Here is a 54,092-nt window from a genome sequence, read left to right on the forward strand (position 1 = left end):
GGGAACTGCGCGGGTACGGAAGCGGCTCACCTGCAACTGAGGGCACGTCAGCCAGTTGCAGGTGCTGCCGTTCCCCCGCGCGCAGTTCCCCGCGCCCCCGGATGCGCAGCCACCTCCGTCAGTAGGCGACGTCCAGTGCACTGGTGACCGCGGCGAGGGCCTCGGCGTGGGTGAGCCCCAGGCGGGCCGCCCTCTGGGCGTAGTCGGTGGCCGCGGCGGCGGCGAGCTTGTGGGCGGTGTCGCCGGTGGCGGCGATGAGGGTGCCGCGTCGTCCGTGGGTCTCGACCACCCCGTCGGCCTCCAGCTCGCGGTAGGCCCGGGCCACCGTGTTGGCGGCGAGGCCGAGCTCCTCGGCCAGGGCCCGGACGGTGGGGAGCTTCAGGCCGGCGGCCAGGGCCCCGCTGCGGGCCTGTTCGGCGATCTGGAGCCGTACCTGCTCGTACGGGGGAGTGGCCGACTGGTGGTCGACGGACAGCTGCACGTGGTCTCCTGACGGTTCGTTGGCCCCATTCTGCCGGAAAGGCCGATGGCCCCCGCCGCGGAAGCGGCGGGGGCCATCGGCTGTGGCGTTGCTACGGGTGAGATCAGTGGTGGCCGTGGCCGCTGGTGATCTCGTGGTGCTCCTCGGCGGTGGGCTTGGGGATCTGGCTGCCCTCGCCGTAGAAGCCCCGGGAGAGCTTCGAGCGGGTCTTGGCGAGGACGCCGACCTTGCGCTTGACGCCGTTCTCGTCCACCTCGGCCGGCAGCTCGATCGGCTGCGGCTGCTCGTGGGCGGTGTACTTGTGCAGGTCCGCCTGCGGCAGCTGCGCGTGCACCTCGACGAACTCGCCGTGCGGCAGGCGCTTGATGATGCCGGTCTCGCGACCGTGCAGCACCTTCTCCTTGTCGCGGCGCTGGAGGCCGAGGCACCAGCGCTTGGTGACGATGAACGTGATCACCGGGATGACGAAGAAGCCCACCCGGACGAAGTACGTGATGTCGTTGATCGAGAGGTGGAAGTGCGTGGCGAACAGGTCGTTGCCACCACCGATCAGCAGCACCAGGTAGAGGCTGATCCAGGCCGCGCCGAAGGCGGTGCGGACGGGAGCGTTGCGCGGGCGGTCCAGGATGTGGTGCTCGCGCTTGTCGCCGGTGACCCAGCTCTCGATGAACGGGTAGACCGCGATGGCGACCAGGACCAGCGGGAAGATCATCAGCGGGATGAACACGCCGAGGTTCAGCGTGTGGCCCCACAGGCCGATCTCCCAGCCCGGCATGACGCGGATCAGGCCCTCGGAGAAGCCCATGTACCAGTCGGGCTGGGCGTCGGTCGACACCTGGTCCGGACGGTACGGGCCGTACGCCCAGATCGGGTTGATCGTGGCGATCGCCGAGACCGCGGCGATGATGCCGAAGACCAGGAAGAAGAAGCCACCGGCCTTGGCCATGTAGACCGGCATCAGCGGCATGCCGACGACGTTCTGCTCGGTCTTGCCCGGGCCCGCCCACTGGGTGTGCTTGTGGTAGAAGACCAGGATCAGGTGCGCGACCAGCAGGCCGAGCATGATGCCCGGCAGCAGCAGGACGTGGATGGTGAAGAACCGCGGCACGATGTCGGTGCCGGGGAACTCGCCGCCGAACAGGAACATCTGGAGGTAGGTGCCGACCAGCGGCACCGCCAGGACGGCGCCCTCCATGAACCGGATGCCGGTGCCCGAGAGCAGGTCGTCGGGGAGCGAGTAGCCCATGAACCCGTCGAACATGCCCAGGAACAGCAGCAGGAAGCCGAAGACCCAGTTGACCTCGCGCGGCTTGCGGAACGCGCCGGTGAAGAAGACGCGCATCATGTGCACGATCATCGCGGCGACGAACACCAGCGCGGCCCAGTGGTGGATCTGACGGATCAGCAGACCACCGCGGACCTCGAAGGAGATGTCCAGGGTCGAGGCGTAGGCCTCCGACATCCTGATCCCCTGGAGCGGGGCGTAGGAGCCGTGGTACACGGTCTCGCCCATGCTCGGGGTGAAGAACAGGGTGAGGTAGACACCCGTCAGGATGATGATGATGAAGGTGTAGAGGCAGATCTCGCCCAGCATGAAGGACCAGTGGTCCGGGAAGATCTTCCGCAGGTTGGCCTTGGCCAGGGTGTAGATGCCCAGCCGGCCGTCGGCCCAGTCCGCCGCCGCCTCGTACTTGTTGGCGGGCTTCGCGCGGGTGCTGGCCGGCTTGGCGGCACCCGAGGTGCTGCTCGTGCTCATCGGCTGCGCTCCCAGTAGCTCGGACCGACGGGCTCGTCGAAGTCGCCGGTGGCGACCAGGTAGCCCGCTTCGTCAACGGTGATCTTCAGCTGCGGCAGGGGGTGGCCGGCCGGGCCGAAGATGACGCGCGCGCCGTCCGCCAGGTCGAAGGTCGACTGGTGGCAGGGGCAGAGCGCGTGGTGGGTCTGCTGCTCGTACAGGCTGATCGGGCAGCCGACGTGGGTGCAGATCTTCGAGTAGGCGAGGATGCCCTCGAAGCCCTTCTCCTTGGACTTCTCGTCCTTGAGGTCGCCGGGCGCGATCCGGACGAGCATCAGCGCGTCCTTGGCGATCTGGACCTGGAAGTCGTGCGCGTCCTCCTCGAGGCCTTCCGGCTTCGCGAAGGTGAGCGAGCCGACGATGACGTCCTCGGGCTTCATCGGCTCGTTGGTGTTCATGTTGATCAGCTGGAGCGGCTTGGCCTGGGTGGCCTCCTTCCAGCCGGTGTGCTCCAGCTTGTCCTCGGGCAGCGGCCCGAGGTCGCGGAGCAGCACCACGCCGGAGAGCGGCACCAGGGCCATCGACCCGATCAGGGTGTTGCGCAGCAGCTTGCGACGGCCGAAGCCGGACTCGGCGGCACCCGTCTTGAACTGCTCGATGACGTCGGCGCGGACCTCGTCGTCGGCCTCGATCGGGTGGCGCTCGGCCGGGATCTCGTGGTCCGACATCAGGGTGCGGGCCCAGTGGACCGCGCCCGCGCCGATGCAGAAGAGCGCCACGCCGAGGGTCAGGCCGAGCGCGAAGTTCAGCGCGCTGACGTGACCGATCGGGAAGATGTAGACGATCTTGTCGATCGGGAAGATCACGAAGGACGCGATGAACCCGATGGTCGACAGCATCGACAGGATGAACAGCATCGCGACCTGGCGCTCGGCCCGCTTGGCGGCCCGCTCGTCGATGTCGGTGCGACGCGGCTCGTGGGCCGGCAGGCCCGGGTCGGCGAACGGGTCGCCGTGCGTGGCGACCGCGGTGCCGTGGGAGTCGTGCGACTCCGGCAGGTTGTCCTTGGACATGTCGTGGCTCATGACTTCTTGGCCTTGGTGGTGTGGGCGGCGACCCAGATCGCGACCGCGATGAGCGAGCCGAGGCCGAAGATCCAGCCGAACAGGCCCTCGGTCACCGGACCGAGGCTGCCCAGGGTCAGGCCGCCGGGGTTGGGCTCGTCGTTGGTGGTGTGGCGGACGAAGGCCACGATCTGCTTCTTCTGCTCCTCGGGCATGGTGCTGTCCGGGAAGGAAGGCATGTTCTGCGGGCCGGTCTGCATGGCCTCGTAGATGTGCTTGGCCTCCACGCCCTCGAGCGACGGGGCGTACTTGCCCCGAGTCAGGGCACCACCCTGACCGGCGAAGTTGTGGCACTGGGCGCAGTTGGTCCGGAACAGCTCGCCGCCCTTGGCGACGTCGTCCGGGTTGGTGGAGGTGTACTGCTCCTTGAGCGGAACCACCGGGCCGGGGCCGAGCGAGGCCACGAAGGCGGCCATCTGGTCGATCTCGGGCTGCGAGTAGATGACCTTCTTCTTCGGCACCTGCGCGCCGGGCTGCTGGGCCGGCATGCGGCCGGTGCCCACCTGGAAGTCGACCGCGGCGGTGCCGACGCCGACCAGGCTCGGACCGTCCGAGGTGCCCTCGCCGTTGAGGCCGTGGCAGGAGGAGCAGCCGACGGCGAAGAGCTTCTTGCCCTCATCGATCGCGAGCGACTGCGCCGAGCTGTCGGCCTGCGCCTTCTCTGCGGGCGCGAACGCGGCGTACAGTCCCCCGGTGGCCGCCAGGGCGAAGATTAGGACGAGCAGCGCCGCCAGTGGGTGGCGCCGTCGTGCTGAGAGCTTTTTCACGGATTTAACCCCGGGGTCAGGATCTGGTCGGCTGGATGGGCGTGCCCCGCGCTGCCCGTTCTGCTCGGGTGCTGCGGGGCCGCGCGCGGTCGGTCGGTGCGGTCAGTCGGCTCCGGCCGGCGGCCAGCGACCTGATCTAGCTGGTTACTTGATCAGGTAGATGGTCGCGAACAGGCCGATCCACACGACGTCGACGAAGTGCCAGTAGTACGACACCACGATCGCGGCGGTGGCCTGCTCGTGCGTGAACCGCTTGGCTGCGTACGTCCGTGCCAGGACCAGCAGGAACGCGATCAGACCACCCGTCACGTGCAGGCCGTGGAAGCCGGTGGTCAGGTAGAACACCGTGCCGTACGGGTCCGAGGACAGCGAGAGGCCGTCCTTCTTGACCAGCTCGGTGTACTCGAAGATCTGACCGCCGATGAAGATCGCGCCCATCACGAAGGTGATGACGAACCACGAGCGGAGCTTCTTCACGTCACCGCGCTCGGCGGCGAAGACGCCGAGCTGGCAGGTGAGGGAGGAGAGCACCAGGATCGTGGTGTTCACCGAGGAGAAGGGCACGTTCAGTGCGTGAGCCTTCTCGGTCCAGAACTCTGCGCCCTTGACCGAGCGGAGGGTGAAGTACATCGCGAACAGGGCCGCGAAGAACATCAGCTCCGAGCTCAGCCAGACGATGGTTCCGACGCTGACGAGGTTCGGCCTGTTGACCGCTCCGTGCGCGTGTCCGGTTTCTGTTGCTGTTGCTGTCGCCACGACGGACATTATGTCGGTCCCTTATTCCGTCTTCACGCCGGGGGGTCCACCTCGGAGTGTCCGGTGCGTGCGGTATGCCCCGATGGCAGCCGACGGGGCGTCGGAGACCCCCTCCACCGGCCCGGTGTCCGTTTTCTGATGGTTCATCGGAAGGTGCCGACACCCGTTCGCCCCGCGTGTTGCTCCGGGCCTCCTGACGGTCCGTCGGCTAGGGGCGCCCGCTCCCTCCGCCGTCCGGGTGGACTCGGCCCACCGGGTGACGGTCCGTCGCCCGAGCGGGTGAGTCCCGGGAGGGCTCGTCCCGGCGAGATCGCGCGAGGGGCTCACCACGGGCGGTGCGCCGGAGTAGCATCCGGAAGTGAACGTGGTCCGGATCACATCCGGGCCCGGTCGAGCCGACGCGCGCGCACCACCCATATAAGAGGACGAGCACCGGGAGCAGGGCCCATGGCGCACACGACGGACGAGACGCTCACCGTGCTCGTCTACAGCGACGACCGCAACACCCGCGAGCAGGTCACCCTTGCCCTCGGCCGCCGCCCCGCCGCCGACCTCCCCGAGGTCGAGGTGCTGGAGTGCGCGACGGTGCCCGCCGTCCTGCGCGCCCTGGAGAAGGGCGGCATCGACCTCTGCGTCCTCGACGGGGAGGCCGTCCCGGCCGGCGGCCTCGGCGTCGCCCGCCAGATCAAGGACGAGATCTACGGCTGCCCGCCGGTCCTCGTCCTCATCGGCCGCCCGCAGGACTCCTGGCTCGCCGCCTGGTCCCGCGCCGACGCCGCCATCTCCCACCCGGTCGACCCGGTCCCCTTCGCCGAGTCCGCGGCCACGCTGCTGCGAGCCCGCGTGGCGAGGCGCACTCCTGCGTAAGTGGTGATGCGTCCGGGGGCGCGGGGAACTGACGCACCGTCCCACCCGGGGCGGCCGTCTCACTGGGAAGAACAACACCGCATCAGCGGGCCGCACCTCGCTAGGCTGGCTCCAGTCCACGTCAAGACGGAGAACTGGAGCTAGCCATGGCCCGTACCTGGCCCGACCTGTTGAGCGCACTGCTCGCCGGTGAGAACCTCACCCAGGCCGACGCCGCCTGGGCGATGGACCGGATCATGAGCGGCGAGGCCACCCCCGTCCAGGTGGCGGGCTTCGTGGTGGCGCTCCGCGCCAAGGGCGAGACGGTGGACGAGATCGCCGGCCTGGTCGACTCGATGTACGCCCACGCCGTCCAACTCACCGTCCCCGGACCGGCGGTGGACATCGTCGGCACCGGCGGCGACCGCGCCAAGACGGTCAACATCTCCACCATGTCGGCCATCGTGGCCGCCGCCGCCGGGGCCAAGGTGGTGAAGCACGGCAACCGTGCCGCCTCCTCCGCCAGCGGCGCGACCGACGTGCTGGAGCAGCTCGGCGTCAGCCCGGACGTCCCGCCGCACCGGGTGGCCGAGATCGCCGAGGAGGTCGGCCTGACCTTCTGCCCGGCCCCGGTGTTCCACCCCGCGATGCGGCACGCGGCCCCGGCCCGCCGCGACCTCGGGGTGCCGACGGCCTTCAACATCCTCGGCCCGCTGACCAACCCGGCCCGGGTGACCGCCCACGCGATCGGCTGCTTCGACACCCGCCTCGCCGGGCTGATCGCCGGGGTGCTGGCCCGCCGCGGCGCCAGCGCGCTGGTCTTCCGGGGTGACGACGGCCTGGACGAGCTGACCATCTCCACCACCTCGCACGTCTGGACGGTGAAGGACGGTCAGGTCACCGAGACCACCTTCGACCCGCGCGAGGTCGGCATCGACCTGGTCGACATCGAGGCGCTGCGCGGCGGCGACCCGGCCTTCAACGCCGCCGTGGTCCGCCGCCTGCTGGCGGGTGAGCGCGGCCCGGTCCGGGACGCGGTGCTGCTCAACTCGGCCGCCGCGCTGACCGCCCTGGACCTCACCGACGCCCCGCTCCCGGAGCAGCTGAAGGCCGGGATGGCGCGGGCCGCCGAGGCCATCGACTCGGGCGCCGCCGAGACCCTGCTGAAGAACTGGGCCGAGGCCACCACCCGTTCCTGAGCGTCGAGTTGAAGGCCCGGACCACGGTCCGGGCCTTCTTCGTACCCGGATGCGTCCAGATAGTGGAATGCCGTTTGACCACTCTTCGGAAGCCGCTCTAGAGTTCACGACAGGTCATGAGCGACAGCGACAAGCCCCAGCTTGCTGTCCGGCAACCCTCCGTCCGTGGCGGGGTGCCCTGGGTGAGGACCGGGCACTGCGGCGATCCGTCCGCAGCGCAAGCGCGGACGTCGGCGGCACAGCTGCACCCCGAGGTCCCGGACCTTCAGAGGAGTGCACCCCCATGTCCGTCGCCACCTCCACCTGCGCCCCGCTCCCCGTCCTCGGCCACGACGTCCAGGTGCCGCTGGCCTCCGGCGAGAAGGTCACCTACGCCGCCCTCGACTACGCCGCGAGCTCCCCGGCCCTCCAGCGGGTCTGGGACGACGTCGCCGCCTACGCCCCGTACTACGGCTCGGTGCACCGCGGCGCCGGCTACCTCTCTCAGCTCTCCACCGACCTGTTCGAGCAGAGCCGCCGCACCGTCGAGGAGTTCCTCGACCTGCGCGAGGGCGACCAGGTCGTCTTCACCCGCGCCACCACCGACTCGCTCAACCTCCTGGCCGCCGCCGTCCCGGCCGGCACCGAGGTCTTCGCCTTCGAGACCGAGCACCACGCCTCGCTGCTGCCCTGGGCGCACAACGGCCTCAAGGTCACCTACCTGCGCGCCCCCCGCTCGCACGCCGAGGCGGTCGAGGCCTTCGACCTGGCGCTCGCTCAGAACCCCGCCGAGCACCGCCTGCTCTGCGTCACCGGTGCCTCCAACGTCACCGGCGAGCTCTGGCCGATCGCCGAACTGACCGAGGTGGCCCACCGCCACGGCGCCCGGGTCGTCCTGGACGCCGCCCAGCTGGCCCCGCACCACCGCGTCTCGGTCCGCGAGCTGGACGTCGACTGGATCGCCTTCTCCGGCCACAAGCTCTACGCCCCGTTCGGCGCCGGCGTCCTGGCGGGCCGCTCCGACTGGCTGGACGCCGCCGAGCCCTACCTGGCCGGCGGCGGCGCCAGCCGCACCGTCGCCCGCGAGCTCGACGGCTCCGTCGCCGTCGAGTGGCAGACCGGCCCGGCCCGCCACGAGGCCGGCTCCCCGAACGTGATCGGCGCCTACGCCGTCGCCTCCGCCTGCCGGGCGCTCACCGAGGCCGGCTTCGACGCGCTGGAGGCCCGCGAGCAGGAGCTGATCGCCCGTCTGAAGGCCGGTCTGGCCGAGGTCCCCGAGGTCCGGGTGCTCAGCCTGTTCGGCGAGGACGCCGCCCGGGTCGGCGTGCTCTCCTTCGTGGTGCAGGGCTGGAACAGCTCGCACTTCTCCGCCGCGCTCTCCGCCGAGTACGGCATCGGCGTGCGCGACGGTCTGTTCTGTGCGCACCCGCTGGTGCGGACCCTGCTCGGCGGGGAGGAGGCGGCGCCCTCCGAGTGCGGCGCCCCCGAGCCGTCGCTGCCGGGCGAGCGCAGCCTCAACGCCATCCGGGTCTCCTTCGGCGCCGGCACCCCGGACGAGCACCTCGACCGCTTCCTGGCCGCCGTCCGGGCGCTCGTCTCCGACGGGGCGGCCTGGAACTACCGCAACGAGGGCGGCCGCTGCGTCGCCGACTCCCGTCGGGGCTGAGCGGAGTGGGACGGTAGGGCAGCGACCTCAGGGGCGCGGGGCTCTGCTGATCTGCGGCTCCGCCGCGGCGCGCGCGGGGGGAACGGCAGCACGGGCAACCGGCTGACGGCGGTTCAGTTGCCGGTGAGCCGCCTTCCGTACCCGCGCAGTTCCTCGCGCCCCTGAGCGCTTGCCCTGCCGAGGCTCCGTATGTCAGTCGAGCCCGAGGGCGAACGCCGCTTCGAGGTCGTGCTTGGAGTAGGTGCGGAAGGCGATCTGGGTCTCGGTGTGCTGGACGCCGGGGATCTTGTTGACCTTGGCCGGGATGACGGAGGCGAGGTCGTCGTGGTGGCGGACCCGGACCATGGCGACGAGGTCGTAGCCGCCGGTCACGGAGTAGACCTCGCTGACGCCCTCGATGGCCGCGATCTCCTCGGCGATCTCGGGGATCCGGTCGACGCTGGTCCTGATGAGCACGATCGCGGTGATCACTCTGAAGCTCCTGTCCGTTGGTTCCGGGTCAGCGTAACGGCCGCCCAGGTGCCCAGGTACCCGGCGGCGAAGCCGATGACGTGGACCGCGTAGGCCACGCCGGTGCCCCCCTGGCGGACCGAGAGCCACTGGAGCAGGAACCAGAGCCCGAGCACCAGCCAGGCCGGGAACCGCAGCGGCAGGAAGAGCAGCACCGGCACCAGCGCGGTGACCCGCGCCCTCGGGTACAGCCGCAGGTAGGCGCCGAGCACTCCGGCGATCGCCCCGGAGGCCCCGACCAGGGCGCGGACCGACTCGGGCCCGCCGGTCTGCGCGAGCGCCCAGCCGTAGGTGGCGAGGTGACCCACCATCAGGTAGCCGAGCAGGAACCGGACCCGCCCGAACCGCTGCTCCACCCCCGGCCCGAAGACGAAGAGGAAGAGCAGGTTGCCCAGCAGGTGCGCCCACCCGGCGTGCACGAACAGACCGGTCAGCGGCGAGAGCAGCACCAGCTTGTGCGGCGAGGGCACCAGCGGCGGGCAGTCCGCCGACGCGGGCGGCAGCTGCCGGAGCCGGTCCTGCGTCAGCGGACGGTTCGCCAGCAGCTCGGCGGGGACGGCCCCCCAGCGCTGTTCGTAGCGCTGCTCGGCGCAGACCCGGGCCGGGCCGGTGCCGTAGCGGGGGTTGAGGCCGGCGCTGGGGGAGACCAGCAGGACCAGCAGGCTCAGGCCGATCAGCGTCCAGGTGACCACGGGGACCCGTTCCGGCGGGCGGAGGTCGCGGGTGCCGGGCGGGTCCAGGACGGGGGTGGCCATGGGTGCAGGCATTCCTCCGGGGCCGGTCCGGCACACCCGGGCCTGCTGCATGTGGGGGACCCGCGGGGCGGGCCGGAATCCGTCGGACCGGATCGCGGACGCCCGGTCCGCGGGCACCCGGCCAGGCAATAGGCTTGGCCTCCCGGACCCTGGGTGACCGCCGATCGCGCGGCACCAACGAGAGGACTTGGCACATGACCATCGCGCTCCCCACCGCCGAGACCCGCTGGCGTTGCACGCTCTGCGGCAACCTCACCCGCTTCGACGTGACCCGCTCCGCCCGGACGGTGGAGTTCCTCCACTTCGACCTGGCCGGTGAGTCCAAGGTGGAGGAGACCGAGGTGCTCGCCGAGACCGTCGAGTCGGTCCGCTGCCGCTGGTGCAACGCGGTCGACCAGGTCGAGCTGGTGGCCCGTCCGGGGGCGGAGGACGCCGCCGCGGAGCAGCAGGACTCCTGAGATCGCGGGTGCCCCGGCCCGCCCGGCGTGTGGCGCGTGTCGGGCCGGGGCACGGTACCCGCGACAATTGCAGAGAGCGGTGTGTTTGAGGGCAGCGGCAAACGGCCGTGCGGACCCCGCGCAGCAGGATCGGAGCCGAGGACGTGGTGGACGCAGCCAGGGGGACAGCCGAACCGCAGGGGCAGCGACCCCCGGCGGGGCCGGCCCCTGCGGCCGCCGCCTCCGAGGACCCCACCACCGAGGACCTCGCCACCGAGGCCCCCACCACCGCAGGCCCCACCGTCGAGGGCCTCACTGTCGAGGGCCCCGTTCCCCAGGACACCGAGCAGCCCCACGGCGAGCAGTTGGGCCGTCCGCTCCCGGAGGGCGTCCGCCACCGCGTGGTGGGCATCGCCGCCGACGCCCTCGGCGGGCTCCCCGCCGGTGAACTCCCGGCCTCGCTGCGGCAGTACGCCAAGTTCACCCCCGCCCGCCGGGCCAAGTACGCGGCCACCGCGCTGGCCGCCGCGCTGGAGGCGGACCCGGCCTTCCGGCAGCGGATAGCCGAACGCCTGCGGCTGGGCCAGCCCGATCTGGTGAAGGCACTGGAGTCGGGCAGCGTGCCGGGCGCGGCCGATCCGATGGACGTGGCCGCCGCCGCCTACCTGGTCCGCCCGGCCGGCTGGGCCGCGCTGGTGGCGGAGGCCGGGGAGCTGGCCGAGCGGGCCGGCGCCGAGGGGGCGGCGGCCGAGGCCGAGCGGCTGGTGGAGAAGCTCCAGGAGGAGCTGGCGGAGGCCAGGGCCCACGCCCGGGCCGACCTCGACCGGCAGCGCGCCGAGGGCGAGGGGGTGCGGCGCGAGGCGGAGTCGCTGCGCAAGAAGGTGCGGAGCCTGGAGAGCGACACCCGGCGGGCGCAGGCCGAGGCCCGCAAGGCGCAGGCCGAGTTGGCGGAGGCGAGGGCCGCCGCGTCCGCCGAGCTGAGCGCCGCCGAGGCGGAGTCCCGGCGGCTGCGGCACCGGATCACCGAGCTGGAGGGCGCGCTGGAGACCGGCCGCCGTTCGGTCCGGGAGGGCCGCAGCGTCGAGGACATGCGGCTGCGGCTGCTGCTGGACACGGTGCTGCAGTCGGCCCAGGGCCTCCAGCGGGAGCTTGCGCTGCCGGTGACGCAGCTCCACCCCGCCGATCTGGTGGACGCGGTGGTGCCGGGCTCGGCCTCGCCGCACGACGTGGCCCGGCGGGCGCTGGCCGAGGACGATCCGGCGCTGCTGGACCAGTTGCTGGCGATCCCTCAGGTCCACCTGGTGGTGGACGGCTACAACGTGACCAAGACCGGGTACCCGACGCTGCCGCTGGAGCAGCAGCGGATGCGGCTGCTGGGCGGGCTGGCGATGCTGGCCCAGCGCACCCAGGCCGAGGTGACCTGCGTGTTCGACGGTCAGGACCTGGACGCTCCGGTCATCATGGCGCCGCCGCGCGGGGTGCGGGTGCGCTTCAGCCGGACCGGCGAGACGGCGGACGAGCTGATCCGCCGGCTGGTGCGGGCCGAGCCGCAGGGGCGGCCGGTGGTGGTGGTCTCCACCGACAAGGAGGTGGCGGACGGCGTGAAGAAGGCGGGTGCGCGCCCGGTCTCCTCGATGCTGCTGCTCCGGCGGCTGTCCAGGCCGTGAACTCTTCTGATGTCCGGTCAGGGGAGCGTGGCGCGTTTGTGTCCGTCTCGTGAAAGCCGCTGTGCGTAGGGAAGTTCGTCCCGGTAGGGGAGTGGCGCGACGGCTCCTGACTCACTAGGGTCAGGCGTCAAACCTATTTTCTGGACTATCGCTCGAACGGGTGGGCGTCCAGGAGTGCTGAAGGAGTTCGTCACCTTGGCTTCCCACCGCCGTCCCAAGCAGCCGAGCCGCGCACGGGTCATCGTGCTCACCGCCGCCGCTGCGACCGCGGTCGCCGTCTCCGCCCAGTCCGGTGCCTACGCGGCCCCCGCGAAGCCGACCAAGGACGAGGTCAAGGCCCAGGTCGACAAGCTCTACGAAGAGGGCGAGCAGGCCGCCGAGCGCTACAACGGCGCCAAGGAGCGGGCCGACCAGCTGCGCAAGCAGGCCGACCAGCTGCAGGACCAGGTGGCCCGCGGCCAGGAGCAGATGACGCAGCTCCAGACCGGCCTGGCCGCCGTGGCGGCGGACGAGTACCGCAACGGCGGGGTCGACCCGTCGGTGGCGCTGATGCTCGCCTCCGACCCGGACGGCTACCTGAGCAAGGCCTCCAGCGCCGACCAGGTCAACCAGACCCAGGCGCAGACCCTGCGCTCGCTCCAGGACCAGCAGCGCCGGCTGGACCAGCAGAAGGCCGAGGCCGCCTCGGTGCTGGCCGAGCTGGACCGCAACACCAAGGCCCTGAACGACTCCAAGAACGAGGTCCAGCGCAAGCTGCAGGAGGCCAAGAACCTCCTCAACCAGCTGAGCGCCGCCGACCGCGCCGCCATCACCAGCGGCGACCGCTCCTCCCGCAGCGCCACCCGGATCGACCCGAGCACCCTGCCGCCGGCCGCCGGCTACGCGGGCGTCGCGATGAACGCCGCGCTCAGCAAGCAGGGCCGCGCGTACGTCTGGGGCGCCACCGGCCCGAACAACTTCGACTGCTCCGGCCTGATGGTCTGGGCCTACGCGCAGGCCGGCGTCTCGCTGCCGCGCACCTCGCAGTCGCAGGCCAGCGTCGGCACCAACGTGGGCAACGACGTGGCCAACGCCCAGCCGGGCGACCTGATCATCTATCACAGCGACGCGCACCACGTCGGCATGTACATCGGCAACGGCATGATGGTGCACGCGCCGCGCACCGGTGACGTGGTCAAGGTGGCCCCCGCCAACGTGATGCCGATCAAGACCATCCGCCGCGTCTGACGGCCGGTCAGCCGAGCACGGCATAACGGACAACTGGTGTGAGCCGGGGCAACTGACGCCCCGTGACACGCCCGGGCCCGCCGGAATCCCGCTGTGATGTGGGACACCTCCGGCGGGCCCTCCGTCGTCTCCGGAGGGCGAAATCTCAGCTCACCGTGCATTCGTGATCACGGTCGGTCGCAATCACAAATGCACTTGGACTTTCTTCCGTCTTTTTTCTTACAAGGATTTGAACCGATCACGGTTGGGTTACTAGGGTCATTGTCGAACCACCGCACTGTCGATCGTCCAGCCTGGGCGGCGGCGGTGGTTACCGCCGAGTTCGAGACGCAGCGGGGCAGGGAGAGTTGACTGCCCGACAGGGGACCCCCGAGGGGGTGGCTGCCGATCGGAGCCGGGGAACCACGTTCCTCGGGGTGAATCGGCGTCAGGCCGGCCGGGCCGTCGCGAGACGGTGCGGGGGTGAGACGTCGTAGGGCTACCTTCCAGCCCGAACCCGTCAGCTCACCCGGTAGGCGGACGTAGGAAGAAGGAGTCCGCCTTCGTGGCGTCCCATCGTCGTCCCAAGCCTGCCAGTCGTACCCGCGTCTCGATCATGACGGCCGCCGCGGCCGCCGCCGTGGTCCTCTCCAGCCAGACCGGAGCGCACGCCGACCCGCAGCCCTCCAAGGACGAGGTCAAGAGCCAGATCGACCAGCTCAACGAGCAGGCCGAGGTCACGACCGAGCAGTTCAACGCGAACACCGAGAAGCAGCAGGCCCTGCAGACCCAGGTCGGCCACCTCCAGGACGAGGTGGCGCGCGGTCAGGAGCAGGTGAACGCCCTCCAGGCCAGCCTCGGTGAGATCGCCGCCGAGCAGTACCGCAGCGGTGGGATATCCCCGACCGTCCAGCTGATGCTCTCCAGCAGCCCGGACGCCTTCCTCGGCCAGGCCGGTGCGATCAACCAGGTCGGCGTCTCGCAGGCCGACGCGCTGAAGCAGCTGAAGACCGAGCAGGACAAGCTCGACCAGCAGAAGGCCGAGACCCAGGGCAAGCTGGCCGACCTGGAGAAGACCAGCCAGCAGCTGAAGGCCCAGAAGGAGGACGTCCAGGGCAAGTTGGCGAAGGCCCAGGCCCTGTACGACTCGCTGGACGCGGCCGAGAAGCAGAAGATCCGCGAGGCCGAGCAGAAGGCCGCCGCCGAGGCGAGCGCCAAGGCCGCCGCGGCGAAGTCCGCGGCCAAGCCGCAGTCCTCCGGCGGTGACGAGCGCGCCTCCCGTTCGGAGAGCCGCACCGACCTGAGCTCCCTCCCGGCCGGCTCCTTCGCCGCGACCGTGGTCGCCGCCGCCGAGGCGCAGATCGGCAAGCCCTACGGCTGGGGCGACACCGGCCCGGACTCCTTCGACTGCTCCGGCCTGATGGTCTGGTCGTTCAAGAAGGCCGGGATCTCGCTGCCGCGCACCTCGCAGTCGCAGGCCGGCGCCGGCACCAACATCGGCACCAACATCGCCGACGCCAAGCCCGGCGACCTGATCATCTACTACGGCGACCGGCACCACGTCGGCCTGTACGTCGGCGGCGGCCAGATCGTGCACGCCCCGCGCACCGGCACCCTGGTCCGGCACGAGTCCGCCACGGTGATGCCGATCAACGCGATCGTCCGGGTCTGACCCACCCGAACGTCCTACAGCCCGCAGGCCCGGCCCCGTGCCGGGCCTGCGGCGTTTCCCGACGGTGGATCAGCTGTCCGATTAGTGGTCAAATATTCGGCCCTGTAGGGGTTTGGACTAGATCGCCGCGACTCGCTAACGTCTGCCCCCGGACCTCCGTCAGGACGCCCGCCCACCTGGTCGGCGGCGGTGGCCCGGCCGCACAGGAGCCGCCGCCGTGTCTCGTTCCCCCCTGCCGGCCGCCCGCCGGCTGACCCGCGCGCTGGTGCTCACCGCCGCCGCCACCACGGTGCTCGGCGTGGCGGCGGCCGGGGGCGCGGCCGCCGCGCCCGGCGCCCCGGCCGAGCCGACCTCGCGCAAGGACGTCAAGGCCCAGGTCGACCAGATCTACGAGGAGGCCGAGCAGGCCTCCGAGCGCGCCAACGCCGCCCAGGAGCAGCAGCGCGTCCTGCAGGCCGAGACCGGCACCCTCCAGGACCAGGTGGCCGCCGCCCAGGAGGAGCTCAACCGGCTGCGCTCCGACCTCGGTTCGGTGGCCGCCGCCCAGTACCGGGCCGGCGGCATCGACCCGGCCGTGCAGCTGATGCTGGACTCCGACCCGGCCGGCTACCTCTACCGGGCCCGCACCCTGGACCAGGTCAGCGAACGGCAGAACGACACCCTGCGCCAGGTGATCGACCGTCAGCGCCGGCTGGACCAGCGCCGCGCCGAGACCTCGGCCAAGCTGGCCGAGCTGGAGTCGGTGCGGCGCACCCTGGCGGAGAGCAAGCAGGAGATCCGCCAGCGCCTGGCCAAGGCGCAGCGGCTGCTGAACGGTCTGGGCGCCACCGAGCGGGCCCGGCTCCAGGCGGACGACGCCCGGGACGCCGAGCGCCGCGCGGCCCGCGGCGGGGAGCGGGTGGACCTCGGCAACCTCCCGGCCGCCTCCGGCCGGGCCGCCGCCGCGCTGGCCGCCGCCGCCAGCAAGATCGGCTCGCCCTACGTGTACGGTTCCACCGGCCCCCGCACCTTCGACTGCTCGGGTCTGATGTACTGGAGCTGGCGGCAGGCCGGAGTGACCCTGCCGCGGACCTCGCAGCAGCAAGCCAACGCGGGCCAGCGGATCAGTCTGGCCGACGCCCGCCCGGGAGACCTGGTGATCTTCTACAGGGACATGCACCACGTCGGCATGTACGCCGGCGGCGGTGTCGTGGTGCACGCGCCCTACCCCGGCGCCCGGGTGCGCTACGAGAGCGTCAACGCGATGCCCGTCACCGGAGTCGTCCGGGTATGACAGCAGCCGGTGGCCGGAGTGCGTCCGGCTCCGCCCCGCCGCTCTCCCGCCGGGCCGCGCTGCTGCTCGCGGCCGCCGGGCTGGTGCAGCTCTCCCCGCCCCGCGGCCGGTCGGCCGCCCCGGTGTTCTCCGGGCCGACGGCGGCGGCCACCGTGCCCGCCGTCCGGCCCGAGCTGGAGGCACTGCTGGCCGACCGCGCCCGCGCACTGCTGCGGCACGACGCGGCCGCTCTGCCCGCGGGGGAGGCCGGGCAGGCCGCGCTGCGCCGGCTGGCCGATCTTCCGCTGGCCGAACTCTCGTACCGCATCACCGAGTTCACGGAGCCGGCGGGCACCGGCGTGACGCTCAGGGCCGAGCTCGGCTGGCGGGTCGCGGAGTACGACGAGTACCCGGCGGTGCTGCGGCGCCGGCTCTCCTTCGAACGGGGCACCGGAGGCTGGCGGCTGACGCAGGAGCAGCCCGAGGGCCCCGCCGCCCCCTGGGACCTCGGCCCGGTCTCGGTGGCGCCGGGCAGGCACTGCCTGGTGTTCGGCCAGGCCGCCCCGGCCGAGCTGGCCCGGACCGCGGCCGCCGCCGACCAGGCGGTGCCGCTGGTCGGTGAGGTCTGGGGCGCGGGCTGGCCCGGGAAGCTGCTGATCGGCCACCCGGCCACCGCCGAGCAGTTCGACCGGCTGCTCGGCACCCCCGCCGGGCAGTACGCCGGGATAGCCGCCGTCACCACCGCCGCCGCCGGGGCCCCGGTGCGCACCCCGGCCGACCGGATCCTGATCAACCCGCAGGCCTACGCGGGCCTGAGCGACCTGGGCCGCCGGGTGGTCACCGCGCACGAGATCACCCACGTGGCCACCCGCGCCGACACCAAGCCGTGGACCCCGCTCTGGCTCTCCGAGGGCGTGGCCGACCACACCGGCTACCGGGGCACCGACCGCACCCCGCAGCAGATCGCCCCCGAACTGGCGAAGGCCGCCGCGGCCCGGGGCTTCTCCCCGAAGCTGCCCGCCGACGCCGACTTCACGGCCGGGGCCACCGGGATCGCGCTGGCCTACGAACTGGCCTGGTCCGCCTGCGACCTGATGGTCCGCCGCTTCGGCGAGCGCCGGCTGGTCGCCCTCTACCGCGCGAACGCCGCGGCGGGCCCGGCCACCACCCGCGAGGAGTGGCTGGACGGCCTGCTGCGCACCACCCTCGGCCTCGGCCTGGACGAGTTCACCCGCCTGTGGGCCGACGACCTGCACCAGCGCTTCGCGCACTGACACGCCCCGGGCCGAAGGGCGCCCCGGGCCGAAGGGCGCCCCGAGCCGCGCCCGGAGGTGAGCGGGCGAATAGCGGTCAGCGCGGGACGGCGGGCTTGTCGACGTCGTCCAGCAGGTCCTGCTCGTAGGCGATGCCGGGCCGCACCGGGTAGCCGGTGGGGGCGGCCGGCTCCAGGGCGCGCGGCGGCAGCACCAGGGTCCTGGTCTGCCCCGGGACCTTGGTGGAGAGCCAGAGGCGACGACAGGAGAGCACCGCGGCGGCCAGCAGCGTCAGGTTCCGCGCCGTCAGGACGGCCACGCCCCAGGGCTCGCTGGCGACGACCTGGCCGAACAGGATCGGGAACTCCAGCATGGTCAGCAGCGTGGTCACCAGGACCAGCACCGCCACCGGCCGCTGGCTGGTGCCGCGCACGGTCAGGCAGACGGCCGCGACGCCGACGATCCAGACCATGTACTGCGGGCTGATCACCCGGCTGGTCACGGTGAAGACCAGCAGCGCCGCGAGCGCCGCGTCGTAGGTGGTGGCCGAGGTCCAGCGGCGGGCCCGCAGCCGCCAGAACAGCAGCCAGCCGAAGCCGCCGACCGAGGCGGCCAGCGCCAGCTTGGTGATCACCGGCACCCACGGCCCGAGCATCTCCACCGAGCCGTAGTTCATCTTCACCTCGCCCTGCCAGCCGCCGAAGATCCGGGCGTAGTGCAGCGGCAGCGCGCCGAGCGACTCCACCTCGATGCCCCGGTCGCGCTGGAACTTGAGGAACTCGAAGGCACCGTTCATCCCCGCCGTGAGCAGGAAGCCGAGCGCGCTGAACGAGGCGATCGCCGCCGTCCAGGAGCGCCGGGTGCGGCGGCCCTTCGGGGTGCCGAGCAGGGCCAGCACCGGCCAGACCTTCACCAGCCCGCCGAGGCCGAGCAGCGCCCCGCCCAGGCCCGGGCGGCGCAGCAGCACCAGCAGCCCGGCCACCGCCAGCGCGGTCACCAGGATGTCGTAGCGGCAGTAGACCGTCGGCCCCAGCAGCGGAACCCCGGCCACCCAGACCCAGGCGCCGGAGAAGCTCCGGCCGCGCCTGGTCCCGGCCCGCGTCAGCAGCACCATGGTGACGGCGTCGAAGACCGCGCAGAGCACCCAGAAGGACACCAGGTAGGACCAGGGCAGCAGCCCCGGCAGCAGGATCACCAGGGCGGCGCCGGGCGGGTACTGCCAGGTGACGTCGTCCAGCGGGAAGGTGCCGGTCTGCAGCACCTGGTACCAGCCGTGGTAGATCACCGACACGTCGGCGGTGACGTCGGTGGCGGCGATCCGGAGCACTCCGGTCACGACCAGGACGAGCAGCGTCCGGGTGGCCAGCCAGCCGCCGGCCAGCGCCCACAGCGCACCTCCGGCCGGCCTCGGCGAACCGCTCGCGGGTACGGGGGCGCGCTCGACCGCGCTCAGACCGGTGCTCCCGGCCGGGACCAACTCCACCGCACTCCCTCGTCCACGCGTGCGCGCACCGCGCCCGTCCACCCCGGCCCCCGTCCGCCCTCCCGGCCTGCGGCCTTCTCACCGGGCGCAGACTCCGTCAGGTCCGATCGGCCAACGGATGCGCGGCCGGTCGCGTTCCCGGCGCACCGGGGTGTTGACCTATCGTACGGACCACCGACCGGTACACCGAGCACCCCCCGACCGAGCGAGCCGTGACATGCAGAAGACCCTGATCGTCACCAACGACTTCCCGCCCCGCCCGGGCGGGATCCAGGCGTTCGTGCACAACATGGCCGTCCGGCAGCCCCCGGGCAGCGTGGTGGTCTACGCGTCGACCTGGCGGGACGGCACCGAGGTGGCCCGGTTCGACGCCGAGCAGCCGTTCCCGGTGGTCCGGGACCGGACGAGGATGATGGTGCCGACGCCCCGGGTCACCCGGCGGGCCGCCGAGATCCTGCGGGCCGAGGGCTGCGACTCGGTCTGGTTCGGCGCGGCCGCCCCGCTCGGCCTGATGGCCCCCCGGCTGCGTCGGGCCGGGGCCGGACGGCTGCTCGGCATGACGCACGGTCACGAGGCCGCCTGGGCCCAGCTGCCCGCCTCCCGGCAGCTGCTGCGCCGGATCGGCGAGGGCACCGACGTGCTCACCTACCTCGGCGAGTACACCCGCTCCCGGATCGCCTCGGCGGTCGGCCCGGCCGCCGCCGCCCGGATGGTGCAGCTGCCGCCCGGCGTGGACGAGGGGACCTTCCGGCCGGACTCCGGCGGCGACGCCGTCCGGGCCGCGCTCGGCCTGACGGACCGTCCGGTGGTGGTCTGCGTCTCCCGGCTGGTGCCGCGCAAGGGGCAGGACACGCTGATCGCCGCACTGCCGCAGATCCTGCGCGACGTGCCGGACGCGGTGCTGCTGATCGTCGGCGACGGCCCGTACCGGGGCGAGCTGGAGAAGCTCGCCGAGCGCACCGGGGTCGCGGCCTCCGTCCGCTTCACCGGCGCCGTGCCGTGGTCCGAACTGCCCGCGCACTACGGGGCCGGGGACGTCTTCGCGATGCCCTGCCGCACCCGGCGCGGCGGGCTGGACGTGGAGGGCCTGGGCATCGTCTACCTGGAGGCCAGCGCCACCGGCCTGCCGGTGGTCGCGGGGGACTCGGGCGGGGCCCCGGACGCGGTGCTGGAGGGCGAGACCGGCTACGTGGTGCCCGGCGGCTCCCCGGCGGCGGCCGCCGAACGGATCGTCAGGCTGCTGAAGGACCCCCAGCTGCGCGCCACCATGGGCGAGGCCGGCCGCCGCTGGGTCGAGCGCTCCTGGCGCTGGGACCTGCTGGCCGGCCGGCTCACCTCGCTGCTGGCGCAGCAGTAGGCGGAAGCGAAAGTGGCTACGCCGTCGGGGGCGCGGGGAACTGCGCGAATCGGAAGGCGGCCCGGTGTGGGATCGGGGCACGTCAGCCAGTTGCAGGTGGTGCCGTTCCCCTGCGCGCAGTTCCTCGCGCCCCTGACGGGGGTCAGCGCCGGTAGAGGCCCTCGACCTCGTCGGCGAAGTCCTTCATCACCACGTTCCGCTTGAGCTTCAGCGAGGGCGTCAGGTGGCCGGTCTCCTCGGAGAAGACGGTGTCGAGGATGCGGAACTTCTTGACCGCCTCGGCCTGGGAGACGGCCTGGTTGCCGTCGTCCACGGCGGACTGGATGGTGGCCAGCAGGTCGGCGTCGTCCCGCAGTTCGGCCACGGTGGCGCCGGCCGGCTTGCCGTTGGCCTCCTTCCAGCGCGGGAAGAAGTCCTCGTCGATGGTGACCAGGCAGGCGATGAACGGCTTGCGGTCGCCGACCACCATGACCTCGCCGACCAGGGCGTGCGCCCGGATCCGGTCCTCGATCACGGCCGGGGCGACGTTCTTGCCGCCCGCGGTGACCAGGATTTCCTTCTTCCGGCCGGTGATGGTCAGGTAGCCGTCGGCGTCCAGGGTGCCGATGTCGCCGGTGGCGAACCAGCCGTCGCGCAGCGCCTCGGCGGTGGCCTCGGGGTTGTTCCAGTAGCCGGTGAAGACCTGAGGGCCCTTCAGCAGCACCTCGCCGTCCTCGGCGATCCGGGCCGAGGAGCCGGGCAGGGGCTGGCCGACGGTGCCGATCTTCGGCCTGTCGTGCGGGTTGAAGGAGGTGGCGGCGCAGGTCTCGGTGAGGCCGTAGCCCTCCAGGACGGTGAAGCCGACGCCGCGGTAGAAGTGGCCCAGGCGCTCGCCCAGCGGGGCGCCGCCGGAGATGGCGTGGGTGGCCCGGCCGCCGAGCGCGGCCCGGAGCTTGCGGTAGACCAGCCGGTCGAAGACCGCGTGCTTGACCTTGAGGCCCAGCGAGGCGCCGCCGTGGTCCAGGGCGCGGCTGTAGGCGATCGCGGTGTCGGCGGCCTTGTCGAAGATCTTGCCCTTGCCGTCGGCCTGCGCCTTGGCCCGGGCGGTGTTGTAGACCTTCTCGAACACCCGGGGCACGCCGAGGATCAACGTCGGCCGGAAGGAGGCCAGTTCGGCGGTGACGTCCTTGATGTCGGAGACGTGGCCGAGCTTGATCGGGGCGATCGCGGCGGCGATCTCGGCGATCCGGCCGAGCACGTGGGCCAGCGGCAGGAAGAGCAGCACCGAGGCCTCGCCGGTGCGGAACAGCGGCTCCATCCGGGCCGTCACGTTGCCGAGCTCGGCCAGGAAGTTGCCGTGGGTGAGCTGACAGCCCTTCGGGCGGCCGGTGGTGCCCGAGGTGTAGACGATGGTGGCGATGGTGTCGGCGGTGGCGGTCGAGCGGCGCTCGGTCACGGTGGTGTCGGCGACCCCCTTGCCCGCCTCGGCCAGCGCGGCCAGCGCGCCGTCCTCGATCTGCCAGGTGTGCTTCAGCTCCGGCAGCCGCTCGCGCAGCCCCTCCACCAGCGCCGCGTGCACGGCGGTCTCGGTCACCACGGCGACCGCGCCGGAGTCACCCAGGATCCAGGCCACCTGCTCGGCGGAGGAGGTCTCGTACACCGGCACGGTGATGGCGCCCGCGCACCAGATCGCGAAGTCCAGCACGGTCCACTCGTAGCGGGTCCGCGACATCACGCCGACCCGGTCGCCCGGCGCGACGCCGGCGGCGATCAGGCCCTTGGCGGCGGAGTGCACCTCGGCCAGGAACTGAGTGGCGGTCAGGTCGGTCCACTGCCCGTCCAGCTTGCGGCTGACGACCGCGACGCCCGGGTGCCGCTCCGCGTTCTGGTGGACCAGGTCGGAGAGGTTGCCACCGCTGGGTACCTGGTAGCGGGCCGGATTGCTGAACTCGAGCAAGACTGCTCCTCGTCTGCGACGCTGCGGGACGGCAGGACGTTACTGCCCGGTAGGACGAATGGCCAGACTTGTTCGCCGAGGTGTTCGAAGCGTCACATCGTCCGGGTACTCCGTTTCTGCCCGACTCGCACCTTACGGCAGCGTAGGAATACCCGCCGGTAGCCCCCGGTCCCTTGACCTGCGGCGACGCCCCGGCGGCCGGTGGGCTCCCGGTGGCGCGATAGCCTTCCCTGGGCGCACACCTGAATGAGGACAGCGGAGGCCGTGCCATGGCGGAACACACCAGGTCGAGCATCACCATCGACGCGAGCCCGGCCGAGGTCATGGCCGTGATCGCCGACTTCGCCGCGTACCCCGCCTGGACCGGTGAGGTCAAGGAGGTGGAGGTGCTCTCCACCGTCGAGGACGGCCGCGCCGCCGAGGTCCGCCTGGTGCTGGACGCCGGCGCGATCCGCGACGAGCACGTGCTCGCCTACACCTGGGACGGCGACCGCGAGGTCAGCTGGACGCTGGTCAAGAGCCAGATGCTCCGCTCCCTGGACGGCTCCTACACCCTGGCCCCGGCCGGGAAGGGCACCGCCGTCACCTACCAGCTCGCGGTGGACGTCAAGATCCCGATGCTCGGCATGATCAAGCGCAAGGCCGAGAAAGTCATCATCGACCGCGCCCTCGCCGGCCTCAAGAAGCGCGTCGAAGGCTGACGCCGCCTGCCGCCCGCAGGGCGGCCAGGGGCGCGGGGAACTGCGCGAGTACGGAAGGCGGCCCAGCGTTAGATCGGGGCAGGTGAGCCAGTTGCAGCGCGTGCCGTTCCCCTGCGCGCAGTTCCTCGCGCCCCCGGGGTGACCACTTTCGCCGGCGCCCCGGTGTAGCCACCTTCGCCCGACCCCGGTGCAAGAGAGGACCCCGATGCGGACGATCCTGGTCAGTGGTGACGGCGCCGAGCTGGTGGCCGCCGCGACCGCGCTGCACCACGCCGGCCGCGGGCGGCGGACCCACCTGCTGGCGGCGGACGACCCGCACCGGGCGATGGACGCCCTGCTCGGGGTGCGCCTCACCGCCGAACCCGCCCGCTACGCCGACGCCCTGACGGTCGCCCGGACCGATCCGCAGGCCGCCTTCCGGGACGCGGTGCACGGGATCCAGGACGCGCTCGGCCCGGCCCTGGACCTGCTCGGCGCGACCCCGCTCGACCGGGAGGAGCTCACCGCCCTCCCCGGCACCGCCCAGCTCGCCCTGCTCGGGGCGCTGCGCCGCGCCGAGGCCGCCGTCCTGGTGGTGGCCGCGCCCCGCCCCGCCGAACTGATCGCCGCCCTCGCCCTGCCGGAGCAGCTGGACCGCCACCTGGCCCGGCTGCTGCCGGAGCAGCGCCAGGCCGCCCGGGCGCTGCGCCCGCTGCTGGCCGCCGTCGCCGGGGTGCCGATGCCCGCCGACTGGCTGTTCGAGGCCCGGGGCCGGGCCGCCGCCGCCCTGGCCGGGGCCCGCGCCGTGATCGAGGCCCCGACCACCACCGTCCGCCTGGTGGTGGACGCGGCCTCGCCCCGCCCGCAGGAGCTGCGCCGGGCCCGGGCCGGTCTGGCCCTTCACCGGCTGCGGCTGGACGCGGTGGTCGCCCACCGCGCGCTGCCCGCCGCCGCGCTCGGCTCCGCCGATCCCTGGCTGGCCGACCGGGCCGCCCGTGAGCGGGACGAACTGGCCGCGTTGGCGGAGGAGTTGGACGTCCCCCTGCTGATCAGCCGTCAGCCCGAGCCCACCCTGGAGTCGGTGGCCGCCCGGCTCTACGAGGGCGCGGCCCCCGCCGTGGCCGAGCACCCGTGGTGGGTGGAGGACCGGCTGGCCGAGGACGGTCTGCTGGTCTGGCACCTGACGCTTCCCGGCGCCGACCGGACGGAGCTCGACCTGGTCCGCCGGGGCGACGAGCTGGTGCTGGGCCTCGGCGACCACCGCCGGATCCTGGAGCTGCCCTCGGCGCTGCGCCGCTGCACCGTCAGCGGGGCGGCGCTGGCCGACGGGGTGCTCTCCGTCCGCTTCGCCCCGGACCACGATCTCTGGCCGCGCGGGTAGTGTCGGCCGCCAACCACGACTGAGGGAGGGCCCGATGGCCGAGGAGCAGTCAGAGCGCGAAGCCGGCGCCGACCTGGTGGAGGAGGTCCGCAGGATCGCCGCCGCCGTGGGGGAGAAGGCCCAGGAGACGGTGGGCCGCTGGCGCGAGCAGAACCCCGAGGTCTACGGCCACCTGGCCGCCGCCGGGGGTGAACTGCTGGCCGCGTACCGGGCGGCGGTGAGCGGCCACGAGCGCCGCTGGTCGGCACCCGGACGCGCCGAGGCCGAGCACATCGACCTCGACGGAGCGTCGGACAAGTAGTGAACCAACCAATCCGGGCCGGTGAAGCCGCGGCTCCGTAACGTCACCGGATGGGGCAAAACGTACGACTCCTGAATGCTCATCGCCACGTGAGTGGGAATTGTCTTCGAATAATGTATGAATCACTGTGTACGGGAGCCCCCTTCTGCGGGTACCGTTCCGCTCAGCGGGAACGAGTGAATAGCTGAGGGAGACATGGCTCTGACCATCGGCGTCGATGTCGGCGGCACGAAGATCGCGGCCGGCGTGGTCGACGAGAACGGCGAGATCCTCGCCCGGACCAGGGTCCCCACCCCGGCCGACCCCCAGTGGGCGGTGGACGCCATCGCCCAGGCGGTGCGCGAGCTCAAGGAGCAGTACCCGGACGTGGCCGGCGTGGGCGTCGGTGCCCCCGGCTTCGTCGACCGCGAGCGCGCCACGGTGATCTTCGCGCCCAACATCGACTGGGAGAACGAGCCGCTCAAGACCCGGGTCGAGGAGCTCACCGGCCTCGAGACCGTGGTGGAGAACGACGCCAACTGCGCGGCCTGGGCCGAGTTCCGCTTCGGGGCGGCGGCCGAGCACTCCGACATGGTGCTGATCACCGTCGGCACCGGCATCGGCGGCGGCATCGTCCTCGACGGCCGGCTGCACCGCGGTCGCTTCGGCGTGGCCGGCGAGATCGGCCACCTCAACATGGTCCCGGACGGTCTGCTCTGCGGCTGCGGCGGCCACGGCTGCTGGGAGCAGTACGGCTCCGGCCGCGCGCTGCGCCGCTACGGCCGGGAGAAGGCCGCCGCCGACGCGGTGGCCGGCCGCCGGATGCTGGAGCTCAACGACGGCGTCGCCGAGACCATCCGCGGCATCCACATCACCGAGGCCGCGGCCGAGGGCGACCCGCTCGCCCTGGAGTGCTACGCCGAGCTGGCCGACTGGCTGGGCCGCGGCATGGCCGACCTGGCCGCCCTCTTCGACCCGGCCGTCTTCGTGCTCGGCGGCGGCGTCTCCGACTCCGGCGACCTGCTGCTCGACCCGGTCGCCAAGGCCTTCCAGCAGTACCTGACGGGCGGCGTCCACCGCCCCCGCGCCGAGGTGGCGCTCGCCTCCATGGGCTCCGCCGCGGGCATCGTCGGCGCCGCCGACCTGGCCCGCACCTGAGCGTCCCCGACGCACCGTCAAGGCCGGGACCCCGCAAGGGATCCCGGCCTTCGCCGTACCGCCTAGACTCCCTCCCGTAGTCCATCGGGGGAGGGACCGTCATGACCCGCACCACCACCGCCGTCGCGGCCGCCGGCCTGCTGCTGCTCACCGCCTGTACCGCCTGCACCGCCGAACCGCCGCGGAGCACGCCGGCCGGCGGATCGGCCCCGGCCCGGATGCCGGCCGAGGGGCGGGACGTGGCGGCGGAGTTCACCGCGCACGTCGAGCGGTACGGCACGCCGGAGCAGCGCGGTGCCGTGCTCGGGCACATCACCCGGGCCACCCGGGACGTGCCGCAGGACGGGCACACCAACAGCTACCTCGCCACCGACTGGGAGGATTCCCAGCCCTCCCGCACCGAACTGATCATCCGTTCCTACCTGTCCTGGACCGGCGGGAGCGAGCGCGGCGCCATGCTGGTGCTCTACCGGAAGGACGGCGCGGTGATGGCCGCCGCCGACCTCCCGTCCTGGCAGGGCAGGTGAGGGACGGGTGAGCCGCCGGGCGGGCCATAGACTCCTCGGATGGACACCACCCCGCCCGACCGGTTGACCGGCACCCTGCTCGACGGCCGGTACCGGATCGAGCAGCGGATCGCGGTCGGCGGGATGGCCACCGTCTACCGGGCCACCGACACCCGGCTGGACCGGACGGTGGCGGTCAAGGTGATGCACCCCTCGCTGGCCGCCGACGCCGAGTTCACCGGCCGGTTCATCCGCGAGGCCAAGGCCGTCGCCCGGCTCGCCCACCCCAACGTGGTGAACGTCTTCGACCAGGGGGCCGACGGCGCCGCGGTCTTCCTGGCCATGGAGTACGTCCCCGGCCGCACCCTGCGGGACCTGCTCCGCGACCGCGGCGCGCTCAGCGTGCGGGCCGCCCTCGACGTGCTGGAGCCGGTGCTCGCCGCCCTCGGCGCCGCCCACCGGGCCGGGCTGGTGCACCGGGACGTCAAGCCGGAGAACGTGCTGATCACCGACGGCGGCCTGGTCAAGGTCGCCGACTTCGGCCTGGTCCGGCTGCTCACCGGCTCCGACGGGGTCACCGAGACCACCAGCGCGAGCACCGTGCTGGGCACCGTCTCCTACCTGGCGCCCGAGCAGGTGCGGCCCGGGCTCCCCACCGACCAGCGGGTGGACGTCTACGCGGCCGGCATCCTGCTCTACGAGATGCTCACCGGCAGCAAGCCGCACACCGGCGAGAACCCGATGCAGGTGATCTACCGTCACCTGCACGAGGACGTGCCGCCGCCCTCGCGCACCGCCCCGGCCGCCGGCCCCGGCCTGGACGCGATAGTGGCCGCCGCCACCGCGCGCGACCCGCAGGGCCGCCCCTGGGACGCGGTCGAACTGCTGGCCACCCTGCAGCGCGCCCGCCGCGCCCTGACGCCCGCTCAGCTGGACGCCGAACCCCCGGCCTCGGCCCGCCGCAGCCCGCTCCACCCCACCACCGAGGCCACCTCGGTGCTCGACCGGGTCGAGCCGACCAGCGTGCTGGAGCTCGATCCGCCGACCATGACGCTCGGCCGGATCCGCCCGTACGACGAGCCCGCCCCCGTCCGCCCGGCCCGCCGCCGGCGGCTGCCGCGCAAGCCGCTGGTCTGGGGTTCGGTGCTGGCGGCCGTGCTGCTGCTGGTCGGCGGCACCACGTACGCGCTCTCCGAGGGGCTGTACGGCACGGTGCCGGGCATCCTGACGCAGAGTCAGGAGCAGGCCGAGCAGGCGCTGGAGGCGGCCGGACTGCAGGGCAGCTACGTGCAGCAGTACAGCGAGAGCGTCCCGGAGGGGAAGGTGCTGGCCACCGATCCCGGCGTGGGTGCCCGGGCGCGCAAGAGCGATCCGGTGAAGGTGACCGTCTCCCGCGGGCCGGAGCGGGTGGCGGTGCCGCCGCTGGTCGGCCAGCCGCAGGAGCAGGCGGCCCGTCAGCTGGCCGACGCCCGGCTGTCCGCGGGCACCGTCACCGAGCAGTACAGCGACACGGTGCCCCAGGGCGCGGTGGTCTCGGCCGATCCGGCCCCCGGCACCCGGCTGGCGGTCGGCGCGCCGGTCGCCCTGACGGTCAGCAAGGGGATGCACCTGGTCCCGGACGTGACCGGGATGGGCCAGGCCGACGCCGAGCGCACCCTCAAGGCCGCCGGGTACCGGGTGGAGGTGAAGGGCTACAACGTCTTCGGGACGGCGAAGGCGAGCGGTCAGTCGCCCGCGGCGGGCCAGCCGCTGAAGCAGGACGGCCTGGTGACGGTGACCTTCCCGCTGGGCTGACGCCGGCTCAGCGCAGCGGCCCGTCCCCGGGCTCCTCCTGGTAGGAGTAACGCTTCTCCGCCCAGGGGTCGGCCAGGTTGTGGTACCCGCGCTCCTCCCAGAAGCCGCGCCGGTCGGCCCGCATGTACTCGACCGCGCGGACCCACTTGGGGCCCTTCCAGGCGTACCGCCCGGGCACCACCAGCCGCACCGGGAAGCCGTGCTCCACGGTGAGCGGCTCGCCGTCGTGGTGGGTGGCGAAGACGGTGGAGGGGTCCGCGAAGTCGGCCAGGCTCAGGTTGGCGCTGTAGCCGTACTCGGCCCAGACCATCACGTGGGTGACGTGGTCGGCCGGAGGCACCAGGTCGAGCACGGTCGAGGCGGACACGCCGCACCACTCGTTGTCGAGCATCGAGAAGCGGGTGACGCAGTGGAAGTCTCCGCGCACCGTCACCCGGGGGAGGGACTGGAACTCCTCGAAGCCCCAACTGTGCTTCTCCGCCGAGGCGGTGGCCCCGAAGACCTGGAAGTCCCAGGTCATCGGCTTGAAGCGGGGGACCGGGCCGTAGTGCAGGACGGGCCAGCCGCGCTGGAGCCGTTGGCCCGGGGGGAGTCTCGGATCAGCCGGCGGATCTGCTTCGCGTTCTGACTGACCCATGGCTCCATGGTGACAGACCGCCGGACGGCCGCCGCGCCCGCCCCTCCGGACGGCTCTCGAAAACCATCAAATCGGATAGTTCGACACATCTGCCACTAAGCGTGAACTTACTGGAAATGCACGGCAAAAGGGTGTCACGATGCGGTCAGTCGTACAGCTGAACAGAGCAACAGGAGGGCACCGCCATGAAGGGCGACGCCGAGGTCATCGAGTTCCTCAACGAGCAGCTCACCGCTGAGCTGACCGCGATCAACCAGTACTTCCTGCACGCGAAGATGCAGGAGAACTTCGGCTGGACCAAGCTCGCGAAGTACACCCGGCACGAGTCCATCGACGAGATGAAGCACGCCGAGGTGCTGACCGACCGGATCCTCTTCCTGGACGGGCTGCCCAACTACCAGCGGCTCTTCCACGTCCGGATCGGCCAGACCATCAAGGAGATGTTCGAGGCCGACCGCCAGGTCGAGGTGGAGGCGATCGACCGCCTCAAGCGCGGCATCGTGGTCATGCGGGCGAAGAACGACGTGACCTCGGCCAACATCTTCGAGGCCATCCTCGCGGACGAGGAGCACCACATCGACTACCTGGACACCCAGCTGGAGCTCCTGGAGCGGCTCGGCGAGCCGCTCTACCTGGCCCAGCTGATCGAGCAGCCGGAGTCCTGAGGGGTCAGGCCGCGTGCGCCGCGGTCTCCGGCTCGGCCAGGCCGAGCTTGGCCGCCAGGCGCGCGGTGGGGCAGGGGCGGGCGCCGTGCTCGCCGAGCAGGGCCTGTATCCGTCGCACGCAGGACCCGCAGTCGGTGCCGGCCTTGCAGCCCTGGGCTATCTGGCGGGGCGTCTGGGCGCCCTCGTCGATCTGCTGCTTGACCTGCGCCTCGGTGACCGCATGACACATGCACACGTACATCGCGGTGACTCCAGGGACTAGGGCGGCCGATCAATGAGCTAAGGCTTACCTTACCCATAATTCCGGGCACGAAAAAGACCCCTCCGCTTCCGTAACCCGGAAAGCGGAGGGGTCTTCGTCACATCGGCCGGACCGAGGGCCTACTGGTTGCGGTACATCTCCGCGACCAGGAAGGCCAGGTCGAGCGACTGGCTGCGGTTCAGGCGCGGGTCGCAGGCCGTCTCGTAGCGCTGGTGCAGGTCGTCGACCAGCACCTCGTCGCCACCGCCGACGCACTCGGTGACGTCGTCACCGGTGAGCTCGACGTGGATGCCGCCCGGGTGGGTGCCCAGGGCGCGGTGCACCTCGAAGAAGCCCTTGACCTCGTCGAGCACGTCGTCGAAGCGGCGGGTCTTGTGGCCGCTGGAGGCCTCGAAGGTGTTGCCGTGCATCGGGTCGCAGATCCACACCGGCTGGGCGCCGGAGGCGGTGACCTTCTCGACCAGGGTGGGCAGGTGCTCGCGGACCTTGCCCGCGCCCATCCGGGTGATGAAGGTCAGGCGGCCGGGCTCGCGCTCCGGGTCGAGCCGCTCGATCAGGGTGAGCGCCTCGTCGACCGTGGTGGTCGGGCCGAGCTTCACGCCGATCGGGTTGCGGACCTTGGCGGCGAACTCGATGTGCGCGTGGTCCAGCTGACGGGTGCGCTCGCCGATCCAGACCATGTGGCCGGAGACGTCGTACAGGTCGCCGGTGCGCGAGTCGGTCCGGGTCATGGCCGTCTCGTAGTCGAGGATCAGCGCCTCGTGCGAGGAGTAGAACTCGACCGTCTTGAACTCCTCGGGGGCGACCCCGCAGGCGTTCATGAAGGCCAGCGCGTTGTCGATCTCGCGGGCCAGCTGCTCGTACCGCTGGCCGGCGGGCGAGTTGCGCACGAAGTCCTGGTTCCAGGCGTGCACCTGGCGCAGGTCGGCGTAGCCACCGGTGGTGAAGGCGCGGACCAGGTTCAGCGTCGCAGCGGAGGCGTTGTACATCCGCTTGAGCCGCTCCGGGTCCGGGATCCGGGACTCCGGGGTGAACTCGAAGCCGTTCACCGAGTCGCCGCGGTAGACCGGGAGGGTCACACCGTCGCGGGTCTCGGTCGACTTGGAGCGCGGCTTGGAGTACTGGCCGGCGATCCGGCCCACCTTCACGACCGGCACCGAGGCCGCGTACGTGAGCACGGCGGCCATCTGGAGCAGGGTCTTGAGCTTGTTGCGGATGTGGTCCGCCGAGACGCCGTCGAAGGCCTCGGCGCAGTCGCCGCCCTGGAGCAGGAACGCCTCACCACGTGCGACGGCAGCGAGCCGGGAACGCAGCTGGTCGCACTCGCCGGCGAAGACGAGGGGCGGATAGGACGCGAGGTCCGCAAGCACCTTGCGCAGAGCCTCTTGGTCCGGCCATTCAGGCTGCTGCGCCGCGGGCAGGGACTGCCAGGAGTGATGATTCGTCACGGTCACGAGGTCAAGGCTACGGGGTGTGACGTCCGAATCGTGACCACCGCCCGATGGGTGAGACACCGCGCGGACAAACGGGTGACCCGCTTCACTCCGCCGGGCGGGCCCGCTAGGCTCTGCCCCATGAACGCGCCGCACACCTTCTCCTGGTGGTGGGCCAACCCCATGGGTGGCCCACGGATCGCGCGTTCCTAGACGCTTGAGACGGCCGCCCCACGGGGCGGCCGTCGGCGTATCGGAGAGCAGGACGGCCTCCCGGAAGCGGAAAACCCAGACCCGCGAACGCTCCGGAAGGACCGATCCACCGTGACCAGCCTCACCTCGCTGACCGACCTGCTCGCCCGCCTCGCCGCGCCCGGCGCCCCGGCCCACGCCCTGCTGCACCGCCGCACCCCGCGGCACGCCGTGGACACCGTCGAGGTCCTGGTCGGCACGGTCGGCGCGTACGACACGCTGGCCGAGCTGCCCGTCCCGGACGGCGCGCCGCAGGGCGGGGCCCGGCACGACCTGCTCGCCCTGGTGCCGTACCGGCAGATCCGCGAGCGGGGCTTCGACGCCCACGACGACGGCACCCCGCTGCAGGCGCTGCGGATCGAGGAGCAGTACGCCTTCCCGCTGGCCGAGGTGCTGGCCGCGCTGCCGGAGCCGGTGATCGCGCTGGAGGGCGGCGGGTTCGACATCCCGGACGAGGAGTACGCCGGGATCGTCCGGCGGGTGATCGCGGACGAGATCGGCCGCGGCGAGGGCGCCAACTTCGTGATCCGGCGTGACTTCACGGCCCGCCTCGGCGAGTTCGGCCCGGCCACCCCGCTGGGGCTGTTCGGCCGGCTGCTGGAGCAGGAGCGCGGGGCGTACTGGACCTTCCTGGTGTACACCGGCGAGAGGTACCTGGTCGGGGCCTCGCCCGAGGTCCACGTCCGTCAGAGCGGCGGCACGGTGGTGATGAACCCGATCTCGGGCACCTACCGCTATCCGGCCGGAGGCCCTGACATCGACTCGCTGCTGGACTTCCTGCACGACCCCAAGGAGCTGGAGGAGCTCACCATGGTGGTCGACGAGGAGCTCAAGATGATGTGCACCGTCGGCGATCTCGGCGGCCAGGTGCTCGGCCCCCGGCTCAAGGAGATGGCCCACCTCGCGCACACCGAGTACGAGCTGCGCGGGCGCACCTCGCTGGACGTCCGGGAGGTGCTGAAGGTGACCATGTTCGCCGCCACCGTGACGGGCAGCCCGGTGCAGAACGCCACCCGGGTGATCAAGCGCTACGAGCGCACCGGGCGCGGCTACTACTCCGGCGCGCTGGCCCTGATCGGCCGCTCGGCCGGCGGCGGCCAGCAGCTGGACTCGCCGATCTGCATCCGCACCGTCGACATCGCCCCCGACGGCGCCCTGGTGGTGCGCGCCGGGGCGACCCTGGTGCGCCACTCCGACCCGGACTCCGAGGTGGCCGAGACGCACGCCAAGGCGGCCGGGGTGCTCACCGCGATCGGGGCCCGGCCGGCGCCGGCCGGGCGGACCGCCCGCCGGGGTGGGCCGGTGCTGGCGGACGACCACCGGGTGCAGACCTCGCTGGACTCCCGGCGGGCCAAGCTGGCGCCGTTCTGGCTGCGGATGCAGCAGCCGGCGGTCGTCACGGCCGAGCACGAGACCCTGGTGGTCGACGGCGAGGACACCTTCACCTCGATGCTGGCCCACCTGCTCCGCTCGCTCGGCCACCGGGTGCGGGTGCTGCGCTACGACACCCCCGGCCTGCGCGAACTGCTGACGGCCCATCAGGGCCCGCTGGTGCTCGGCCCCGGTCCGGGCGACCCGGCCGACCCCGCCGACGCCAAGATGGCGGTGCTGCGGCCGATCGTCGCGGACGCGCTGGCCGCCGCGCGCTCCGGTGCCCGGACGGCCCCGCTGCTCGCCGTCTGCCTCAGTCACCAGCTGGTCAGCGCGGAGTTCGGCCTGCCGCTGGCCCGCAAGGACGTTCCGTACCAGGGCGCCCAGGAGGGCGTGGACCTGTTCGGCACCCGGCACACCGTCGGCTTCTACAACACCTTCACCGCCCGCTGCACCGACGCCGACGCGGCCCGGCTGGCCGCCGAGGGCGTCGAGGTGGCCCGGGCGGACGGCTCCGAGGACGTCGTGGCGCTGCGCGGGCCGGGCTTCGCCACGCTCCAGTTCCACCCGGAGTCGGTGCTCACCCGGGACGGCGTCTCGCTGGTCGCCGAGCTGCTGCGGGCGGCGGTCGCGGTCTGAGGGGCCGGCCGAGGGGCCGGCCGGGGGCGGTCAGAGGGTGTCGTCCAGGCCCTGCTCGATGGCGTAGCGCACCAGCTCCACGCGGTTGTGGAGCTGGAGCTTGCCGAGGGTGTTCTGGACGTGGTTCTGCACCGTGCGGTGGGAGAGCACCAGGCGGTCGGCGATCTGGCGGTACGACAGGCCCTTGGCGACCAGGCGGAGCACCTCGGTCTCGCGCGCGGTCAGCTGCGGCGCGGCGGGGGAGGCGGGCGCGGCCGGTTCGGTGGCGAGGCGGCGGAACTCGCCGAGCACCAGACCGGCCAGGCCCGGGGTGAAGACCGGGTCGCCCTGGGCGGTGCGGCGGACGGCGTCGATCAGCTCGTCCCGGTGCGCGGACTTGACGAGGTACCCGGTGGCACCCGACTTCACCGCCTCCAGCACGTCCGCGTGCTCGCCGCTGGCGGAGAGCACCAGGACCCGGACGGTCGGGTCCTGGGTGACGACCTGTCGGCAGACCGCCACCCCGGGCAGCGTCGGCAGGTTCAGGTCCAGCACCACCACCTGCGGCAGGCTCGCCCGCGCCCGCCGGACCGCCTCCTCGCCGTCCCCGGCCGTCGCCACCACGTCGAACCCGGCCTCCGCGAGGTCCCGCGACACCGCCTCCCGCCACATCGGGTGGTCGTCGACGACCATGACGCGGACCTGAGCGTCCATCAGGGGGCTCCTCGGGGTGTGCAGGTGCTCGTACGTTCCCGGGGAGGTTAGCAACCGCTCCGCCCCGGTCCGGCGTCCCCCGGGCATGAGCGAGCTCGGAACGGACGGACGGGACGGCGACGGGGCCGCCGGGTGGGGCCGGGACGCCGGCCGGGGCGGCGGACGGTCGTGGGCCGGCGTCGCCGGGTGGCTGGTGCTCACGGTGCCGCTGGCCGCGGTGGTCTCCGTGCTGTGCGGCGCGCTGGTCCTCCCCCTCACCTGCTTCGGCGACACGGAGGCCCCGTGGCTGGCGATCTCCGGCCTGTTCTGGCTGGTCCTGGCCGGCGGGCCGGCCGTCCGCGGCCTGCGGTACCGGCGGGTGCCCTGGTGGACCCCGGCGGTCCTGGCCCTGCTGACGGTGCCGCTGTACCTCGCCGTGCTGGCCTCGGGCCCGCTGCCGAGCGACGACTGCTACGGGAACGTGTGGTGACGCGGCGTCAGCCGCGCGGCTGGCGGGGGACGCGGAGCTCGACCTCGACGCCCTCGCCCGGGGCGGAGTAGAGGTCGGCGGTGCCGCCCAGGTCGAGGAGGCGGCCCCGGATGGACTGGGAGACGCCGAGGCGTCCGGCGGCCTCGGCCTCGCCGAGCCGCTCGGGGGCGTAGCCGGGGCCGTCGTCGCGGATGGAGACGGTGACGGCCCCGGGTTCGTCCTCGACCAGGATCCAGGCGCGGGCGGCGGGGCCGGCGTGGCGGCGGACGTTGTCGACGGCGGCGCCGACCGCGGCGGTGAGCTCGGCGGCGGCCGGGGCGGGGAGCAGCACGGGGGTGGCGGGCGCGGAGAGGGTGACGCGGTCGTCGGCGTAGCGGGCCAGCAGGGCGCTGAGGTCCTCCTCCTCGGTGGAGGAGGCGACCGGCTGGTGGCCCGTCATCAGGGCGCGCAGGGCACGTTCCTGTTCCCCCGCCAGGCGGCCGAGCTCGTCGGCGTCACCCTCCCGCCGCTGGACCAGCGCCAGCACCTGGAGGACGCCGTCGTGGATGTCCCGGGAGAGCCGCTCGCGCTCGCGGGTGGCGGCCTCGACCTGGAGCGCCCGGGTGAGGGCGCTCTCGCCGGCCCGGGCGATCTCGATGACGTAGCCGATGGCGCAGCCGGCGACCATCAGCAGCACGATGTTGTGCAGGTTGTCGGGGGTGACGCCGCCGTGCCCGGCGATGTTGGCGATCCCGATGACCGCCCCCGCGAAGGCGGCCCAGCGCCAGCCGCCCTTGCCGGCGAAGCCGAGCACGGTGCCGGCCGCCCAGATGGTGGGCAGGGTGGGCGCCCCGGCGGTGATCCGCTCAGGCTTGTCGATGATGCCGCTCATCACGATGCCGGTCACGGCGAACGCCATGTCGGTGGCGAGCACGTACCAGGTGCAGCGCTGCGGCCCGGCGAAGGCCCGGGTGGAGGCGAGCGTCCAGAGGGTGAGCGCGCCGAGGTAGATCCAGCCGGAGACGGGGTGCAGGAAGTCCAGGTAGGAGCCGAAGAACCGGAGCACCGCGTAGGCGAGCGCGAGCACCCGGAAGGTGGAGATGGCGCGCCAGAGCGGCATCTCCACCGACATCCCGCCGGCCCCCAGGGGCCCGCCCCAGCCCGGTCGTTGAACGTCCATCAGACCCCCCGGGCCCCGACTACTCGGGCTTCTCGTCCTTCTCGGCCGCCTCGGCGGCGGCCAGCTCGGCGGCGGCCTTCTTCTCCGCCTCCTGCTGCGCCTTGACGGCCTTCTGCTCGGCCTTGCGCTCGGAGTCGGCGCGCTTCTTGTCCTCGGCGATCTGCCGCTTGGCGGCGGTCGCGTAGATGTCCACGTACTCCTGGCCGGACAGGCGCATGATCTCGTACATCACCTCGTCGGTGACCGAGCGCAGGATGAAGCGGTCGTTCTCCATGCCGTGGTAGCGGGAGAAGTCGAGCGGGCGGCCGATCCGGATGCCGGGGCGGATGCCGAAGTTGGGCTTGACCTGGCCGGGCGGCTGCACCTTCTCGGTGTCGATCATCGCGACCGGGATCACCGGGGCGCCGGTGGCCAGCGCGACGCGGGCCAGGCCGCCGACCTTGCCGCGGTAGAGCTTGCCGTCGGGGGAGCGGGTGCCCTCGGGGTAGACCCCGAACAGCTCGCCGCTCTCGATCACCGCGATGGCGCTGCGGATCGCGGCCTCACCCGCACCGCGCACGCCCGAGCGGTCCACCGGGAGCTGGCCGACACCCTTGAAGAACGCGGCGGTCAGCTTGCCCTTGAGGCCGGGGGTGTTGAAGTACTCCGCCTTGGCGATGAAGGTCACCCGACGCTTCATCAGGGCGGGGAGGAAGAACGAGTCCGAGAAGGAGAGGTGGTTGCTGGCGATGATCGCCGGGCCGTCCTCGGGGATGTTCTCGGCACCCTCGATCCAGGGCCGGAAGAAGATCCGCAGCAGCGGTGCGACGATCATCTTCATCAGTCGGTAGAACAACCGGGGCCTCCTGGAGTGCGGACCGCACGATCCTAATGCTTCCGGCCGGTCCGGTACGCACCGGCGGGTCTGTACGAGCCGTGTCCCAGCATGGGACGATTCGAGCGTCAGTTCCCTGGTGCGGCCGCCCGAAGCTCGTGGCCCGCCCGACTCGCCGAGGAGCCCGCCGATGCCGCTGATGCCCGGTGCCGAACCGTTCCACCGGGAGGGCGGGCCGGTCGGAGTGCTGTTCGTGCACGGCTTCACCGGCTCGCCGCAGTCGATGCGGCCCTGGGCCGAGGAGTTCGCCGCCGCCGGGTACACCGTCTCGCTCCCGCTGCTCCCCGGCCACGGCACCCGCTGGCAGGACATGCAGGTGACGCGCTGGGAGGACTGGTACGCCGAGGTGGACCGGGCCTTCCGGGAGCTGTCGGCGACCTGCGAGCGGGTCTTCGTCTGCGCGCTCTCGATGGGCGGTGCGCTGGCCCTGCGGCTGGCCGCCCGGCACGGTTCGGCGCTGGCCGGTCTGGTGCTCGTCAACCCGTCCGTGCGTTCCGACAACCCCGCAAGTGTGTTGTTGCCGGTGGTCCGTCACCTGGTGCCCAGCCTGCCGGGGGTGGCCGACGACATCGCCAAGCCGGGTGTGCACGAACTCGGTTACGACCGGACGCCGTTGCACGCGGCCTGGTCACTGGCCCGGCTCTGGAGGACGGTGCAGGCGGAGCTGCCGGACGTCCGCCAGCCGGTGCTGCTGCTGCACAGTCCGCAGGACCACGTGGTCTCCCCGGCCAACTCCGAGTTGGTGCTGGCCCGGATATCCTCGACCGATGTGACCGAGCTGCTCTGCGAGCGCAGCTACCACGTGGCCACGCTGGACCACGACGCCGGACTGATCGTCGAGTCGAGCCTCGACTTCGTCCGGCGGCTGACCCCGGCCGCCGTCGTGGAGGCGCGTGGCGTGGACGTGAGTGCCGAGGACCACCTGGGCTGAAGGGCCGGCAGTGCAGATGAACAACACCGCGGGCGACGACGAGGAACTGCCCCTGGACGGCAAGGCGAAGCCCGAGCCGTCGGGCGGGTCCGACGTGCCCGCGCGCCGTCCGCTCGGCGGCAGCCAGGCCGAGCAGGACGCGATCTTCGCGGCACTGGTGGCCCAGTTCGACGATCCGGTCGACCTGACCGACCCGGACTGGCCCGAGATCGAGAACGTCCGGGCCAAGGAGACCAAGGCCCGCGAGGCCCGGCAGGACCTGCCCGGCGGCGCCGACGGGCTGGACGAGTTCGCCCCGCAGCCGCGCCGCCGCCCGGAGGCGCCCGGCCCCCGCGACTACGTGGCCGCGGAGGACCCGGACGAGGGCCACTTCGTGCCGCCGGAGCCGCCGCCGCTGCCCTCCCTGGACACCACCGCCCGGTTCGCCTGGCTCGCGGTGCTCGGCGGGCCGGCCCTGCTCCTGTTCGACGTGCTGGTCTGGCGCGAGGTCTCCGGCTGGCCGGCCTGGGTGGGCGTCAGCGCCTTCCTGGGCGGCTTCGCCACCCTGGTGATCCGGATGAAGGACCGCGACGAGGACGAGCCGGAGGACCCGCACGGCGGTGCGGTGGTCTGAGCCGTGACGGCATCGGAATCGAAGGTGGGGGTCGGAACGCCGCGCGGGGGCGCATACTGGCGAAGATGACGAAATCAGGAGCAGGACGCCGCGCACTGCCCACCAGTCCCTTCAAGGCGCAACCGCAGCCCGAAGCCAAGGAGTTCACGGTGGGGGAGCGGGTGTCGCACGACCAGTACGGCCTGGGCCGGGTGATCGCCCTGGAGGACGGCCCCGACCGTGCCGTCCTGGTCGACTGCGGCTCGCAGCGCGTACGGGTCTGCGCCCCGTACACCCGTCTGTTCAACCTCTGACGGCGGGCACCCGTACGGCGGCGAGCAGCGGCAGGTGGTCGGTGGCGGCCACCAGGTCGGCCCGGGTGACGCCCGGCAGGCCGTGCGGCACGCCGCAGGCCAGTACCTCCACGCCCGGAGTCGCGAAGAGCGCGTCGATCCGCTGGTGCGGATCGGAGGGGACGGAGGTGTTGGTGCCGCCCCACGGAGCCGTGGCGTGGCCGTCCTGGTAGCGCTCGGCCATCCGGCGCCAGCCGGGCCCGTCCGGGTGCTCGTTGAAGTCCCCGGCCACGAAGCCCTCCTCGCCCGGCCCGAACTGCTCGGGCAGCAGGGCGAACTGCCGCAGCCGCTCGTCCGGGTCCAGGCTCAGGTGGCAGCTGGTCACGGTGAACGGGGCCGAGCCGCCGATCCGCACCCGGGCGGTGGCGAAGCCGCGCGCGTGCAGGCCCCTGGTCTTCGGCAGCAGCCGGTCCCGGACCTCCAGCACGTCCACCGAGAGCCGCCCGAGCAGCAGCGGCCCGGCGGCGATCCGGCCGCCGCCGGAGAGGATCACCAGCCCGCTGCGGGCGGCCAGACAGGCCGCCTGCCCCTCGGGGCGCCAGTACCGCGGTGACTCCTGGACGCAGACCACGTCCGGCGCGCAGGCCCGGACCACCCGCACCAGCGCGTCCCGGTCGTCGCGCAGGGAGCGCACGTTGTAGCTCAACACCCGGACCGTGCGGGACCCGTCGGCCCCGGTCCCGGACTCCGGCAGCGGAGGCAGCTGGTTCGGTCGGCTCACCCGGCCGATGCTACCGAGACGAGCCCCCGCAGGGGCCGTACTCCTGACTCTCGACGCGCGCCGTGTAGTCGTTGCCCACCTTGACGTAGAGGGCGGCCTCCCCGGCCGCGTAGTCCCGGGCGAAGTCGGCGGTCCACGGGAAGAACCCCTCGAAGGAGACCCGGTAGCACCAGCCCGGGTCCACCCGGAGGGTGTCCCAGTCCTGTCCCGCCGGGGTCTGCCGGCCCGGCGGGACGGTCGTCCAGCGCTGCTCGGACTCGGCCGAGGCGCAGCCGGGCCGACGGAGCGTCAGGTCGCCGGTGGACTGGCCGCCCGCGCAGTAGTTGCGCCCGGCGGTGAGCGGGCGGTCCGCGGCGTTGACGGTCTCCGAGCAGACGCCGGTGCAGCCGCCGCCGGGCAGCGGCACCGCGACGGCGCCCGCCAGGGCGAGCGCCAGCACGGCGGCGACCGTCAGTGCTCGGTGCATCGGCGCTCCCGTCCCGGCGTCACGTGGCTCCGCCAGCATAGGAGCCGCCGCGCACGCTCGGTGCCGGGCGGAGTGCCGGTCAGAAGGCCGGGCGCTCCCGGGTGTCCAGGTCGGCCCGGCCGGCCATCGCGGAGGAGGCCTCCGCGTGGAAGCGGCGCGGGATCCGGCCGGCCCGGTGGGCCAGGCGGCCGGCCTCGGCCGCGTGCCGCATGGCCTCGGCCATCAGCACCGGCTGCTGGGCCCGGGTGACGGCGGAGGCCAGCATCACGGCGGCGCAGCCGAGCTCCATCGCGAGCGCCACGTCGGAGGCGGTGCCCGCGCCCGCGTCCAGGATCACCGGGACGCCGGCGCTCTCCACGATCAGCTGGAAGTTGTGCGGGTTGCGGATGCCCAGGCCCGAACCGATCGGGGAGCCGAGCGGCATCACGGCCGCGCAGCCGACGTCCTCCAGCTTGCGGGCCAGCACCGGGTCGTCGTTGGTGTAGGGCAGCACGGTGAAGCCGTCGTCCACCAGGGTCTCGGCCGCGTCCAGGAGTTCGACCGGGTCGGGCAGCAGGGTGCGCTCGTCGGCGATCACCTCCAGCTTCACCCAGTCGGTGCCGAGCGCCTCGCGGGCCAGCCGGGCGGTGAGCACGGCCTCCCCGGCGGTGTAGCAGCCGGCCGTGTTCGGCAGCACCTGGATGTTGTTGCGGGTCAGCACGTCCAGCACCGAGCCCTGGGTGCCCGGATCGACCCGGCGCATCGCCACGGTGGTGAGCTGGGTGCCGGAGGCCAGCAGGGCCTGCTCCAGCACCTCCAGGCTGGGGGCGCCGCCGGTGCCCATGATCAGGCGGGAGTCGAACGCCGTTCCGGCGATGACGAGTTGGTCGTCGGCCATGGTCAGCCTCCCTGCACGGCGGTGAGGATCTCCACCCGGTCACCCGGGCTGAGCACGGTCACGTTCCACGAACTGCGCGGCACCACGGCCTCGTTGACGGCGGCGGCCACCCCGCTGGGGGAGGCGCTGAGCTGGCCGACCACGGTGTCCAGGGTGGTGGCGGCGGGCACCTCGCGCGGGGTGCCGTTGACGGTGAGGGGGATCGGGCTCGGCTGGTTCATGCGGCGGCCTTCGGGGCGAAGCGGCTGGGGGAGAAGGGGGCGGCCAGCGCGGGCACCGCGCCGGTGGCCAGGTAGTCGGCGGTCAGGTCGGCGGTGACCGGGGTGAGCAGCACCCCGTTGCGGTAGTGGCCGGTGGCGGCGACCAGGCCCGGCAGGGCGGTCGGGCCGAGCAGCGGGGCGTTGTCCGGCGAGCCGGGGCGCAGCCCCGCGCCGGTCTCCACCAACGGGAGCTCGGTCAGACCGGGCACCAACTCGTGGGCGTCGCGCAGCAGTTCGTAGACCCCGCCGGCGGTGACGGTGGTGTCGTAGCCCTGCTCCTCGCTGGTCGCGCCGATCACCAGCTCGCCGTCCGCGCGCGGCACCAGGTAGATGTGCTGCCCGCGCACCACGGCCCGGACGTTGCGGGACAGGAACGGCGCGTACGCGGAGGGCACCCGCAGGCGCAGCACCTGCCCCTTCACCGGCCGCACCGGCGGCAGCACGCCGTCCGGCAGGCCGGGCAGGCGGTGGCTCTGCGGCCCGGCGGCGATCACCACCTGGGCCGCCGCCACCTCCTCGCCGGAGCTGAGGCGGGCACCGGTGGCCCGCCCGTCCGCGACGACCAGCTCCACGGCGGCGGAGCGGGTGAGGGTGACGTTGGAGCGTTCGCAGGCCAGCACCAGGGCGGCGGCCAGCCGTCGGCCGTCCACCTGGTGGTCGCCGGTCACGTGCAGGCCGCCGCGGACCCCGGGGGCCAGCATCGGTTCGAGCTTGCGGGCCTCGCGGCCGGTCAGCCAGTGCGACTCCAGGCCGAGGCGCTGCTGGAAGGCGTGCAGCTCGCGCAGCTCCTCCCGGTCGTCGGAGTCGAGCGCCACCGCGAGGGTGCCGGTGCGGCGGTAGCCGGTCTCCAGGTCGGTGAGGTCGGTGAGCTCGGCGACGAAGTCCGCGTAGCGGTCGTTGGACGCCATCCCGAGGCGCAGCAGCGGCTCCTCGCCGTACTGCAGCTCGGTGACGGGGGCCAGCATGCCCGCCGCGACCTGGGCCGCGCCCCGGCCGGGCTCGGGGTCCACCACGGTGACGGCGAGCCCGCGCTGGGCGGTCCGCCAGGCGACCGCGAGGCCGATGATGCCGCCGCCGATCACCAGGACGTCGGTCTCGGTGCGTGTCAAAGCCGTGCACTCCCTTCGCCGGAATGACCCGGATCAGGTTCGGACGGTCGCGGGCCGCCTCAGCCCGCCTCTCAGCCCGGTGCACCGGGCTCCCGTGGATACCGCCCCACCATATCCCCGCCCGGGGCACCCGCCGAAGGGCGAGTTCACGGAGTGAGAGCGCGTGCGGCGGGCGTCAGGCCTCGGCGGCGAGGAGGGCCGGGAGGAGGCCGGGGAAGCGGGACTCCAGATCCTCGGTGCGCAGCACGTTGAGCTTGGTGGTGCCCGCGTAGGTCTGCCGGATCAGGCCGGCCTCGCGCAGGACGTTGAAGTGGTGGGTGAGGGTGGAGCGGGAGACCGTGGCGTCGAAGGTGCCGCAGCTCATGCCGTCGGCCGCCTCGGACAGCTGGGTGACGATCCGCCGCCTGACCGGGTCGACCAGGGCGTCCAAGACCTGCTGCAGCGTCAGGTCGGCCGGATCGGGGTGCTCCAGGGTGCGGACCACGGTGACTCCTCGGGGTGGGCGGGTAGGTCCCATCGTACGGCCGTCGCCGGTGAAGTTCGATGCACGTCAAAGTTTGACGTGCATCGAACTTCGTGGTGAGGTCGTCCCGGTCAGTGGATCCGGCAGAAGGAGAGGCCACCCCATGGCACGACACGTCCAGTTCGACGAGATCGGCGGCCCCGAGGTCCTGACGGTGCGTCAGGTGGAGGTCCGCGCCCCCGGGCCCGGTGAGGCGCTGATCCGGGTGGAGGCGATCGGGCTCAACCGGGCCGAGGTGATGTTCCGTTCGGGCGGGTACTTCCTGCAGCCGACCTTCCCCTCCGGCCTCGGGGCCGAGGCGGCCGGCGTGGTCGAGGAGCTCGGCCCGGACGTCACCGGCTTCGCCCCGGGCGACCGGGTCGGCGTCGTCCCGGCCTTCCCGCAGAACGTGTACGGCACCTACGGCGACCGCGTGATCGTCCCGGCCCACGCCCTGGTGCCCGCCCCGGCCGGGCTCGACCCGGTGAGCGGTGCGGCGGTCTGGATGGCGTACCTGACGGCGTACGGCGCCCTGGCGGAGGACTCCCCGGTGCGGCCCGGCGACCACGTGCTGATCACCGCCGCCTCCAGCAGCGTCGGGTTGGCCGCGATCCAGACGGCCCGTCACCTCGGCGCGGTGCCGATCGCCACCACCCGGGGCGAGGCCAAGCGCAAGGCTCTGCTGGACGCCGGTGCGGAGCAGGTGATCGTCACCGACGAGGAGGACCTCCCCGCCCGGGTCGCCGAGATCACCGGCGGCCGGGGCGTCCGGCTGGCCTTCGACCCCGTCGCCGGCCCCGGCGTGAACACCCTCGCCCGGGCCATCGCCCCCGGCGGGCGGCTGGTGGTCTACGGCCGGCTCGACCCGCGGCCCACCCCGCTGCCCAACGCCGACGAGTACCCGGCCCTCAGCACCCGCACCTACACCCTCTTCGAGGTCACCTCCGACCCGGAGCGGCTGCGGCGCGGCGTCGCCTTCGTCACGGCGGGCCTGCGCAGTGGCTCGCTCGCACCGGTGGTGGACCGCACCTTCGACCTGGCGGACATCGCGGAGGCCCACCGGTACATGGAGGCCAACACCCACATCGGCAAGATCGTCGTCACCGTGGAGGCCTAGCAGCGCCCCACAGGGGCGCGAGGAACCGCGCGAGTCCGGAAGGCGGCCCACCGTGAGATCGGGGCAGGCGGGCCAGTTGCACGTGGTGCCGTTCCCCCGCGCGCAGTTCCCCGCGCCCCCGGGGTGACCATAGGGTGACCGGTGTGGCAGAGCTGACGGGTAGTGGGCGGGCGGTCGTGGTCGGGAGCGGCATGGCGGGGGCGCAGTGCGCGCTCGCGTTGCGGGCCGGGGGCTGGGACGGGCCGGTGACGCTGCTCGGGGCGGAGCCGCACGCGCCGTACGACCGCCCGCCGCTCTCCAAGGACGTACTGCTCGGCCGGACCGACTCGACCACCCTGGACGTCGACTGGTCCGGCGTGGAGCTGCTCCCCGGCCACCGGGCCACCGGCCTCACCCCCGGCACGCTGCACACCGACCGGGGCGAACTCGGCTACGACGCCCTGGTGCTGGCCACCGGCGCCAAGCCGGTGACCCTCCCCGGGGCCCGGACGCTGCGCACCGTCGAGGACGCCCACGCGCTGCGCGAGCGCCTGCGCCCGGGCCTGCGCCTGGTGCTGGTCGGCGCGGGCTGGATCGGTGCCGAGACGGCGACGGTGGCGCGGCAGCTCGGCTGCGAGGTGACGGTGGTGGAGGCCGCCGCCGCGCCGGTGGCGGGGGCGCTGCCCGCGGAGATCGGCGCGCTGATGGCCCGTTGGTACGCGGAGGCGGGGGTGGAGCTGCGCTGCGGGGTGGGCGTCGCGGCGGTGGAGCCTGGCGCGGTGCTGCTCGCGGACGGCACCGAACTGGCGGCCGACGAGGTGGTGGTGGGCATCGGCGCCCGCCCGGCCACCGGCTGGCTGGCCGGGACGGGGGTCGAACTCGACCGCACCGGGGCCGTCCTGACGGACGATCGGCTGCGCACCTCGCTGCCCGGGGTGTGGGCGGCGGGGGACTGCGTCTCCTACCCCTCGGCCCGGCTCGGCGCCCGGCTGAACACCCAGCACTGGGACCACGCCCTGCAGTCCGGCCGGGCGGTGGCCGCCGCGCTGCTCGGGGCGGACGCGCCGTACGACCCGGTGCCGTACTTCTGGTCGGAGCAGTTCGGCCGGATGGTGCAGTACGCCGGCCGGCACGGCGCGGGCGACCAGCTGCTGTGGCGCGGCTCGCCGGAGGAGGCCGGCTGGACGGTGCTCTGGCTGGACGCGGCGGGGCGGTTGACCGGGCTGCTCGCGGTGGACCGGCCGCGGGACACCGGGCAGGCGAAGAAGCTGATCGAGCGCGGGGCGGTGCTGGACCCGGCACTGGCCGCCGACCCGGCCGTCCAGCTGAAGGCCGCACTGGGTTAGGGCGCGCGGGCCCGAGGTGGCAGTCTTGGTGCCGTGAGTGAGAACGAGTCCAAGATCGAATCCCTGGTCCGCGAGTGGACCTACCTGCCCGACATCAGCGAGCGCTGGGGCGTGCAGGTCACCGAGGTCCGCGACATGGTGCGGTCCGGCAAGCTGATCGCGGTGCGCCGCGGCCCGAACCGGTCGCTCCAGGTGCCCGCCGCGTTCATCGTGGACGACGGTCTGGTGAAGCACCTGTCCGGCACGCTGACGCTGCTGCGGGACGCCAAGTTCACCGACGAGGAGATCCTCGAGTGGCTGTTCACCGAGCAGCCCTCGCTGCCGGGCAGCCCGATCGAGGCCCTGGTGGAGAACCGCGGCACCGAGGTCAAGCGCCGCGCCCAGGCGGAGCTGATCTGATGGACCGCCGTCAGCAGCTGGCCGACGCGCGGCTCTACCTGTGCACGGACGCCCGCCGCGAGCAGGGGGACCTCCCGGAGTTCCTCGACGCGGTGCTGGCCAACGGCGTGGACATCGTGCAGCTGCGGGACAAGGGGCTGGAGGCGAAGCAGGAGCTCGAGTTCCTGGAGGTCTTCGCCGACGCCGCCCGCCGCCACGGCAAGCTGTTCGCGGTGAACGACCGGGCCGACGTCGCGCACGCCGCCCGCCCGGACGTGCTGCACCTGGGCCAGGACGACCTGCCCGTGCCGGCCGCCCGGGCGATCCTCGGCGAGGACGTGCTCTTCGGCCGCTCCTGCCACGCCGAGTCCGAGGTGGACGCGGCGATCGCCGAGCCCGGGGTGGACTACTTCTGCACCGGCCCGGTCTGGCCGACCCCGACCAAGCCCGGCCGGTACGCCCCCGGCCTGGGCCTGGTCTCGTACGCCGCCAAGGCGGTGACGGGCCGTCCGTGGTTCGCCATCGGCGGCATCGACCTGTCCAACCTGGACCAGGTACTGGAGGCCGGGGCCACCCGGATCGTGGTGGTGCGCGCCATCACCGCGGCCGAGGACCCGGGCGCCGCGGCGGCCGAACTGGCCCGCCGCGTCCGGCAGTAGCCCCTGCGCCACCCCCGACCGGCCGTCCGCAGTCCGCTGCGGGCGGCCGGTCGCGTGCGTGAACGGGTGTGACGCACGCGGCAGTTCGGGAGTGCCGGAACCGCTGGTGTTCTTTGTGCGTATTTGTCACCGTAGACGAACGGAACGGTGGCAAGGGGAGCGTGACGATGACGGGTACGGGCGGGCGTGGCATACGGACCGCGGCGGCGACGGCGGTCGCCGCCGCCCTGGTGGTGGTCGCCGGTGTGGTCGCGGACCAGGCGCTCGGCAGCAAGGGCGCGCCCGCGGCGGCGCCGAGCCCGTCCGCGAGCCCGGTCGCGACGGTGGACCAGTCGATCGTGCACGCCTCCGAGGACCAGGGGAAGACCGTCAACCTCACCATCGACGACGGCCCCGACCCGGTCTGGACCCCGAAGATCCTCGGCCTGCTCCAAGAGCACCACGCCAAGGCCGTCTTCTGCATGGTCGGCCCCAACGCCAAGGCCCACCCCGAGGTGGTCAAGCAGGTGGCGGCGGCCGGGTACCGGCTCTGCGACCACTCGGTGCACCACGACACCACGATGGACAAGAAGCCCGTCGCCTACCAGGAGAGCGAGATCCTGGACGCCCAGCGGATGATCGAGCAGGCCGCCGGGGACGGCGCCAAGGTCGAGTACTACCGCGCCCCGGGCGGCGCCTTCACCCCCGAGAGCCGCAAGATCGCCGCCGAGCACGGCATGCGGCCGCTCGGCTGGAACGTCGACCCGGACGACTGGAAGCGCCCCGGCGTGGACGCCATCGTCACCGCCGTCCAGAACGGCCTGGCCAAGGGCACCGGCCCGACCGTGCTCTTCCACGACGGCGGCGGCGACCGCTCGCAGACCTACCAGGCGCTGGAGCGGCTGCTGCCCTGGTTCGAGCAGCAGGGCTACACGTACAGCTACCCGCAGCGCTAGCGGGGCCGGCCGGCGGCCCGTCAGTACTTGCGGACGGTCGCCGCCTCGGCCAGCGCGAGCAGCGCCGCGCGGGCCGGGCCGGCCGCCAGCGGGGCCGCGTCCAGGGCGGCCAGCGACTGGGCCATCAGCTCGTCGATCCGGTGCTCCACCAGTTCGGCCGCTCCGCTGCGCTCCACCAGGCCGCGCAGCACCGGGACCTCCTCGGCCGTCAGGTCCGGGGCGCCGAGCCGCTCGTCCAGGTGCCGGGCGTCGGCGGAGGAGAGGCCGCGCATCGCGTGCGCGACCAGCAGGGTCCGCTTGCCCTCGCGCAGGTCGTCCCCGGCCGGCTTGCCGGTGACCGCGGGATCGCCGAAGACCCCGAGCAGGTCGTCCCGGAGTTGGAAGGCCTCGCCCAGCGGCAGTCCGAAGTCCGAGTAGGCGGAGACCAGTTCGGGCCCGGCCCCGGCCAGCAGCGCGCCGACCTGGAGCGGCCGCTCGATGGTGTACTTCGCCGACTTGTAGTGCAGCACCGTCTGCGCGCGCTCCAGCGCCTGCTCGTCGGCAGAGTCCCCGGCCACCGGCTCCAGCACGTCCAGGTACTGGCCGACCATCACCTCGGTGCGCATCAGGTCGAAGGCGGGCTTGGCCGCCAGCACCCGCTCGGCCGGAAGGCCGGAGCGCAGGAAGAGCTCGTCGCACCAGATCAGCAGCAGGTCGCCGAGCAGCACCGCCGCCGAGGCCCCGTACTGCTCCCGGTCCCCGCGCCAGCCGCTGGCCCGGTGCAGCGCCTCGAAGCGCCGGTGGATCGAGGGCAGCCCGCGCCGGGTGTCGCTGCGGTCCATCAGGTCGTCGTGCACCAGGGCACTCGCCTGGAGCAGCTCCAGCGCCGCCGCCGCCCGGGCGATCGCCTCGCCCTCCGCCGCGCCGCCGGCCCCGCGCCAGCCCCAGTAGCAGAACGCCGGGCGCAGCCGCTTGCCGCCGTCCAGCAGGAACTCCCGCAGTGCGTCGGCGACCGGGCCCAGCTGGGCCGAGACGGTGCCGAGCAGCTCGGCCTGCTCGGTCATGAAGACCGCGAGCGCCGCGTTGACTCGCTCGCGGACGGACTCGGTCTCCAGGGGGCTGACCGGCCGGGCGGTGGGCGTGGGCACGATGGAACTCCGGATCACTCGGTTGACGATCAGCCTAACCGGGCGGCCGTCGACAGCCGTGCCGGGCCCGTCCGCCGAACGTGCGCGCGGCACCCCTCGAACCCGTGCTCGGAGCCGCCGTCGAACGGCCGAACGACCCGTCCACCGGGCGGATGAAGCGCGTCTCAGCAGGTGGACGACGTTTGCGGGGCCGTTCGCGCGGAGGGCTAATCTGCCAGCATGGCTCTCGGCATCCCGTCCACCCGTACCGACCGGGCAGAGACCGTCCGCGACCTCTTGGCGGCCGGCGACCGGTCCTTCTCCTTCGAGTTCATGCCGCCCCGCACCGAGGCCGGCGAGTCCAAGTTGTGGGACGCGATCCGCCGGGTCGAGGCCCTCGACCCCAACTTCGTCTGCATGACGTACGGCGCCGGAGGCTCCTCCCGCGGACGGACCGTCAACCTGGTCGGCCGGATCGCCACCGAGACCACCCTGACGCCCGTCGCCCACCTGACCGCGGTGGACCACTCGATCGCCGAGCTGCGCAACATCATCGGCCAGTACGCCGACCAGGGCGTCCGCAACGTGCTCGCGGTCCGGGGCGACCCGCCCGGCGACCCCGAGGGCGAGTGGGTCCGCCACCCGCAGGGCGTCGAGTACGCCTACCAGCTGGTCGAGCTGATCAAGGGCATCGGGGACTTCTGCGTCGGCGTGGCCGCCTTCCCCAACATGCACCCGCGCTCGGAGAACTGGGACGAGGACATCCGTCACTTCGTGGCCAAGTGCCGCGCCGGTGCCGACTACGCGATCACCCAGATGTTCTTCGAGGTGGAGGACTACCTGCGGCTCCGCGACCGGGTCGAGGCGGCGGGCTGCACGACGCCGATCATCCCGGAGATCATGCCGGTCACCAACATCCGCCAGCTCACCCGCTTCCCGCAGCTCTCCGGGTCGGACTTCCCGCCGGGCCTCAAGGACCGCTTCCTGGCCGTCGCCGACGACCCGGAGGCGGTGCGGGCGGTCGGCCTCGACCACGCCACCGCGATGGCCGAGCGGCTGCTCGCCGAGGGGGCGCCGGGGCTGCACTTCATCACGCTGAACCACTCGACCTCGACGCTGGAGATCTACCAGAACCTCGGCCTGCACCAGCGCTGAGGTGTCGCCTGCCCGGCAGGCGGTTTCAGCAGGGGCGCGAGGAACTGCGCGCAGCGGAAGGCGGACAGCTGGCTTCCGGGCACGAGGGTCATTCGGCGGTGGGCCGGGCTCTCGGTCCGTGTCGTAGTGCCGGCGAGCGGTCCAGCGGGTCATTCGGCGGTGGGCCGGGCTCTCGGTCCTGTGGGCGTTGCGCCGTAGGCGGTCCGGAGGGTCGTCCGTGGGTGGGGCGAGCCTGTACAGTCGCCGGGACGCGGGGGCGGTGGCTGGGCCGGTGACTTGGAGGAACGCGGTATGGGCGTCGGGTACCTCGTGCTGTACGCCGCGCTCGCGGCGGTCGCGCTCTGGCTGTTCGCCGAGCTGCTGCTGCAGAGTCGTTCCCCGCTGCACTGGCGCGCCGTCGCGCTGGGCGGCTTCCTGCTGGTCGCCGTCGGGATGGTGCTCTCCTCCGTCCCGGTGATCGGCGCCGGCGCGGCCGGCTTCGCGGCCGGTCAGGTGATGGTCACCCTCTCGGTGAAGCGCGGCTACACCTCGGGCTGGTCACTGCGCAAGGCCGACGGTGAGCTGCCCGGTGCCCTCGCCAAGGTGCCGCTGCTGAGCGCCGCCATCGGGGGCGAGGACCCGGCCGCCGAGGCCGCCGCCGTGGTGCAGGTCGGCGAGGTCGGCCCGATCGAGGAGCCCGCCGCCGTACCCGCTGCCGCGCCGTACGAGTTCGAGCAGGTGGCCTTCGAGCCGGCCGCCTTCGAGGCCCCTGCCTACGAGGCCGCCGCCTACGAGCAGGCCGTGTACCAGCCGGAGCCGCTCACCGAGGACAGCGTCTACGCCGGTGCGTACTACCAGCCGCAGCCCGAGCCGCAGTACTACGCCGCCACCGACGAGTTCGGCTACCAGCAGCAGCAGCAGCAGCAGCAACAGCAGCAGCCGGTGCCGGGCTACGAGCAGCAGTACCAGCAGCAGTACCAGGACCCGTACGCCCAGACCGGCTACTACGAGCAGGGCTGGCAGCAGCAGGACTGGCAGCAGCAGCCGGTGATCCCGCAGCAGTCCGGCCCGGCCGGCCACGACCAGCAGCAGAACTGGAACTACCAGCAGCAGTCCTGACGCGCCGTCAGCGGCTCAGGACTGGTAGCCCTCCACCTCGGCGGCCGGCCGCAGCTTCGCCCCGCCCGGGTCCTCGCCGAACTCCGCCCGGGCCCGCCGCTGCCGCAGCAGGTCCCAGCACTGGTCGAGCTTGACCTCCAGGGCGGCCAGCTCGGCCCGGGCCGCCTCCTGGTCCGCGCCGCCGGAGGCGATCCGCGCGCGGAGCTGCTTCTCGGCCTCCACCATCGAGCCGATCGAGCCGAGGATCTCGGCGTTCTCCTTGCCGCTCATGGGTGTCTCCTGTGAACGAGTGGGGTTCCGGACCCGCTCCATCCTGCCCCACCGGGCCGCGCCCACAAGCCGGGAACACCCGGAGGGCGGCGCTGGTTGGAGGGGGCGGAACGAGGGCCTGACCGAGGAAGGAGCCCCCGCAGTGAGCTACCAGGAGTACCAGCGCGCCAACCTGTTCTTCGACTCGAAGGACTACAGCGGCGCGGCCGCGATCCTCGCCCCGATCGTCGAGGCGGACCCGGCCAACCGGGCGGCCGTCGAGCTGCTCGGCCGGTCCTACTTCCACAGCGCCCAACTGGGCCGGGCCGAGGCCGCGTTCCGCCGTCTGGTCGAGCTCGACCCGGCGAACGGCTGGGCCTACGAGGCGCTCGGCCGCACCCTGCACCGGCAGGGTCGCCCGGAGGAGGCGGCCGGGTTCCGCCGTCTCGCCGAGGCGATGGGGACGGACCAGGAGGCGAGCGCCGTCTACGAGGTGAGGGCCGCCAACCTGGCCGACTAGGCCGTCGCGGTGCCGTCAGGTGGGCCGTCGCACTCCGTGGGGTGCGGCGGCCCGCCTGGCGTTCCGTCAGGCCGGGCCGACCAACCCGGCCACGATCGAGGCCGACATCCCGGTGCGCGCCAGTCCGCCGCCCGGGTGGGAGGCGGAGCCGATCCGGTACAGGTTGGGGTACCCGGTCGCGTTCGGCGGGCCGAGGAGGGCTCCGCCCGTCCCGGCCAGCGAGGGCAGCGGCTGCGCGGCCGAGGGCGCCGGGACGTGCAGGTGCGCCAGCCGCTCGCGGAGGTCGAGACCGGCCGAGGCGAGGTGCTCCAGCAGGTGGTCGGCGTAGTCCGCGGGGACGGCGGTGCCCGGCGGCACGGTGACGGTGAGGGTGACGGCCTCGTGGCCCTCGGGGGCGCCGTCGCCCGGGCGGTGCACCTGGACGGTGGGGAAGCGCGGGTACTCGTCCCGGTCGAACAGCGCGGCCAGCTCGGCGGCGGTGTCCCGGGCGTGCACCACGGTGCGGACGACCGTGCCGGCCGGGCGCTCGCCGCGCAGCGACAGCAGCACCGACAGCCGGGACCGTCCGAGGCGGGCCCCGGTGCGGTCGGCCGAGGTCAGCACCACGTCGGCCTCGAAGCGGCGTGCCCCGGCGGCCACCCCGGTCACCCGGCCGTCCTGGTGCAGCACCTCGTCGACCTCGGTGTCGAAGTGGAACTCCACCTTGCGCTGCTCGCACCGCCGGTACACCGCCGTGGCCAGCTCCCGCATCCCGCCGCCCACGGACCAGACCCCGAAGGACTGCTCCATGTACGCCAGCACCGCCGCCCCGGCCGGAGCGGTGCGCGGGTCCAGGCCGTACCGGAGCGCGTACTCGTACAGCAGCGCCGTCGGCCCGGCCCCGCCGCCGAGCTCCTCGGCGGCCACGGCGGCCAGGGTGTGCGGGCGCTCGCGGCGCAGCCGGGCCAGGCCGCGGCGGGGCGGTGCGGGGTAGGGGTCGGTGTGCAGCGGGGCGGGGTCGGCGGGCAGCGGCTCCTCGAGCAGGGGGCGGCGGGTGGCCTCCCAGACGGTGCGGGCGCGGTTGGTGACCTCGCCCCAGCGGGCTCCGGTGCCGGGGCCGAAGGCGGTGTCCAGGGCCTCGGCCACCCGGCCGCGGGAGGCGTTGGAGAGCACCAGCTCGGTGCCGTCGGGGAACAGGTGCCGGCTCTCCGGGTCGACCGGGGCCAGCCGCACCAGCTGCTCCAGCGGCTCCCGGCCGCTCTTCAGCGCGAGGTCGCGGTACACGGCGGGCAGCGCGAGCAGGGTCGGCCCGGTGTCGAAGGCGAAGCCGTCGTGCTCGTACCGGCCGAGCTCCCCGCCGTACGTCGGCCCGGCCTCACAGACCGTCACCCGATGCCCCAGCGTGCCCAGCCGCGCCGCCGCGGCCAGTCCGCTCATCCCCGCGCCGACGATCACGATCCGTGCCATGCGGACGATCCTAGACAGCGTCGCCCGCCCGCTCCGAACGGCGCCCTGGCCTGACGCTCCGTCAGCCCGCCGCCTAGGGTGGGCCGGGTGAACGAGGAGATCGTGCTGGCGGAGCGGTTCGAGGCCGAGCGGCCCGCGCTCCGGGCGGTGGCGTACCGGATGCTGGGGTCGCTGGCCGAGGCGGAGGACGCGGTGCAGGAGGCCTGGCTGCGCCTGAGCCGCGCGGACGTGCGCGAGGTGCGCAACCTCGGGGCATGGCTGACCACCGTGGTCGGCCGGGTCTGCCTGGACCAGCTGCGCTCGCGCAAGGCCCGGCCGGAGGACGCCACCGACTTCCAGCTGCCGGACCCGGTGGTCTCCGACCTGGCGCGGACGGACCCGGAGGGGGAGGCGCTGCTCGGCGACTCGGTCGGCCTGGCCATGCTGGTGGTGCTGGACACCCTGCCGCCCGCCGAGCGGGTGGCCTTCGTGCTGCACGACATGTTCCAGGTGGACTTCGACACCGTCGCCCGGATCGTCGACCGCGAGCCGGCCGCCGCCCGTCAGCTCGCCAGCCGGGCGCGCCGCCGGGTGCAGGGCGCGACCCCGCCGGAGGAGCCGGACCGGGGGCTGCAGCGCGTGGTGGTGGAGGCCTTCCGCAACGCCGCCCGGGACGGCGACTTCGACGCGCTGCTGGAGGTGCTCGACCCGGAGGTGCTGCTCCGGGTGGACTCCGGCCCCGGCGTCTCCCAACTGCTGCGGGGTGCCCGGCTGGTCGCCGCGCAGGCGGCCCGGTTCGCCGGGCTGGCCCCGTTCGGGCGGCTGGTGCTGGTCAACGGCAGCGTCGGCAGTCTGGTGGAGCCGAACGGCCGCCCGTACTCGCTGATGGCCTTCACCGTCCGGGACGGACGGATCACCGAGATCGCCATCCTCGCCGACCGCGAGCGGCTGGCCCGGCTGGACCTGCCGCCCGCGGTCTGACCGCCCGTCAGTACGGCAGTCGGGTGGCGCCGCCCTGTCCCACCGGGGCGGCGCCACCCGACCGCCGGTCGGCCTTCTTCTCCCGGCGACGGGCCAGGAAGCGGCGGATCCGGGAGACCGCGAACCAGACCAGCAGCGCGCCCAGCACCAGCAGGACGGCGGCGGCCGAGGCGGCCAGCCAGGGGTGGAAGATCGCCAGGGTGATCAGCCCGGCCACCGAGAGGTCCTCCAGGATGCTGGCGATGACGTTGCTGGCGGGCTCCGGCGAGGTGTTGATCGCCATTCGGAGCGAGGCCTTGATGCCGTGGCTGACCAGCGCCGTGGTGCCGCCCACCGCCCCGGCCGCCACCTCGCCCAGCGAGCCCGGGTCCTGACCGGCCAGCAGCGCGCCGACGGTGGCGCCCGCGATCGGGCGGATCACGGTGTGCACCGCGTCCCAGACCGAGTCCACGTACGGGATCTTGTCCGCCACCGCCTCGCAGAGGAACAGCACGGTGGCCGCGATCAGCACGTCCGTCCGTTCCAGTACGGGCGGCACCGAATCGGCCCCGCCGAACCGGCCCAGCAGGCCGAGCAGCAGGACCACCGCGTAGGCGTTGATGCCACTGGCCCAACCGCTGGTGAAGACCAACGGGATGACGCTCATCCGCTCCCCCTCGTGAACACTCCAGGCGCTGTCAGGACGCCACCGTACCGGTGCCGGTTCCGCGGGTGCCGAAGATGAGTACGGATACTCAGCCGCGCACTTGAGTACGGCGACGGATACCCGTCCCACCTGCGGGAACGGCAGAGTGGGGGCATCCCGGAGCGACGGACCGTCAGGTCTCCTCCGGGCAGCGGCCCGACGTCCACGGACTGTGGGGGACCGGTGGGCAACCACTCGGGCCGCGACAACGGGCCGGGTGCGGCCGCGGACCGCCGACACGGGGCGGCGGAACGCGGTACGGGGGAACGCCGGGTCCGGGGGGACCCACCGGGGGGCCTACGGGGGAACCACGG

The 54,092-nt window shown here is 73.1% G+C and carries 56 protein-coding genes and 3 riboswitches; of the genes, 31 read left to right on the forward strand and 25 right to left on the reverse strand.

Annotated features, from left to right (window positions below; genetic code table 11):
• Positions 1–118: 118 nt before the first annotated feature.
• From ACWEPF_RS27510 to ctaE, 5 genes are all read right to left on the reverse strand, one after another.
• Positions 119–481, reverse strand: coding sequence for a GntR family transcriptional regulator (locus ACWEPF_RS27510; RefSeq protein ID WP_452174650.1), 363 nt, complete (start codon positions 479–481; stop codon positions 119–121).
• A gap of 103 nt (positions 482–584) precedes the next feature.
• Positions 585–2,237, reverse strand: a complete 1,653-nt coding sequence (gene qcrB / locus ACWEPF_RS27515) for a cytochrome bc1 complex cytochrome b subunit (protein ID WP_452174651.1) — start codon at positions 2,235–2,237, stop codon at positions 585–587.
• Positions 2,234–3,301: a cytochrome bc1 complex Rieske iron-sulfur subunit gene (gene qcrA / locus ACWEPF_RS27520; RefSeq protein ID WP_345279835.1), complete on the reverse strand. Its 1,068-nt coding sequence runs from the start codon at positions 3,299–3,301 to the stop codon at positions 2,234–2,236. Before qcrA ends, qcrB begins: the two co-directional genes overlap by 4 nt.
• Positions 3,298–4,107, reverse strand: coding sequence for a cytochrome bc1 complex diheme cytochrome c subunit (gene qcrC / locus ACWEPF_RS27525; RefSeq protein ID WP_345279834.1), 810 nt, complete (start codon positions 4,105–4,107; stop codon positions 3,298–3,300). Before qcrC ends, qcrA begins: the two co-directional genes overlap by 4 nt.
• Positions 4,108–4,251: 144 nt before the next feature.
• Entirely contained in the window at positions 4,252–4,872 is a 621-nt protein-coding gene (ctaE, locus tag ACWEPF_RS27530; RefSeq protein WP_345279833.1) for an aa3-type cytochrome oxidase subunit III, read from the reverse strand.
• 438 nt (positions 4,873–5,310) lie between these two features.
• Here ctaE and ACWEPF_RS27535 point away from each other — a divergent pair, with 438 nt between their 5' ends.
• The 3 genes from ACWEPF_RS27535 to ACWEPF_RS27545 all read left to right on the forward strand — a co-directional run bounded on the left by ACWEPF_RS27535 (position 5,311) and on the right by ACWEPF_RS27545 (position 8,553).
• A complete protein-coding gene (locus tag ACWEPF_RS27535; RefSeq protein ID WP_345279832.1) occupies positions 5,311–5,730 on the forward strand; it encodes a response regulator in 420 nt (139 codons plus the stop codon).
• Positions 5,731–5,876: 146 nt separating this feature from the next.
• Positions 5,877–6,908: an anthranilate phosphoribosyltransferase gene (gene trpD / locus ACWEPF_RS27540; protein ID WP_452174652.1), complete on the forward strand. Its 1,032-nt coding sequence runs from the start codon at positions 5,877–5,879 to the stop codon at positions 6,906–6,908.
• Positions 6,909–7,020: 112 nt separating this feature from the next.
• Positions 7,021–7,138: riboswitch (SAM riboswitch) on the forward strand.
• Positions 7,139–7,191: 53 nt separating this feature from the next.
• Positions 7,192–8,553, forward strand: coding sequence for an aminotransferase class V-fold PLP-dependent enzyme (locus ACWEPF_RS27545; RefSeq protein WP_452174653.1), 1,362 nt, complete (start codon positions 7,192–7,194; stop codon positions 8,551–8,553).
• Between the two features lie 192 nt (positions 8,554–8,745).
• Here the strand turns inward: ACWEPF_RS27545 and ACWEPF_RS27550 are convergent, their stop codons facing one another.
• Positions 8,746–9,024 (reverse strand): Lrp/AsnC family transcriptional regulator, encoded by a 279-nt coding sequence (locus ACWEPF_RS27550; protein WP_452174654.1) that lies wholly within the window; start codon positions 9,022–9,024, stop codon positions 8,746–8,748.
• Positions 9,021–9,818: a rhomboid family intramembrane serine protease gene (locus tag ACWEPF_RS27555; protein ID WP_452174655.1), complete on the reverse strand. Its 798-nt coding sequence runs from the start codon at positions 9,816–9,818 to the stop codon at positions 9,021–9,023. Before ACWEPF_RS27555 ends, ACWEPF_RS27550 begins: the two co-directional genes overlap by 4 nt.
• Positions 9,819–10,012: 194 nt before the next feature.
• Here ACWEPF_RS27555 and ACWEPF_RS27560 point away from each other — a divergent pair, with 194 nt between their 5' ends.
• The 6 genes from ACWEPF_RS27560 to ACWEPF_RS27585 all read left to right on the forward strand — a co-directional run bounded on the left by ACWEPF_RS27560 (position 10,013) and on the right by ACWEPF_RS27585 (position 17,326).
• Entirely contained in the window at positions 10,013–10,276 is a 264-nt protein-coding gene (locus ACWEPF_RS27560) for a hypothetical protein (RefSeq protein ID WP_345279823.1), read from the forward strand.
• A gap of 344 nt (positions 10,277–10,620) precedes the next feature.
• Positions 10,621–11,922: an NYN domain-containing protein gene (locus tag ACWEPF_RS27565; RefSeq protein WP_452174683.1), complete on the forward strand. Its 1,302-nt coding sequence runs from the start codon at positions 10,621–10,623 to the stop codon at positions 11,920–11,922.
• Between the two features lie 195 nt (positions 11,923–12,117).
• Positions 12,118–13,149: an NlpC/P60 family protein gene (locus ACWEPF_RS27570; RefSeq protein ID WP_452174656.1), complete on the forward strand. Its 1,032-nt coding sequence runs from the start codon at positions 12,118–12,120 to the stop codon at positions 13,147–13,149.
• A 372-nt stretch (positions 13,150–13,521) separates the two neighbouring features.
• A riboswitch (cyclic di-AMP (ydaO/yuaA leader) is annotated at positions 13,522–13,683 on the forward strand.
• A gap of 61 nt (positions 13,684–13,744) precedes the next feature.
• Positions 13,745–14,800 carry an NlpC/P60 family protein gene (locus ACWEPF_RS27575; protein ID WP_449796791.1) on the forward strand — a complete coding sequence of 352 codons (1,056 nt, stop codon included), beginning with the start codon at positions 13,745–13,747 and terminating at the stop codon, positions 14,798–14,800.
• 217 nt (positions 14,801–15,017) lie between these two features.
• Complete coding sequence (locus ACWEPF_RS27580) at positions 15,018–16,073, forward strand: C40 family peptidase (protein ID WP_345279817.1); 1,056 nt, start codon at positions 15,018–15,020, stop codon at positions 16,071–16,073.
• Positions 16,070–17,326: a hypothetical protein gene (locus ACWEPF_RS27585; protein WP_452174657.1), complete on the forward strand. Its 1,257-nt coding sequence runs from the start codon at positions 16,070–16,072 to the stop codon at positions 17,324–17,326. Before ACWEPF_RS27580 ends, ACWEPF_RS27585 begins: the two co-directional genes overlap by 4 nt.
• A gap of 76 nt (positions 17,327–17,402) precedes the next feature.
• Here ACWEPF_RS27585 and ACWEPF_RS27590 read toward each other — a convergent pair whose 3' ends face one another.
• The gene (locus tag ACWEPF_RS27590; protein ID WP_452174658.1) at positions 17,403–18,788 is read right to left on the reverse strand and encodes a glycosyltransferase 87 family protein; all 1,386 of its coding nucleotides are present in this window, start codon (positions 18,786–18,788) and stop codon (positions 17,403–17,405) included.
• A 217-nt stretch (positions 18,789–19,005) separates the two neighbouring features.
• On the opposite strand from ACWEPF_RS27590, the gene ACWEPF_RS27595 reads away from it, so the two are divergent.
• A complete protein-coding gene (locus tag ACWEPF_RS27595; protein ID WP_452174659.1) occupies positions 19,006–20,145 on the forward strand; it encodes a glycosyltransferase family 4 protein in 1,140 nt (379 codons plus the stop codon).
• A gap of 142 nt (positions 20,146–20,287) precedes the next feature.
• Here ACWEPF_RS27595 and ACWEPF_RS27600 read toward each other — a convergent pair whose 3' ends face one another.
• Positions 20,288–22,081, reverse strand: coding sequence for an AMP-dependent synthetase/ligase (locus tag ACWEPF_RS27600; RefSeq protein WP_452174660.1), 1,794 nt, complete (start codon positions 22,079–22,081; stop codon positions 20,288–20,290).
• 269 nt (positions 22,082–22,350) lie between these two features.
• Between ACWEPF_RS27600 and ACWEPF_RS27605 the strand changes: the two genes are divergently transcribed.
• From ACWEPF_RS27605 to pknB, 6 genes are all read left to right on the forward strand, one after another.
• The gene (locus tag ACWEPF_RS27605) at positions 22,351–22,782 is read left to right on the forward strand and encodes an SRPBCC family protein (protein ID WP_345279809.1); all 432 of its coding nucleotides are present in this window, start codon (positions 22,351–22,353) and stop codon (positions 22,780–22,782) included.
• 205 nt (positions 22,783–22,987) lie between these two features.
• The gene (locus ACWEPF_RS27610; RefSeq protein ID WP_452174661.1) at positions 22,988–24,142 is read left to right on the forward strand and encodes an ArsA family ATPase; all 1,155 of its coding nucleotides are present in this window, start codon (positions 22,988–22,990) and stop codon (positions 24,140–24,142) included.
• Between the two features lie 34 nt (positions 24,143–24,176).
• Positions 24,177–24,443 (forward strand): DUF5304 family protein, encoded by a 267-nt coding sequence (locus tag ACWEPF_RS27615; RefSeq protein ID WP_452174662.1) that lies wholly within the window; start codon positions 24,177–24,179, stop codon positions 24,441–24,443.
• Positions 24,444–24,638: 195 nt separating this feature from the next.
• Positions 24,639–25,580: an ROK family glucokinase gene (locus tag ACWEPF_RS27620; protein WP_345279805.1), complete on the forward strand. Its 942-nt coding sequence runs from the start codon at positions 24,639–24,641 to the stop codon at positions 25,578–25,580.
• A gap of 101 nt (positions 25,581–25,681) precedes the next feature.
• Complete coding sequence (locus ACWEPF_RS27625) at positions 25,682–26,107, forward strand: hypothetical protein (RefSeq protein ID WP_452174663.1); 426 nt, start codon at positions 25,682–25,684, stop codon at positions 26,105–26,107.
• 39 nt (positions 26,108–26,146) lie between these two features.
• Positions 26,147–27,880: a Stk1 family PASTA domain-containing Ser/Thr kinase gene (pknB, locus tag ACWEPF_RS27630; RefSeq protein WP_345279801.1), complete on the forward strand. Its 1,734-nt coding sequence runs from the start codon at positions 26,147–26,149 to the stop codon at positions 27,878–27,880.
• A 7-nt stretch (positions 27,881–27,887) separates the two neighbouring features.
• Here pknB and ACWEPF_RS27635 read toward each other — a convergent pair whose 3' ends face one another.
• Positions 27,888–28,517, reverse strand: coding sequence for a sulfite oxidase-like oxidoreductase (locus tag ACWEPF_RS27635; protein WP_345279799.1), 630 nt, complete (start codon positions 28,515–28,517; stop codon positions 27,888–27,890).
• Positions 28,518–28,702: 185 nt separating this feature from the next.
• Here ACWEPF_RS27635 and bfr point away from each other — a divergent pair, with 185 nt between their 5' ends.
• Positions 28,703–29,182 carry a bacterioferritin gene (bfr, locus tag ACWEPF_RS27640; protein ID WP_449796785.1) on the forward strand — a complete coding sequence of 160 codons (480 nt, stop codon included), beginning with the start codon at positions 28,703–28,705 and terminating at the stop codon, positions 29,180–29,182.
• A gap of 4 nt (positions 29,183–29,186) precedes the next feature.
• On the opposite strand, the gene ACWEPF_RS27645 is transcribed toward bfr, so the two are convergent.
• Together ACWEPF_RS27645 and ACWEPF_RS27650 are read right to left on the reverse strand one after the other, a co-directional pair.
• Complete coding sequence (locus tag ACWEPF_RS27645; protein WP_345279796.1) at positions 29,187–29,423, reverse strand: (2Fe-2S)-binding protein; 237 nt, start codon at positions 29,421–29,423, stop codon at positions 29,187–29,189.
• A 140-nt stretch (positions 29,424–29,563) separates the two neighbouring features.
• A complete protein-coding gene (locus tag ACWEPF_RS27650) occupies positions 29,564–30,898 on the reverse strand; it encodes a class II 3-deoxy-7-phosphoheptulonate synthase (protein ID WP_380150210.1) in 1,335 nt (444 codons plus the stop codon).
• A gap of 303 nt (positions 30,899–31,201) precedes the next feature.
• Between ACWEPF_RS27650 and ACWEPF_RS27655 the strand changes: the two genes are divergently transcribed.
• Positions 31,202–33,139 carry an anthranilate synthase family protein gene (locus ACWEPF_RS27655; RefSeq protein ID WP_452174664.1) on the forward strand — a complete coding sequence of 646 codons (1,938 nt, stop codon included), beginning with the start codon at positions 31,202–31,204 and terminating at the stop codon, positions 33,137–33,139.
• 30 nt (positions 33,140–33,169) lie between these two features.
• On the opposite strand, the gene ACWEPF_RS27660 is transcribed toward ACWEPF_RS27655, so the two are convergent.
• Positions 33,170–33,832 (reverse strand): response regulator transcription factor, encoded by a 663-nt coding sequence (locus tag ACWEPF_RS27660; RefSeq protein ID WP_345279792.1) that lies wholly within the window; start codon positions 33,830–33,832, stop codon positions 33,170–33,172.
• A gap of 85 nt (positions 33,833–33,917) precedes the next feature.
• Between ACWEPF_RS27660 and ACWEPF_RS27665 the strand changes: the two genes are divergently transcribed.
• Complete coding sequence (locus ACWEPF_RS27665) at positions 33,918–34,301, forward strand: hypothetical protein (protein WP_452174665.1); 384 nt, start codon at positions 33,918–33,920, stop codon at positions 34,299–34,301.
• A 7-nt stretch (positions 34,302–34,308) separates the two neighbouring features.
• Here ACWEPF_RS27665 and macS read toward each other — a convergent pair whose 3' ends face one another.
• Together macS and ACWEPF_RS27675 are read right to left on the reverse strand one after the other, a co-directional pair.
• Entirely contained in the window at positions 34,309–35,460 is a 1,152-nt protein-coding gene (gene macS, locus ACWEPF_RS27670; protein WP_452174666.1) for a MacS family sensor histidine kinase, read from the reverse strand.
• 19 nt (positions 35,461–35,479) lie between these two features.
• Entirely contained in the window at positions 35,480–36,295 is an 816-nt protein-coding gene (locus ACWEPF_RS27675) for a lysophospholipid acyltransferase family protein (RefSeq protein ID WP_345279787.1), read from the reverse strand.
• 169 nt (positions 36,296–36,464) lie between these two features.
• On the opposite strand from ACWEPF_RS27675, the gene ACWEPF_RS27680 reads away from it, so the two are divergent.
• The 3 genes from ACWEPF_RS27680 to ACWEPF_RS27690 all read left to right on the forward strand — a co-directional run bounded on the left by ACWEPF_RS27680 (position 36,465) and on the right by ACWEPF_RS27690 (position 38,171).
• The gene (locus ACWEPF_RS27680; RefSeq protein ID WP_452174667.1) at positions 36,465–37,265 is read left to right on the forward strand and encodes an alpha/beta hydrolase; all 801 of its coding nucleotides are present in this window, start codon (positions 36,465–36,467) and stop codon (positions 37,263–37,265) included.
• A gap of 16 nt (positions 37,266–37,281) precedes the next feature.
• Entirely contained in the window at positions 37,282–37,878 is a 597-nt protein-coding gene (locus ACWEPF_RS27685) for a hypothetical protein (RefSeq protein WP_345279785.1), read from the forward strand.
• A gap of 65 nt (positions 37,879–37,943) precedes the next feature.
• Complete coding sequence (locus ACWEPF_RS27690) at positions 37,944–38,171, forward strand: hypothetical protein (protein ID WP_345279784.1); 228 nt, start codon at positions 37,944–37,946, stop codon at positions 38,169–38,171.
• On the opposite strand, the gene ACWEPF_RS27695 is transcribed toward ACWEPF_RS27690, so the two are convergent.
• From ACWEPF_RS27695 to ACWEPF_RS27720, 6 genes are all read right to left on the reverse strand, one after another.
• Positions 38,161–38,931: an endonuclease/exonuclease/phosphatase family protein gene (locus ACWEPF_RS27695; RefSeq protein WP_452174668.1), complete on the reverse strand. Its 771-nt coding sequence runs from the start codon at positions 38,929–38,931 to the stop codon at positions 38,161–38,163. The two genes, ACWEPF_RS27690 and ACWEPF_RS27695, sit on opposite strands and share 11 nt — an antisense overlap.
• A gap of 10 nt (positions 38,932–38,941) precedes the next feature.
• Positions 38,942–39,397, reverse strand: a complete 456-nt coding sequence (locus ACWEPF_RS27700) for a hypothetical protein (protein WP_452174669.1) — start codon at positions 39,395–39,397, stop codon at positions 38,942–38,944.
• Positions 39,398–39,476: 79 nt separating this feature from the next.
• Complete coding sequence (locus ACWEPF_RS27705; protein ID WP_345279781.1) at positions 39,477–40,274, reverse strand: thiazole synthase; 798 nt, start codon at positions 40,272–40,274, stop codon at positions 39,477–39,479.
• 2 nt (positions 40,275–40,276) lie between these two features.
• Positions 40,277–40,495, reverse strand: coding sequence for a sulfur carrier protein ThiS (gene thiS / locus ACWEPF_RS27710; protein ID WP_345279780.1), 219 nt, complete (start codon positions 40,493–40,495; stop codon positions 40,277–40,279).
• Complete coding sequence (gene thiO, locus ACWEPF_RS27715) at positions 40,492–41,643, reverse strand: glycine oxidase ThiO (protein WP_452174670.1); 1,152 nt, start codon at positions 41,641–41,643, stop codon at positions 40,492–40,494. Before thiO ends, thiS begins: the two co-directional genes overlap by 4 nt.
• Positions 41,637–41,749: riboswitch (TPP riboswitch) on the reverse strand. Its footprint overlaps the gene before it by 7 nt.
• Positions 41,750–41,818: 69 nt before the next feature.
• Positions 41,819–42,160, reverse strand: a complete 342-nt coding sequence (locus ACWEPF_RS27720; RefSeq protein WP_452174671.1) for an ArsR/SmtB family transcription factor — start codon at positions 42,158–42,160, stop codon at positions 41,819–41,821.
• 109 nt (positions 42,161–42,269) lie between these two features.
• On the opposite strand from ACWEPF_RS27720, the gene ACWEPF_RS27725 reads away from it, so the two are divergent.
• From ACWEPF_RS27725 to ACWEPF_RS27745, 5 genes are all read left to right on the forward strand, one after another.
• Complete coding sequence (locus tag ACWEPF_RS27725; protein WP_452174672.1) at positions 42,270–43,262, forward strand: zinc-dependent alcohol dehydrogenase family protein; 993 nt, start codon at positions 42,270–42,272, stop codon at positions 43,260–43,262.
• 143 nt (positions 43,263–43,405) lie between these two features.
• Positions 43,406–44,587: an NAD(P)/FAD-dependent oxidoreductase gene (locus ACWEPF_RS27730; protein ID WP_452174673.1), complete on the forward strand. Its 1,182-nt coding sequence runs from the start codon at positions 43,406–43,408 to the stop codon at positions 44,585–44,587.
• Positions 44,588–44,620: 33 nt separating this feature from the next.
• A complete protein-coding gene (locus tag ACWEPF_RS27735) occupies positions 44,621–44,986 on the forward strand; it encodes an Rv2175c family DNA-binding protein (protein WP_345279775.1) in 366 nt (121 codons plus the stop codon).
• On the forward strand, positions 44,986–45,624 hold the full coding sequence (thiE, locus tag ACWEPF_RS27740) for a thiamine phosphate synthase (RefSeq protein ID WP_452174674.1): 639 nt from the start codon (positions 44,986–44,988) through the stop codon (positions 45,622–45,624). Before ACWEPF_RS27735 ends, thiE begins: the two co-directional genes overlap by 1 nt.
• 167 nt (positions 45,625–45,791) lie before the next feature.
• A complete protein-coding gene (locus ACWEPF_RS27745; protein ID WP_452174675.1) occupies positions 45,792–46,559 on the forward strand; it encodes a polysaccharide deacetylase family protein in 768 nt (255 codons plus the stop codon).
• Between the two features lie 20 nt (positions 46,560–46,579).
• Here the strand turns inward: ACWEPF_RS27745 and ACWEPF_RS27750 are convergent, their stop codons facing one another.
• A complete protein-coding gene (locus tag ACWEPF_RS27750; RefSeq protein WP_452174676.1) occupies positions 46,580–47,686 on the reverse strand; it encodes a polyprenyl synthetase family protein in 1,107 nt (368 codons plus the stop codon).
• A gap of 219 nt (positions 47,687–47,905) precedes the next feature.
• Here ACWEPF_RS27750 and metF point away from each other — a divergent pair, with 219 nt between their 5' ends.
• Positions 47,906–48,820 (forward strand): methylenetetrahydrofolate reductase [NAD(P)H], encoded by a 915-nt coding sequence (metF, locus tag ACWEPF_RS27755; protein WP_345279769.1) that lies wholly within the window; start codon positions 47,906–47,908, stop codon positions 48,818–48,820.
• A 291-nt stretch (positions 48,821–49,111) separates the two neighbouring features.
• Positions 49,112–49,918, forward strand: coding sequence for a hypothetical protein (locus tag ACWEPF_RS27760; protein ID WP_452174677.1), 807 nt, complete (start codon positions 49,112–49,114; stop codon positions 49,916–49,918).
• 15 nt (positions 49,919–49,933) lie between these two features.
• Here the strand turns inward: ACWEPF_RS27760 and ACWEPF_RS27765 are convergent, their stop codons facing one another.
• Positions 49,934–50,188 (reverse strand): DUF2630 family protein, encoded by a 255-nt coding sequence (locus tag ACWEPF_RS27765; protein WP_345279765.1) that lies wholly within the window; start codon positions 50,186–50,188, stop codon positions 49,934–49,936.
• Between the two features lie 142 nt (positions 50,189–50,330).
• On the opposite strand from ACWEPF_RS27765, the gene ACWEPF_RS27770 reads away from it, so the two are divergent.
• Entirely contained in the window at positions 50,331–50,687 is a 357-nt protein-coding gene (locus ACWEPF_RS27770; RefSeq protein ID WP_452174678.1) for a tetratricopeptide repeat protein, read from the forward strand.
• A 66-nt stretch (positions 50,688–50,753) separates the two neighbouring features.
• On the opposite strand, the gene ACWEPF_RS27775 is transcribed toward ACWEPF_RS27770, so the two are convergent.
• A complete protein-coding gene (locus ACWEPF_RS27775; protein ID WP_452174679.1) occupies positions 50,754–52,133 on the reverse strand; it encodes a phytoene desaturase family protein in 1,380 nt (459 codons plus the stop codon).
• 87 nt (positions 52,134–52,220) lie between these two features.
• On the opposite strand from ACWEPF_RS27775, the gene ACWEPF_RS27780 reads away from it, so the two are divergent.
• Entirely contained in the window at positions 52,221–53,093 is an 873-nt protein-coding gene (locus ACWEPF_RS27780) for a sigma-70 family RNA polymerase sigma factor (protein ID WP_345279759.1), read from the forward strand.
• Positions 53,094–53,100: 7 nt separating this feature from the next.
• Here ACWEPF_RS27780 and ACWEPF_RS27785 read toward each other — a convergent pair whose 3' ends face one another.
• On the reverse strand, positions 53,101–53,739 hold the full coding sequence (locus ACWEPF_RS27785) for a DUF4126 domain-containing protein (protein ID WP_452174680.1): 639 nt from the start codon (positions 53,737–53,739) through the stop codon (positions 53,101–53,103).
• Positions 53,740–54,092 lie beyond the last annotated feature (353 nt).

Source organism: Kitasatospora sp. NPDC004289 (genome assembly GCF_053602875.1).

What these genes read in the sequence shown, in the direction of transcription:
- qcrB (WP_452174651.1), bottom strand. Translation starts at nt 2,237, where the DNA reads ATGAGCACGAGCAGCACCTCGGGTGCCGCCAAGCCGGCCAGCACCCGC.
- qcrA (WP_345279835.1), bottom strand. Translation starts at nt 3,301, where the DNA reads ATGAGCCACGACATGTCCAAGGACAACCTGCCGGAGTCGCACGACTCC.
- ctaE (WP_345279833.1), bottom strand. Translation starts at nt 4,872, where the DNA reads ATGTCCGTCGTGGCGACAGCAACAGCAACAGAAACCGGACACGCGCAC.
- ACWEPF_RS27535 (WP_345279832.1), top strand. Translation starts at nt 5,311, where the DNA reads ATGGCGCACACGACGGACGAGACGCTCACCGTGCTCGTCTACAGCGAC.
- trpD (WP_452174652.1), top strand. Translation starts at nt 5,877, where the DNA reads ATGGCCCGTACCTGGCCCGACCTGTTGAGCGCACTGCTCGCCGGTGAG.
- ACWEPF_RS27545 (WP_452174653.1), top strand. Translation starts at nt 7,192, where the DNA reads ATGTCCGTCGCCACCTCCACCTGCGCCCCGCTCCCCGTCCTCGGCCAC.
- ACWEPF_RS27555 (WP_452174655.1), bottom strand. Translation starts at nt 9,818, where the DNA reads ATGGCCACCCCCGTCCTGGACCCGCCCGGCACCCGCGACCTCCGCCCG.
- ACWEPF_RS27560 (WP_345279823.1), top strand. Translation starts at nt 10,013, where the DNA reads ATGACCATCGCGCTCCCCACCGCCGAGACCCGCTGGCGTTGCACGCTC.
- ACWEPF_RS27575 (WP_449796791.1), top strand. Translation starts at nt 13,745, where the DNA reads ATGACGGCCGCCGCGGCCGCCGCCGTGGTCCTCTCCAGCCAGACCGGA.
- ACWEPF_RS27585 (WP_452174657.1), top strand. Translation starts at nt 16,070, where the DNA reads ATGACAGCAGCCGGTGGCCGGAGTGCGTCCGGCTCCGCCCCGCCGCTC.
- ACWEPF_RS27595 (WP_452174659.1), top strand. Translation starts at nt 19,006, where the DNA reads ATGCAGAAGACCCTGATCGTCACCAACGACTTCCCGCCCCGCCCGGGC.
- ACWEPF_RS27605 (WP_345279809.1), top strand. Translation starts at nt 22,351, where the DNA reads ATGGCGGAACACACCAGGTCGAGCATCACCATCGACGCGAGCCCGGCC.
- ACWEPF_RS27610 (WP_452174661.1), top strand. Translation starts at nt 22,988, where the DNA reads ATGCGGACGATCCTGGTCAGTGGTGACGGCGCCGAGCTGGTGGCCGCC.
- ACWEPF_RS27615 (WP_452174662.1), top strand. Translation starts at nt 24,177, where the DNA reads ATGGCCGAGGAGCAGTCAGAGCGCGAAGCCGGCGCCGACCTGGTGGAG.
- ACWEPF_RS27620 (WP_345279805.1), top strand. Translation starts at nt 24,639, where the DNA reads ATGGCTCTGACCATCGGCGTCGATGTCGGCGGCACGAAGATCGCGGCC.
- ACWEPF_RS27625 (WP_452174663.1), top strand. Translation starts at nt 25,682, where the DNA reads ATGACCCGCACCACCACCGCCGTCGCGGCCGCCGGCCTGCTGCTGCTC.
- pknB (WP_345279801.1), top strand. Translation starts at nt 26,147, where the DNA reads ATGGACACCACCCCGCCCGACCGGTTGACCGGCACCCTGCTCGACGGC.
- ACWEPF_RS27635 (WP_345279799.1), bottom strand. Translation starts at nt 28,517, where the DNA reads ATGGGTCAGTCAGAACGCGAAGCAGATCCGCCGGCTGATCCGAGACTC.
- bfr (WP_449796785.1), top strand. Translation starts at nt 28,703, where the DNA reads ATGAAGGGCGACGCCGAGGTCATCGAGTTCCTCAACGAGCAGCTCACC.
- ACWEPF_RS27645 (WP_345279796.1), bottom strand. Translation starts at nt 29,423, where the DNA reads ATGTACGTGTGCATGTGTCATGCGGTCACCGAGGCGCAGGTCAAGCAG.
- ACWEPF_RS27660 (WP_345279792.1), bottom strand. Translation starts at nt 33,832, where the DNA reads ATGGACGCTCAGGTCCGCGTCATGGTCGTCGACGACCACCCGATGTGG.
- ACWEPF_RS27665 (WP_452174665.1), top strand. Translation starts at nt 33,918, where the DNA reads ATGAGCGAGCTCGGAACGGACGGACGGGACGGCGACGGGGCCGCCGGG.
- macS (WP_452174666.1), bottom strand. Translation starts at nt 35,460, where the DNA reads ATGGACGTTCAACGACCGGGCTGGGGCGGGCCCCTGGGGGCCGGCGGG.
- ACWEPF_RS27680 (WP_452174667.1), top strand. Translation starts at nt 36,465, where the DNA reads ATGCCGCTGATGCCCGGTGCCGAACCGTTCCACCGGGAGGGCGGGCCG.
- ACWEPF_RS27685 (WP_345279785.1), top strand. Translation starts at nt 37,282, where the DNA reads ATGAACAACACCGCGGGCGACGACGAGGAACTGCCCCTGGACGGCAAG.
- ACWEPF_RS27690 (WP_345279784.1), top strand. Translation starts at nt 37,944, where the DNA reads ATGACGAAATCAGGAGCAGGACGCCGCGCACTGCCCACCAGTCCCTTC.
- ACWEPF_RS27700 (WP_452174669.1), bottom strand. Translation starts at nt 39,397, where the DNA reads ATGCACCGAGCACTGACGGTCGCCGCCGTGCTGGCGCTCGCCCTGGCG.
- ACWEPF_RS27705 (WP_345279781.1), bottom strand. Translation starts at nt 40,274, where the DNA reads ATGGCCGACGACCAACTCGTCATCGCCGGAACGGCGTTCGACTCCCGC.
- thiS (WP_345279780.1), bottom strand. Translation starts at nt 40,495, where the DNA reads ATGAACCAGCCGAGCCCGATCCCCCTCACCGTCAACGGCACCCCGCGC.
- ACWEPF_RS27720 (WP_452174671.1), bottom strand. Translation starts at nt 42,160, where the DNA reads ATGGGACCTACCCGCCCACCCCGAGGAGTCACCGTGGTCCGCACCCTG.
- ACWEPF_RS27725 (WP_452174672.1), top strand. Translation starts at nt 42,270, where the DNA reads ATGGCACGACACGTCCAGTTCGACGAGATCGGCGGCCCCGAGGTCCTG.
- thiE (WP_452174674.1), top strand. Translation starts at nt 44,986, where the DNA reads ATGGACCGCCGTCAGCAGCTGGCCGACGCGCGGCTCTACCTGTGCACG.
- ACWEPF_RS27745 (WP_452174675.1), top strand. Translation starts at nt 45,792, where the DNA reads ATGACGGGTACGGGCGGGCGTGGCATACGGACCGCGGCGGCGACGGCG.
- metF (WP_345279769.1), top strand. Translation starts at nt 47,906, where the DNA reads ATGGCTCTCGGCATCCCGTCCACCCGTACCGACCGGGCAGAGACCGTC.
- ACWEPF_RS27760 (WP_452174677.1), top strand. Translation starts at nt 49,112, where the DNA reads ATGGGCGTCGGGTACCTCGTGCTGTACGCCGCGCTCGCGGCGGTCGCG.
- ACWEPF_RS27765 (WP_345279765.1), bottom strand. Translation starts at nt 50,188, where the DNA reads ATGAGCGGCAAGGAGAACGCCGAGATCCTCGGCTCGATCGGCTCGATG.
- ACWEPF_RS27775 (WP_452174679.1), bottom strand. Translation starts at nt 52,133, where the DNA reads ATGGCACGGATCGTGATCGTCGGCGCGGGGATGAGCGGACTGGCCGCG.
- ACWEPF_RS27785 (WP_452174680.1), bottom strand. Translation starts at nt 53,739, where the DNA reads ATGAGCGTCATCCCGTTGGTCTTCACCAGCGGTTGGGCCAGTGGCATC.